We start from the raw sequence: 57,671 nt of genomic DNA, 5'->3' as shown, positions 1-57,671 counted from the left end.
CCACTGCGGTTTGGTCACTTGTAGCAGATCACTTAGCTGTCGCAGTTGAGTTTGCAACGTTTGCGTCAGCCAAAAATAGCCCTGCCACTCAAACGTTGCAGTCTGTACGCTAGGATATTCTGATAGCGCAATACGCGTAATCGGTCGAAAGGTTTGATCGCTTGGACTGCGTAGTACTGCTGCGATATGCTGCATGGCTTGTGTCAACTCGTGCTGATAGTGAATCAGTAGCGTATGGTTTTCATCATCGATATCGATATTCGCCAAGCGCGGCGCCGCACTGAGCAATAAATCGATGGTACCGATGATATTGCGGTGGGTACGCTGAATCGTTTCTATGGTTTCTTTATCAATGCCTGATTCGCTTGCAGTGGCAGCGATATGGGGCCGTACTGCGAGTAGTCGCTTGTTTATTTGCTGCAGCGATTTTATCAACGCTTTATTGACAGGCATGTCTGGAGTAGCGCTACTTTGAGGATAAGTTGGGCTAGCTGAGCTTGTCGCCTTAGTATAAACAATCGACTTAGGAGCCACTATTTCAGCATCGATATGATGTCCGACACCAGCATAAAGAGTGCTACAGGCCTCCAAATTATTTGCCAATAAAAAGCGCCACATCAAGGTAGATTTGAGAGGCAAGATCACTGTCACCATGACTGCGATACCCGTACCGATTAAGATATTGAGTGCGCGATAGACGCCATCTTGCGCTATGTTAATTTGATTTAAGTTAGAGACGATCATTAGCATAGTAATGCCAGTCAGTAATCCGGTATAGCCTAGCCGCCTAACCGAAAAATAACCAATAACCCCACTGCTGATTCCAATCAGCAAGTATTCTACCCCTAACCAAGCACCCGTCCCTTTATTGAACCATAAGATCGCAAATGCCACGACAATACCTAAAACTGTACCCAGTACTCGCTCTTTGGCCTTAGTATAAATAGCGCCTTGATACTGTAGCAATCCTAAAATAATAAAGACGGTGATCGTCGTCCATTCTCCGTGCGGAAAACGGCTTATTTGATTGGCTAACAGCGCAAGTACGATAGCTGCACCTATACGTATGGCATGCAAGATATCAGCGTGCTGATAGCGCGCATAAGGCTCAATAAATGGTGCGGTAAAGCGTTGCCAAATTTTTGGTTTCACGCACAGGTACTCTTATTAATTGAAGAATATATAGTCAGTAAAAAGTAATATCGAACCATCACGCACTGCTGATATCGATTTTTCTTGCTACTCTAATTTTCGTGAATGGCATTAGACGTAAAAGACTAAGCGTTACTTAGACATTAGCAGCATAACCAGCTATCAAAAAAACGTCTTTTGCCTGTTAAAAGGTAAAAGACGTTTGAGAACAAAGCAAGGCAATCAGTCACTGGATGTAAATCAAACCCATTAAACCTCTAAGAAGTCCAAAATACCTTCAGCGGCTTCACGCCCTTCCCAAATGGCGGTTACGACCAAATCAGAACCACGTACCATATCGCCACCAGCGAAGATTTTGGGGTTTTTGGTTTGGAATTTAAAGGTTTGCTTTTCGAGAGCCAAAACACGACCAGAGCTGTCCATCGCCACTTGCTGTGACTCGAACCAATCGGCAGGACTAGGACGGAAGCCAAAGGCCATAATCACTGCATCACAAGGGATAATCTCTTCAGAATTTACAATTGGCTCTGGACGCTGACGACCACGATTATCAGGCGCACCTAAATGGGTCGTCACGACTTTTACGCCTTTGACCTTACCATTTAAGCCAATGATTTCGGTTGGCTGACGGTTAAATAAGAACTCAACACCTTCCTCGCGGGCATTGACTACTTCGCGGCGCGAGCCTGGCATATTTTCTTCATCACGGCGATAAGCGCAGACGACTTGCTCAGCGCCTTGGCGGATACTGGTGCGATTGCAATCCATTGCTGTATCACCGCCACCGAGCACCACCACTCTTTTGCCTTTAAAATCGATATACTCTTCGGGATTTTTTTCCCAATCGTTACAACGGTTCACGTTGGCAATCAGGTAATCTAGCGCATCATAGACACCGTCTAACTCCTCGCCAGCGAAGCCGCCACGCATATAAGTGTAAGTGCCCATACCCATAAACACCGCATCGTACTCGCCTAATAGCTCATCGATACTAACGTCGGTACCGATTTCTGTCTCTAGACGAAACTCGATACCCATGTCTTCAAAGATGACCCGGCGATTGCGCATGACGTCTTTTTCCATCTTAAACTCTGGAATACCAAAGGTTAATAAGCCGCCGATTTCAGGACGTTTGTCAAAGACAACTGGTTTAACGCCATTTCTCACCAAGATATCTGCACAGCCCAAACCTGCAGGTCCTGCGCCAATGATAGCGACTTTTTTGTCCGTCCAAACCACGTCAGACATATCAGGTCGCCAGCCAAGCGCAAAGGCGGTATCGTTAATATACTTCTCAACATTACCAATAGTGACCGCGCCAAAGCCATCGTTCAGGGTACAAGCGCCTTCACATAGGCGATCTTGGGGACAGACACGGCCGCAAACCTCAGGCAAAGTATTGGTACGGTGGCACAACTCAGCAGCTTGGAATATCTGCCCTTCGGCGGCCAATTTGAGCCAGTTAGGAATGTAATTGTGTACAGGACACTTCCACTCGCAGTACGGGTTACCACACTCAAGACAGCGATGTGACTGCTGCGCCACTGGCTCACTCTCGAATGGTTTATAAATCTCGACAAACTCCGTTGAGCGCGTCGCGATGTCTTTTTTAGTCGGCTCAAGCCGAGGCACATCTAAAAACTGAAAACTATTTTCTAAGCGTTTTGCCATGGTGTTATCTCTTTTATAGTGGGTGATAACAGCCAATACCTGCAGCCTCAATGAGGCAAATTTACGGATAAGGGCTGTCATTTACCTGCTCAAAACCTATGAGTTAAGATGCTCGTAAACCTATTACTGACTGAGCTACTGTGGGTCAGCCATCGTGGTCTTAAGCAAACTTGCAATGTTCGCCGCTTTTGGCTTCACCAAGTAAAACTTGCGCACGTAATGCTCAAAGTCAGCCAAAATAGTCTGACCCCACGCGCTACCAGTTTTATCCACATGAGTCTCAAGCACTTGTTGTAAGTGAATACGATGACCTTCCGTCTGCTCGCTTGAGATACGGTTTAAGTCAATCAATTCATGATTACAACGATCAAAGAAGTCCCCTTCCATATCGAGCACATAAGCGAAGCCGCCCGTCATACCCGCGCCGAAGTTAAGACCAGTACGACCAAGAATAGTCATGATGCCGCCCGTCATATACTCACAGCAATGATCACCCGTGCCTTCGATGACCGCATGCGCGCCAGAGTTGCGCACCCCGAAGCGCTCGCCTGCTGTGCCCGCTGCGTACAACTTACCACCGGTTGCGCCATATAGACAGGTATTGCCGATAATAGCGGTATCTTGCGCGGTAAAGCTAGAGTCTTTGGGTGGATAAATGACAATCTCGCCACCTGCCATGCCTTTGCCCACATAGTCATTGGCATCGCCTTCTAGCTCAATATGTAAGCCACCAGCATTCCAGACGCCCAAACTCTGCCCAGCAGTACCCGTCAGATGCAGTTTGATTGGCTTCTCATTCATGCCCAGATTGCCCCATACTTGCGCAATCTCACCTGAGATACGTGCGCCAATGGAACGATCACAATTACCGACGTAATAGCTATAATCGCCGCCATTACCTTGACGAATATTGAGCAGCATATCGCTAATCATTTGCTCCGCAAGCAAGCCTTTATCAAACGGCTCATTACGCTCTACCTGACAGGTCTGCGCTTTGCCGCTACTAGCCGGATGGCTAAATAACAGCGGCGACAAATCTAAATGGCGCTGTTTATCGGTATTACCTTCTAGCACATCAAGCAAGTCTGTCCGTCCGACCAACTCCTCCATGCTACGCACACCCAATGCAGCAAGCCACTCACGCGTTTCGGTGGCGACAAACTTAAAGAAGTTAATCAGCATTTCTGCTTCGCCAATGAAATGCTCGTCACGCAGTTGGGCTTTTTGGGTGGCAACGCCCGTCGGACAGTTATTGAGATGGCAAATACGTAAATACTTACAACCAACAGCAATCATCGGCGTCGTACCAAAGCCAAAGCTTTCGGCACCAAGGATAGCGGCTTTAACCACATCAAGACCAGTTTTTAGACCACCATCGGTCTGGATACGTACTTTGTCGCGCAACCCATTGACGCGTAATGACTGATGGGTCTCGGCAAGACCCAATTCCCACGGCGAGCCAGCATGGTGAATAGAGGACAACGGTGACGCTGCCGTACCGCCATCATACCCTGAGATCGTGATCAAGTCGGCATAAGCTTTTGCCACACCAGTAGCAATAGTACCAACGCCCGGACGTGAGACCAACTTGACCGAAACCAAGGCGTCTGGATTGACTTGTTTTAAGTCAAAAATGAGCTGTGCCAAATCTTCGATAGAATAAATATCATGATGCGGCGGCGGTGATATGAGCGTTACCCCCGGCACAGAATAGCGCAGACGAGCAATCAAAGCATTGACCTTACCGCCCGGCAACTGACCACCTTCACCCGGCTTGGCGCCCTGCGCGACTTTAATCTGCATGACTTCTGCTGAGCGTAAATACGCTGGGGTCACACCAAAACGACCCGAGGCGACTTGCTTAATTTTTGAGTTACGTAAGGTACCATAACGTACAGGATCTTCGCCGCCCTCACCAGAATTTGAGCGCCCACCAATGGTGTTCATTGCCATCGCGATGGCTTCATGAGCTTCAGGAGACAACGCCCCTAACGACATACCAGCCGAATCAAAACGGGTTAAAATTTTGGAGATATCTTCGACTTCATTAACATCGATCGGGTTGTCCGTCTTCAACTGCAATAAGTCACGCAAGGTGGCAACCGGACGACTATTGACCAAATCGGCATAATGACGATAATTGTCATAATCACCCGTACGTACAGCGGTATGCAGGCTATTAATCACATCTGGATTAAAGGCATGATATTCTTTATTAAAGACAAACTTCAATAAACCACCTTGATCCAGTGGCGCACGACGTTTAAAGGCATTGGCGGCTAGCTGTGCTTGATCAGCAGCCAAGTCTGCAAAGGTAGCGCCTTTAATACGGCTTTGTACGCCTTTAAAACACAAGCTCACGACTTCTTCAGAGAGACCAACGGCTTCAAATAACTGTGCACCGCGATAAGAGACAATGGTAGAAATACCCATTTTTGATAAGATTTTTAGCAAACCTTTATCTAAGCCCTTACGGAAATTAACCCGCGCTTGAATCGGATCGCCCAATAGCTCACCGGTTGCAACCAAATCATCAATGACATCATAAGCCAAATATGGATAAACACAGGTCGCGCCAAAGCCAATCAATACTGCTATTTGATGCGAATCGCGCGCGAGACCCGTCTCAATGATTAAATTGGCATCAGTACGAATACCTTGACCAATGAGGTAATGATGCACCGCACCCGTTACCATAATGGCATTGGCCGGTACTTTTTCCGCATCGATGTCTTTATCAGACAACACAATCAACGTCTGCCCTGCCCGAATGCTGCTGGCCACTTGCTCACAGATAGCAGTGATGGCCGCTGATAGCTCTAGGGTGCGATCATAGTTTAGGTCAATACGGGCAACCTTAAACGCTGGATCATCCAAAGTTTCAAGCTGCTGCATTTTGCTAGCGGACAATACAGGCGACGATAAGATAATACGGTGTGCATCTCGCGCAGATGGCGCAAACACATTGGTTTCAGCGCCCAAGCAAGTCTGTAGCGACATGACGATCGACTCACGCAGTGGATCAATCGGTGGATTGGTCACCTGAGCAAACTGCTGACGGAAAAAGTCCCCGACATGGCGAATCTGCTGTGACAGTACTGCCATGGGCGTATCATCACCCATCGAACCGACTGGCTCTTGCGCATTTTCGGCATTAGGCCGAATGATTTCTGTGCGCTCTTCATTGGTAATGTGATACATTTTTTGCAGCGCTTTTAGCTTATCACCGCGGCAAGCTTGTGCTGCCAACTCTTCTTCTAAGCGCTCATCATCGCGGATACGAGTGGCTTCTTCGCGTAACCATTTACGATAGGGATGGGCTTTTTTCAATAAGGTCGCAATCGCTTTGGTATCTAAGATTTGACCAGTTAAAGTATCAATGACTAGCATCTGACCTGGTCCTACCCGACCTTTTGCCAGTACATCCTTTGGCGCATAGTCCCAAACGCCTACTTCTGACGCCACAGTGATATAGCCATTTTTAGTCGTCACCCAACGTGAGGGGCGTAGACCATTACGGTCAAGCATACAGACAGCATAGCGTCCATCTTGAATCACAAGACCTGCTGGGCCATCCCATGCTTCCATATGCTGCGAGTAAAACTCGTAAAACGCCCGCAAGTCCATATCCATGCTATCGACATTTTGCCATGCTGGTGGCACTAGAATAGACATCGCATGGAACAGATTCATGCCACCAGACATAAGCACTTCAAGCATGTTGTCTAAGCTTGACGAATCAGAGCCCGTGCTATTAACCAGCGGTGTTAGCTCATTCAGATTGGGTAATTTAGCAGATTTTAATTTTGGTGTGCGTGCCTCAGACCAGTTACGGTTACCGGTAATGGTGTTTAATTCGCCATTGTGCGCAAGATAGCGAAACGGCTGTGCCAATGGCCAGCGTGGTAGCGTATTGGTTGAAAAACGTTGATGAAATACCACAATATGGGATGCCAAACGTTGATCTTGGAGATCTAGAAAAAACGCTGGTAGATCTGATGGCATCACCAGACCTTTATAAATAATAGTCTGACAGTTCAGCGAACAAACATAAAACAGCTCGTCATCGACCAGACGTTGCTCTGCTTTTTTACGCGCGACAAACAGCTTACGGTTAAAATCATCCGCATCTAAATTATCAGGCGCATTGACAAACACTTGCTTAAAGTCTGGCAAGGTTTCACGACCAATCTCACCAACGATACTCAAATCAAGTGGCACATCACGCCAGCCAGCAACCTCTAAGCCTTCAGCGATAATCTCTTCGGCGAGTACCTGCTGGCTGTGCTGTGCTTTGGTCTCATCTAAATTGACGAACACCATACCCACAGCAAAGTTATCCGTCACTGTTAACTGTTGCTCGCTAGCAATGTCTTTAAAAAAAGCGGTCGGCGTTGCCAGTAGCAAGCCACAACCATCACCCGTCTTGCCGTCAGCAGCAACACCACCGCGATGGGTCATACAGCTGAGACTATGAATAGCCGTTTTTACCAAATCATGACTGGCTTGTCCCTCAATATGAGCAATCAAACCAAAGCCACAGTTATCAGAAAAGTCATCCGGCGTGGCCAAATGCGTATGGGAAGAAATCATTGACATAGCTTGTCCTTTTAAGTAAACGGGCAGCTTATATATCCAATGCGGAACATAAACTGGTGACCGCAGGCAGAACGGGCTGGTAGGTAAATATTCGTATATCCGAATTAATAAATGACGTGCAGCTCAGTAGATAGTTATGTTGTGAGCGTGAGATAACCCCCTGACTCTCACAGTCGCTTGATAGTCTGATAACAGACAAACGGTGTTATAACAAAATGCACCAATAAATAGTCAGTAACCGCCCATGGCAACTGGATAAAATAATATCCCGTATACCAGTTACTCACTCGTCAGCACGTGCCTTAACGTTTGGCGTTATATCCTACTAGCGCGGCTTAGTCGACGGCTAGTTGAGCATGCGAAAATATGACATTTGACTAATTTTGAATATCAGACGCTCTATATTCAAGCGCCTTAATGACCCTAATAGCAGTGACAATAAGAGGGATTTTGCGATTTGCAATAAGCTTACTGTCGATGGCAAATCGCTGCGCTTGAGACAACAATCGCTTAGTACGCAACTATATTATCACTAATAGTACGTAACCAAATGACTGTGCGTTAAATCGTTATTTACGATAACTATACAGAGCGTTGCCCATAGTCATCTTAGTTAATGACGGACAAAAAATCTAGTCTTTTCTGTCGATTCATCAGCCAGATTTTGTAAGAGCTTATATTATGAGTTGCTAATAAACAGTCAATAACTCACTGCAATGGCTTTTACAGCTATAGGATACGAGGGTTTTTAAAGCTGCTTTGACGAAGTTCTTTTAACCTCTATCTTGGTTAGTTGTCTAACAAAATAGGCAAGTATGTAAATGAGCAGATAGACAAACATAAAAAAACCTCACTAAACAAACGTTTTAGTGAGGTTTTTTTAGGGCATAGCACTAACCAAAAATTAATTGCTTTTTTCTTCGATCAGCTCTTTTATACTGTCATTATTGGCTTTAGGCGCACTACTATTGCTGTTTTTATTAGCGGCATTCGAGCCATTATTTGTACTATTAGTCGAACTTGGCGGCTTAGGCGTTGGTACAACCGGCGGTTTTTTTAGCGTGCTATTATCAATTGTAGGTTTTTTGGCAGCTTGCTCAGGCTTACGAGTATCATCGTTTTTAGCGCTCGGAGCGGTCAGTGTTTGCTCTTCATTGCCGACGGTACGCTCTTCATTGACCGATAGGGTCGCAGAGGTATCGACCGATTGACGAATGCTTTCATCATTACTATTGTTAGCCGCTTCTTGACCACTACGACTGGTATTATTGCTTGCTGCTTGCTCATTAGCACCATCACTATCATTAGCTTGCACTTTCTGACGGACTGGCACTTCACGTTTGGTCGGGCGCAAATTTACAGAGCGCGTGCGTCTCGCACTCAAGTCTTTCACCGGATCAGGGCGCTCATAATTGTCGATGATACTGACGTAGCGATTGATCTCTTCAGGTAAGACACGCACATTGGCCGGCAGCCTAAAGTCAATCAATTTGGCAGCACCAACGGCCTCTTGCGGGCTGCTCATCAAACCATAAGTCAGCATATAACGGACTTGATTGTTGTCATCAAGGTAGCGAAAGTAGGAAAATTTCGCACGGTCTTCCCGACCTTCTAAATAACTGACGATCACCTCGTTTTCCGCAACATTCATGACCTGTACAGTCCATTTGCCTTTGTTAGCCAGCAGATAACGCTTGTCTTTAAACTCATCAGGATAACTGCGCAAATCACGAACGGTCGCATCAAAATTGATCGGCTGCACGTCCGTATCCAGCTCATGCAATGATTCAATGGCCAATGGCTGCTCAAGTTCGGTGCTCGTTGTTTGCGGCGCAGATATCGGCGCATTTTCAATCTTGGCACCCATCGCTGGCGTTTGACTAAACATCCAAACCAAAGCGGTGACGACGCCTAGCAACAGGGTCACCAACAACCAAATCAGTGCTTGACGGCGATATGATTGGCCAGCGTTACGAGTCGACGAGCTAGATGCTGCCATGAGGATGTCCTTGGTGAAATAGAGTTAAACGCTTTAAACCTGTGCTCATGCCAATACAGTAGTGACTAACAGCTCCATTGCAATGGTTCGCTTGCAAGGGTTTAGTGATATCACTAAATTTGACGTTCTGATGAGCTGTGCTGTGACAATACGTCAGTAAGAAGCTCAGCATCGAAATCATTGGTTAATACCGCGTCACCCAGTGATTTTAACAAAATAAGGCGGATTTGTCCGTGTTTCACTTTTTTATCATGCCCCATCAAGTCTAAAGCCGTCTGAACATCAATAGCAGGTGGAGTGATAGGTAAATTGGCCAATGTCAAAACGCGTTTAATACGAGCCACGTCTTCGCTCGTTAACCAGCCAATTTTTTGAGACAGCTCGGCTGCTTGTACCATACCAGCGGCAACCGCCTCACCATGCAGCCAATTACCATAGCCTTCGTGGGTTTCGATCACATGACCAAAGGTATGACCGAAGTTTAATAACGCCCGTACACCCGACTCTCTTTCATCTTGCGCCACGACATCGGCTTTGTATTGACAGCAGCGTTTGACCGCCTCGCCAAGTACTGCCAAATCTAACGCCATCATCGCTGGTAAATTGTGCTCAAGCCACGTTAAAAATTCCGCATCCATAATAAGTGCGTATTTAATGACCTCTGCAAGACCTGCTGATAGCTCACGTGCTGGTAAGGTTTTTAACGTACTCATCTCAGCAAGTACCATTTGCGGCTGCCAAAAAGCCCCAATCATGTTTTTACCTTGCGCGTGGTTGATGCCTGTTTTACCGCCCACGCTTGAGTCCACTTGCGACAACAGCGTGGTTGGAATTTGGATAAAATTGACCCCGCGCATAAAACTAGCCGCTGCAAACCCAGTCATATCACCAATGACGCCGCCACCGAGCGCTATCAATGTCACATCCCGATTGAAGTGCTCGGCCATTAACGCATCATAAATCTGATTGATACTCGTCTGATTCTTATACTGTTCGCCATCGGGGAGTATACAAACCTTGACGACGAACTGCTCTGCCAATGGCTTCTCTAGAGCGGTTAAGTACAGAGGTGCAACCGTGTCGTTAGTAACAATTAATACTTGTCGACCAGTAATATAGGGCATGACTTGCTGAGCCATAGTGCTTGATTCATTGCTACTTTGCTCAGTGCTACTTTGTTCAGTAATGACAATAGGATAATCATGACTGTGCGTGTGTACGGTTAAGCCATCATGAAATAGCGGCGTTGCCATGAAAGTCTCCTTAAGCATTTTTTAATGAGGTCATATTAGCTGACTGAGTATCGTTATACTTACATTCTATTCTTTTTTGCTATCAATCTTCTTGAGATTCTGGCGCTATAGAAGGCGTGTAAGAAAACGATTCGAGTTGCTGTAATAATTGATTAACCATATGACGAGGGTAGGTATGACCAGTAGGCATGATGATATGAGCCACTTGCCGATATAATGGATCGCGGGTGCGGTATAAACCTTGCAAGATTTTTCTAGGGTTGGGCTGTTGTAGTAAGGGTCGCGACTTATCTTTCGCCGTACGTGCCATTTGCACATCGACTGGTGCATTAAGATAAACCACGATACCGCGCTGCTTCAAGAACTCGCGGTTTTCCGCAGACATAACAGCACCACCACCCGTTGCCAAGACAATCTGCTTTTGTTGGCTCAGCTCATCGATAGCACGTGTCTCACGTTCACGAAAGCCCGCTTCACCTTCTTTAGCGAATATCCAAGCAATATCAGCACCCGTTTGCGACTCGATATACCAATCGCTGTCTACAAACGTCCGCCCCAACTGCTTGGCAAGCAATCGGCCAATTGTGGTCTTCCCCGCTCCCATCGGCCCTACTAAAAACACCGACGGTAATTCCTCCACCATAATACTCACTCAGCTAAATTAGGTATGATACAACGTCATTGATATTCTGGCTAGTAATGAGCCGTTAATATTGTTATATCAAACCCAAAAAACACGGTTGGCGGTGTCAAACTCGCTTAATTTACCAAATGTAGTACTTGCATTCGTTTTCCTTGTTACTTTGATTTTTGGGAGTAGTGTTAGTAAAATGTCGCTAATCTCAAAATTTACCCATAAAAAAGCAAGCACTAAGGCTTGCTTTTTTGCATTAATAACTGATAGTACACTTATTAATTTAAACGGCTAACACCATCGTTAATCAGTTTTGGTGTGACAAATATCAGTAGCTCTTCTTTAGAGTTACTACGTACGTCTTTACGGAAAGCTCGACCAACATACGGTAAATCACCTAAAAAGGGTACTTTAGACACCTCATTGGTGGTACGATTTTTAAAGACACCACCTAGCACGATGGTTTGACCATCTTCAACGATAACGTTGGTCGAGATTGAATCTTCAGCGATCGCTACCTGATTATTGATAATAGTCGGTGTGCCGTTAGTGATAACCAGTTGCAAGCCAATTTTACCGTCTGGTGTAATGTTCGGTGTCGCTTCTAAACTCAGTGCGGCTTCTTTAAAGCTGGTCGTGGTTGCCCCACTGGCCGATGCTTCTTGGTAAGGAATCTGCGTACCCGATGATACTTTGGCCGTTTGTTTGTCCGCTGTCAAAATCTTCGGTGTTGAGATGACCTCACCACGGTTGTCGGCTTGCAAGGCTGACAACTCAAGATCTAGCATCACATCGGACATACTCAGCAAACCAAAAGCGATACTACCCGCTGGATTGGCAACGCCTAAGTCAACGTTTAAGTTATCAGGACGGCTGATATCGTAAGAAGGATAGGAAACCGTTTGACCGTTAACTGTCGTCGTTTCAATATCAAAATCCTTCAAATCTGCCAAAGTCTGATTACTACCACCGACCAGTAGGCTACGGTTATTCGCCGCGCCATTCGATAGGATGCCCCAACGAACACCAATCTCTTTACTAAAGCTATCAGTCGCACTAACGATACGCGCTTCAATCATCACTTGACGAACCGGTATATCAATTTTGCTGATAAGCTTATGGATATTTTCGATACTATCCGCCACATCTTTGATAATCAGAGTATTAGTACGTTCGTCAACCGTGACCGTTCCACGATTAGATAATAAGGTATTATTGGCACTGGAATTGGCGTTGCCAGTATTGCTGCCACCAGATGAGCCACGACCTTTCGAGATAAGGGTTAACACATCTTGCGCTTTTGCGTAGCTTAAGCGAATATATTCGGTGCGGAGTGGTGCATAAGATTCAACCGCTTGCTGCGCTTCAAGCTCACGCGCTTCTTGTTCAGCAAGTTCCGTAGCAGGCGCGACTAAGATCACCCTACCATTCTCACGTTTGCCCAGATTTTTACTTTTTAGAATAATATCAAGCGCTTGATCCCAAGGTACGTTGATTAGGCGCAAAGTGATATTGCCTGCTACCGAATCACTAGCGACGATATTCATATCTGTGAACTGCGCTAAGATATCTAAGACACTACGGATTTCTACATCTTGGAATTCCATAGACAGCGCTTCACCACTATATACTCTCTCTTCTAGGGTTGGCTCTCGTAGCAGCTCAGGTTTGCTGATACTAACATTTAACTGGTTACCCGATTGATAAGCTTGATACTCATAGTCTTCAGTCATATTAATGGTAATGACCCCATTTTGACCTTGGTTTTTAGTATCAATACTATTTACGAGACCACTATTAATATTCAAGCGACGTAATAAATTTCTGGGCACCGTGCTGCCAGTCAAGCGTATGACCAGCTTGTTACCTTGGCGCTGCACATCCACCGGGATCGCTTCATTGGCAAGCGCAACACTGACATTACCGCCGCCGTTATTTGCTGCCGAAAAATTCACAGCCGTCAAACCATCATAGCTATATTGCTTACTAACTTGAGAAGCAGCAAGCTGTGGATTTAATAGCGGATTAACTCGCACGATCATCGTATCCGTCGGCACTTGGTTATTAATCACAGTCGTGCTGGTTGCCGTTGTTCTAACTGGGGCAACAGCTACACTACTGGTTTCTACAATCGGTGTAACTACTGCAGTCGTAGTAATGGCGTTATTGTCATTGAGTACGTCTTGAATCGGGTCATTGGTTATGACTGGACGACTGGGGTCAGTCAGGGTCAACAGTAGATCATTACCGTCAATCGCCGTCGTATAGTTGCCTGCTTGTTTAAGCCCAACAATCAGACGCGTGGTGTTGTCGCTGCTTAACGTAGTCACGTCGTTGACCATACCAATGTTGTATTCGCTAAAGCGACTGGCAAGCCCGTTTTGCACTTGCTCAAAATCCAACACCAAACGGCTAGGATCATCAAGCTGATAAGCGGCAGGTAATACCGGCAAGCCTGCAAACCCTAAACGCATTTGTGTCACTGCTGGTGCCGTCTGTACTACAGAGACATTGTCGATGCGCTGGGCAGCATGGGCGCTACTATTAACTGCTACCATGCCGATTGCCAATGCAGAGATGGCAAAAGCAGAAGAGACGCGGTTGCTCATCATCATTACCTTGTTATTGCGTACTGTCATTATTTATTCCTCAAAAAATCTGCCGACTTAACTTATAGGGGAGACCAACGACTGGGGCTTTTCAATAAACCCGGCGCGACTGTCTGGCACAATTTCAATCAAATTAATCTGAGTCGGCGTGATTTCAACAATACGGCCGTCATTTAATCCAAGATAATCACCTACTCTCACACTAGCCACTGAACCATCAGGACGTTGTACGAGTGCATATTGCTGACCTTCAGGCGAAATTACGACGCCGCGAAAAGTCAGCTGTGACAGCTCATATTGCTCAAGTGGTTCTTTGACTCTAGTGATATCAGGGCGTACGCCATCGATAGAGGTACTAGGACCTTGTACATTGACTAAGCTTGGTGGCAAAAACGGGCTGCGCTGCGTACTGGCACTATAGACAAAATCTTCTACCAGTTCAGCTTTTGGCGGTGGCTCGATAGGCTGCGCGGGCTGATTGCGAATATCTGTCATCGCTTGCTCTGCCATACCAATACGGTCACTACAACCTGTCATTGATAAAACAGCGGTGCTTAAAATCAGTAGCATGGGCAATTTTTGAATAGTCATTAGTTGCCTCCTGCAGCATCAGTTGTAGCAGCATCAGTCGCGACGGCTTCTTCACCTTCAGGTGCCGCCTCTTTTGAGCGATAGGTTTTGGTTTGTAATACCAAATTCAGCTCCGGCAACACATCCAAAGTAGGTTGTGGATTACTGACTTCAAAATCGTGCATGGTAATAATACGTGGTAAAGCAGCAAGTCCACTGAGAAAGCTACCAAACTGATGATATTCCCCTAACGCTGCAATGCGAATAGGCTGCTCAATAAAGAACTCATTTTCAATTTCAGGCTCTACAGAAATATCTTGGAAACGTATATTACTGCCAACGCCCGTCATATTGATACCCTCTACCAGCTCTGACACACGCGTGTCTTTTGGCAGTTGGTCAAGTAAGGTGTTAAACTCCGTTTCCATCTGGACAACCTGTGCTTGATAAGCCTTTAAATGACGCGCCCGTGATTCTTTTTCACGGTAGCTGTCAAGTAAGGTTTGCTGCTGACTTTCAGCTGCAGTAATCTCATCAATTTTGCTGCTAATCGGTAGCGCCCACGATAGCGCGGCTATCAGAGCAACAATAAATCCAATCACCGTTATCTTTACTGGAAGAGGCCAGCTGCCGTAGTTTTCAGAATCTAAAGACTCAAAACTGCGGCGAAACTCATTCAAGTCAAACTGTTTTTTAGGATTGACAGCCGTCTTTTTGGTTTTAATTAGGCTTTTTTTACGGCTAAGTTTCATAACTCACCTCCAAGCCCAGTAGTTGCATTAGCATCTGCAGGTACCGCCGTCTCTGATTGTACCTTGGTCGTTACGACAAACTGCACATAACTGTCTTCAGGATAAACAGGGCGTGGCTGTTCACCAGTCGTAACCGTTTCATTGAGCGCAGGTGCTGGTGCATAAGCGCTGATATTTTGCTGAATATTACTGACCGCTGAATTGCCCATCCATTTGCTGCTATCAAGATTACGAATCAAACTTGATACGACATTTGGATTGTCCGCAAGACCTGTCAAGGTAAGGGTGTCACCTTCACGTTTTAGATTATTTAGATAAAGCGCAGGAGGAATGGCTTTGGCCAAATCATCCCACAGGCGTACAGGGACGGGACGTCTACCTTGCAAATCTTGAATCACCTGCATACGCGATATGATATCTTCGCGGCGTTGCTCTAGGCTATCAATTTCAGTCAACGCTTTGTCTAAGCGGGCGTTCTCTTGCTCAATCAGGGCATTGGCATTGCGTTGTTCATCAAGCTCATTATTAAAATAGCTCCACGAAGCGAACGCTGCTAACAAGGCGAGTAAAGTTACCGCCACTACTAGGGTAAGAAATTCTTTGTTACGACGTTCGCGCTCTTCTTGCCGCCAGGGCAATAGATTAATACGAGCCATTAGTCGAAGCTCCTTAACGCAAGACCGCACGCGGCCATTAAACTCGGTGCATCAATGACCAACTGCTCATTATCAATGTGCGGCGCAATGGTCATATTGGTAAATGGATTGGCGATACTGACCGTCACACCCAGTTTTTGTTGCGCCATACCAGCAAGACCGGCAATAGAGCTACTACCACCGGCGAGCACGATATGATCAATACTGCTGTATTGGCTCGAGGAAAAGTAAAACTGTAGGGAGCGGGTGATTTGTTGGATGGTATTTTCTATAAAAGGAGTCAACACATCAGGATAATAGTCATCTGGCAAGGTACGTTCACGTTTGCTGATATTTGCTTCTTCAGCTGATAGTCCATAGCGATTTTGTATCGCCTCTGTGAGTTGAGAGCCCCCAAACAATTGCTCGCGACTATAGATAAACTCACCATTCTTAGCAATATATAAAGTGGTTTGATTATGACCGATGTCGACCAAAGCGACCAATTCTGGCATGTTTGGTAGGTTATCCGCCATTAGGCCAAAAGCGCGTTCGATAGCATGGGTTTCAATATCCATTACCTTGGTTTGCAGGCCCCCAAAGGTCAAAGCATCTACTCTTTGGTCAACATTTTCCGAGCGTGAGGCCGCAAGCAGTACTTGCACCATCTCATCATTGATCAAAGACGGGCCCAAGACTTCAAAGTCCAAATTGACATCTTCTAATGGATAAGGCACATATTGATCCGCATCCAAACGAATTTGTGCTTCGCGCTCGACATCGTTTAGCACCATATCCATATCAATGATTTTGGTAATTACTGCTGAGCCTGAGACGGCGGCAGCGGCGTCGCTGCCAGCTACCTGACAGCGTCTCGCCAAACCAGCTATAATGTTACCCACTGCCTCAGTATCTACAATGAGTTTGTCGACGACTACGCCTTCCGGTAGTCTTTCAATACCATAGGATTTCAGATGAAATATCCCTTGTTGGCGCTGTATGTCGACCAATTTGACTGAAGTGGCACAGATATCTATGCCAATCAAATGTCGACTTTTGGAAGTAAATAGCCTCACAAACTCTATACCTTATATTAAATGTACAATCTGATAGTTATTTGTAATAATTTAGTACAATACTTTACTTACCAGATAGATTCAAGCATTTAAATAAGTTATTAAGGGTAGCTTACACATTTATTATGACCTACCTATTTTGTTCAAGGTATAATAGTCTATCTGTTGCGAATTTTAATTGATAAGTCTGATTATGACCAAAAAAAATGCTACCGTTCGTCTCATTCACTTTTTGGTGGGGCTTTTCATTGCCTGCTTAGCGTTAGCGCTTATTTTAGCGCTGGCCGTGCCTATTGGCTTCTATGGTATGGCGATGTATTTATCGCCCACCCTACCTAGTATTCAAGAAATCAAAACTGCCAATTTAGAGATGCCCTTACAGATCTATAGTAGTGATGACAAATTAATCGGTCAGTATGGTAACCGTCTCTCGCTACCGGTTACTTTTGATGAAATCCCTGAAGATCTTACTCATGCTTTTTTAGCAGCAGAAGACGCGGCATTCTTTCAGCACAGTGGTATTAGTATTAAAGGTCTTGGTCGCGCGGTCACCGAAGTGGTGACTGATGATGACAGCCAAACTGGTGGCTCTACCATTACTATGCAGGTTGCCAAAAACTACTTTCTCAGCCCAGAGCGCACCTTAAATCGTAAACTGACGGAATTGTTTTTAGCTCGCAAAATTGAAGACGAGCTCAGCAAAAACGATATTTTGACTCTTTATGTCAATAAAATTTATCTCGGCGAAGGTGCTTATGGTATCCGCGCCGCTGCCAAAAAATATTACAGTAAATCTTTAGAGCATCTCTCTATCGCTGAGATGGCCATGTTAGCAGGTCTGCCAAAAGCCCCCTCTAAATACAATCCAGTTGCTAATCCTAGCCGCGCTCTTACTCGCCGTAATTGGATCATTGGTCGTATGCTTGAGCTTGGCTATATCAGCAAAGCGCAACACGATGAAGCGGTAAGCTCACCGGTAGCTATCAATTTATACCAAGAAAAGCTAGACGTTAATATGCCGTATCTGGCAGAAATGACTCGCTCTACCTTGGTTGAGCGTTATGGTGAGCAAGTCATGAATGGTGGCTGGCGTGTGCGTCTTACTGTTGATAGCAAAGCCCAGACCGATGCAGAAGCTGCCGTGCTGACAGGTCTAGTAGCTTATGATCATCGTCATGGCTGGCGCGGTGCGGAAGCCAATGATGAGCCACTTGAGAATTTCCGTCGTTACAGCAACATGTCCCCTGCCAAAGTTACCAAGGTTAATTCGCGTAGTTTCGAGGCAACCATGCCATCAGGTGAAAGCGTGACCGTTAACTGGTCAGGCATGAGCTGGGCACGCAAATATTTTTCAGCCAATCGTATTGGTTATTATCCGAGTAACGCCGGACAAATTGTTAATAAAAATGACATCGTTCGTCTGATACCGACAACTAATGGTAATTGGCAACTGGCGCAAGTACCTAAGGTGCAAGGCAGTTTGGTTTCGTTAAATCCTGAAACGGGTGCAGTTAATGCCTTGGTCGGTGGTTTTGACTTTAACCACAGCAAATTCAACCGCGCTCTGCAAGGGTGGCGTCAACCGGGCTCAACGATTAAGCCGCTGGTCTATACCACTGCTTTAGAAAAAGGCTACCGTCCAGACAGCATTGTCTCGGATCGACCCATTCAAGTAGGCGATTGGAAACCTAAAAACTCCGATCAACGTTTCTTAGGTGACATCACCTTACGCCGTGGCTTATATCTATCACGCAACTTGGTATCCATTCGCTTATTACAGGCGATTGGTATCTCTGACGCCCGTAACCTATTAGATGAATTTGGTCTTGATAAAGAAAAGCTACCGACGACCTTATCGCTGGCATTGGGTGCAGGACAAGCAACACCATTACAAATGGCAACCGCCTACTCTACCTTCGCTAATGGCGGTCATCGCATTCAGCCTTACTTTATCGAACAAATCTATAATTATGACAACAAGCTATTATTCCAAGCCAATCCGCAGCAAGCTTGTGCTTTATGCTTTAACGAACAACTGGAAGATGCTAATAAAAAGCTGCTTGAAGATTATCAGGCAAAAATAGAAAAAGAGAATGAAGCGCTTGCTGCTAAAAAACAGGAAAAGGCTAACACTAAAGACAAAGCATCAGAGAATGGATCAGCTGCTGAGCTAAATGCAGAAAATAGTGACAATACGGTAAAAGATGAAAAGGCGCTTGATTTAAATGTTTATGATGCAAGTCCAGCTTCAGATCGCTTAAAAGCGCCTGTTGTGCAGTACGTTATGGCAACGCAAGCACCACGTATTTTAAAGCCAAGAGTGGCTTATGATATGGCTGATATCTTACGTGATGTGGTACAACGCGGTACAGCCGTTCGGGCAAAAGCCTTAGGACGCAACGATATCGGTGGTAAGACCGGTACGACTAACGATGCGAAAGATGCTTGGTTTGCCGGATTCCATCCGACCAACGCGACCGTCGTATGGATGGGTTTTGATCAACCATCGACCCTTGGTCGCCGTGAGTATGGTGGTGTGGCAGCATTACCTGTGTGGATGGACTTTATGAGAGCCCAGCTTAAAGGTGTACCCAATCAATGGGTCTCCGTTAATAACCGTGCCAAATCTAAAAAGCAAAAACAACAAATTATAGAAATGACGGATGATGGCACTATTGCTAGCGAAGACGAGGATACTGATGTCAGTACTTCAGCCAACAAACCTGTCAAGACCAAAGCGCAGCAACGTAAGGCACCAGAACCTGAGCCGGTTGAAGAAGCAGAGCGTGCGCCCGTGGCAAAACCAAATAATAGTAACAATGATAGCGTGCCACAAAACCCGCTGTCGGTCACTCCTGTGGAGCGTATGCCGCCCATGCCAGAGTAAAACCTTTGTCATGATAATGGCTATTTAACGTTAAAAGGCTGGTTCAGCAATCACTGAGCCAGTCTTTTTTTATTTTAAAACCATGCTCTCAAAGCTGTTCTTTTAAAACTTTGCTTATAAAATCAGTTAAGTCCTACCTTGCTAAAACTCAACCATACCAGCACGCAACTGCTCAATCAGCTCAAGAAACTGTTGGCGCCATTCACGTATGGTTGCCTCATCTGGTAACCATTGGTTCGATAAAGTAACGACATTGACGATAAGATCTTTTGGTTCTATCTCAACCGTATTAACATTTTCAGCTGTCGAATTATCGGGTAATACGGCATACAGGCAACGTTGGTAAGCCCGCTCTACATTGGCCAAAAAGCCATGTTGTTGTAACTGCTGCAAGCGTTGAATTTCAGGCGACACTTGGGTACGTTCGCTCAGCGCTTGCTCGATATCTGCCAAGGTTGGGGCAGTCATATTTAGGCTATAAAAATGACCAAGCTCTTGGATAAAGGCTAAAAAACTGCCGTATAAATGAAAAATAGCAGTCTCACAGTGTGCTTGGTATAACTGCTTATCGTTGGTACTTCCTGCCGCTTGGCAAGATAGACGACAAAAATACAGCTTTTGGTTGGTTCGATCTGCTTGATATTTGGCAACGCGCGTTTTACCTGCCATGCTTTAATTATCCTTGTGTTAGAGGGTCAGTATTCACAAAGAATACGCTATTTTTCCAGTTTACTATTTTCTAAGAGATATTTCTGAAAAAATTTATTTTCATTATATGACTTTCAAGTATTTGCTTTTCTCTGATGCTTCTATATTTCAACGCATAAAAAAGCCAGCGACTGGGCTGGCTTTTTTATTTTTATTCAAAAGTTAACAGCAGACGCTTAGTTGTCTTGATTTAGCTCTTGAGCAAAGGCTTCGTCAAAGCTAGCAAAGTCTTTACTATCAGTGCTTGCTGTCATGTCAAACGCTGCATTTAAGTCTTTGTCTTGTAGCTTCTGATCTGCTTTCTCTTTGCGTGCTTTATGATAAGCAAGACCAGTACCAGCAGGTATCAAACGACCAACAACAACGTTTTCTTTCAGACCACGTAACTCATCGACTTTACCAGTGACGGCAGCAGCTGTTAGGACACGAGTAGTCTCCTGGAATGATGCTGCTGAGATAAAGCTTTCCGTTGCCAAGCTGGCTTTAGTGATACCCAGTAATTGACGCTCAAACTGTACTGGGAATTTATCTTCCGCTTCTAGTTTGGCATTCAATGCTTTGATATCAGCGTACTCGACCTGATCACCTTTGAAGTGACTTGAATCGCCGCCATCAGTAATTTCAACTTTACGTAGCATCTGACGAATAATAACTTCGATGTGCTTATCGTTAATTTTTACACCCTGCAAGCGATAAACGTCCTGTACTTCGTTTACGATATAATCAGCAAGCGCCGTTTGACCTTTCAGACGTAAGATATCGTGCGGGTTTTGTGGACCATCAGCGATAACTTCACCACGAGCAACTGTTTCATTTTCGAAGACGTTAATTTGACGCCATTTCGGGATCAGCTCTTCATGAACCTCACCATCTTCATTGGTGATAATGAAGCGGTTTTTACCTTTGGTTTCTTTACCGAAGCTAACCACACCACTCATTTCAGCCATAATCGCATGGTCTTTTGGACGCCGTGCTTCGAACAAGTCAGCAACACGTGGTAGACCACCGGTAATGTCTTTAGTACCTGAAGACGCTTGCGGTACACGGCCTAGAATCGATCCCGCTGCTACTTTTTCACCGTCGCTCACGCGAATGATGGTTTCAGCAGGTAAGAAGTAAACCACTTCTTTACCTTCGTCAGTGTTCAAGATAATCGCTGGACGTAAGTCTTTGGCTGAGCTTGAACGGTCACGAGTGGCTAGAATCTCAAATGAGCTCATACCCGTCGCATCATCAACCTTCACAGTCGCCGTCATACCATCAGTGATATCACTGAAGCGTGCAGTACCTGCGAATTCAGTGATAATTGGATGCGTGTGCGGATCCCATTTAGCGATGGTTTGACCACCTTCGACCTGATCTTCGTGTTTGACAAGAACGCTTGAACCATAAGGAACTTTATAACGCTCACGCTCACGACCAAGTTCATCGGTCAACGCAATTTCAGCAGAACGCGATACGATAACTAGGTGACCGTCTGTATGCTGAACCGTTTTCATGTTTTCGAAATGCGCTTGACCAGCATTACGTACAGAGATGCTGTTGTCCACTGATGCTGAGCTTGCTGCCCCGCCCACGTGGAACGTACGCATGGTTAACTGAGTACCTGGCTCACCGATAGACTGCGCCGCCATAACACCGACAGACTCGCCGATATTGACTTTATGACCACGGGCAAGGTCACGACCATAACACTGTGAACAAACGCCATGTTCGATATCACAGGTAATAACTGAGCGTACCCAGATATCATCGATTGCGTTTTCGTCAAGCACATTGACCCAATGCTCATCGATCAACGTACCCGCTGGAATTAATACCTTATCGGCATCATCGTTATACGTCACATCACGAGCCGTCACACGACCAAGTACTAGCTCACCGAGTTTCTCGATGATCTCACCACCTTGAATATGCGGCTTCATGAGCAAGCCTTGCTCAGTACCACAGTCATCACTGGTAATGACCAAATCTTGTGCCACATCAACCAAACGACGAGTCAGGTAACCCGAGTTAGCGGTTTTCAATGCGGTATCTGCTAGACCTTTACGCGCACCATGCGTAGAGATAAAGTACTGAAGTACGGTCAAACCTTCACGGAAGTTGGCTTTAATCGGGGTCTCAATAATTGAGCCATCTGGTTTCGCCATCAGACCACGCATACCAGCCAACTGACGAATCTGCGCCGCACTACCACGAGCACCCGAATCTGACATGATAAAGATAGAGTTAAATGACTTCTGCTCTTCTTCTTCACCTTGGGCGTTGATCACTTTATCCGTTGCCAAGTTATCCATCATCGCTTTCGCGACTTTGTCATTGGTACGTGACCAGATGTCGACCACTTTGTTATAACGCTCACCAGCGGTCACAAAACCTTGCTCGAACTGATCTTCAATCTCGCGCACTTCGCCTTCAGCAACTTCGATAATTTGCTTTTTGCTTGGCGGAATAACCATGTCATCCAAACCGATAGACACACCAGATAGCGTTGCTTGCGCAAAACCTAGATACATCAATTGGTCAGCAAACATAACACTGTCTTTAACACCTACTTTACGATAGCAAGAGTTGATCAATTTAGAGATGTTTTTCTTCGTCATCTCTTGGTTACACTCATCAAACGTCATACCTTTAGGCATGATGTTCCAGATAAGCAAACGGCCAGCAACCGTGTCTTTGATACTGATCTCTTTGGTCTCGTTGCCTTCTTCATCAAAATGCGTTTCAGTCACACGAACTTTAATTTTGGCGTTCACATGTAAATCGTTTGAGCCAATCGCACGCAATGCTTCATTGACCGTGGCAAAAATCATGCCTTCGCCTTTGGCATTTACTGATGAACGGCTAATATAATACAAACCAAGTACCACATCCTGTGACGGTACGATGATTGGATCACCGTTCGCAGGCGACAAGATATTGTTGGTCGACATCATCAAAGCACGTGACTCAAGCTGAGCTTCTAGCGTCAATGGCACGTGAACTGCCATTTGGTCACCATCGAAATCGGCGTTGAATGCGGTACAAACGAGTGGATGCAGCTGGATGGCTTTACCTTCGATTAGTACTGGCTCGAACGCTTGTAGACCCAAACGGTGAAGCGTTGGTGCACGGTTCAAGAGCACTGGATGCTCACGGATAACCATGGCCAACATATCCCACACTTGCGGTTCTTCACGCTCAACCATCTTTTTAGCAGCTTTAATCGTCGTTGCCAAACCATGAGACAATAGTTTGTTATAAGTAAATGGCTTGAATAGCTCAAGTGCCATCTTCTTCGGTAGACCACACTGATGTAGACGTAGCGTAGGGCCGACAACGATGACCGAACGGCCAGAATAATCGACACGCTTACCCAATAAGTTTTGACGGAAACGACCTTGCTTACCTTTGATCATATCTGCCAAAGATTTCAATGGACGCTTATTACTACCGGTAATCGCACGACCGCGACGACCATTATCGAGTAGCGCATCGACTGATTCTTGCAACATACGTTTTTCGTTACGCACGATGATATCAGGGGCGCTTAGCTCTAATAGACGCTTAAGACGGTTATTACGGTTGATGACGCGGCGATATAAATCGTTTAGATCTGATGTCGCAAAACGGCCGCCTTCTAGTGGTACTAGCGGGCGCAAGTCTGGTGGTAAGACTGGTAAGATATTCATTACCATCCACTCAGGCTTGTTATTAGAATCACGGAATGCTTCTAATAGCTTAAGACGCTTAGACATCTTTTTAAGCTTAGTTTCAGAACCTGTTTGTGGAATCGCTTCACGCAGCTCATCGATTTCTAAATCTAAATCGATGTCTTTTAATAGGTCTTGAACGGCTTCTGCACCCATTTTGGCTGTGAACTCATCACCAAACTCTTCAAGTGCTCTGTAATAATCTTCATCATCAAGCAATTGATACTTCTCTAGAGAAGTCAGACCAGGTTCTGTGACAATATAGCTTTCAAAATAAAGCACACGCTCAATATCACGCAGCGTCATGTCTAACAATAGACCGATGCGGCTTGGTAATGATTTTAAGAACCAAATATGCGCCACAGGACTGGCTAGGTCGATATGACCCATGCGGTCGCGACGAACTTTGGCGGTCGTGACTTCAACGCCACATTTTTCACAGATAACGCCTTGGAATTTACGGCGTTTGTACTTACCACATAGACATTCAAAGTCTTTTACTGGGCCAAATATTTTGGCACAAAAGAGACCATCACGCTCAGGTTTAAATGTACGATAGTTAATGGTTTCAGGCTTTTTCACTTCACCATGCGACCATGACTTGATCACATCAGGTGAGGCCAACGTAATTTGGATGCTATCAAACTCTTGATTACCGTTGCCGGTAGGGCTTTGCATGATATCGAGTAAATCTTTCAAGTTGCTTCTCCGTTATCTTTATAATCATCTGATGGCGTGCTATTGACGCAAATAAGATGAATGAAGGCAATGAATAGGGTTGAGACAAATCACTAAAAGCAGCAGCTATCCGCGTACTGCTTCTAGATTGACCACTAAGAATAATAATTAACTAAAGCTATGTTAAAGGTAGCTTCTGTCAGCCGTGCTTAATGGGTTTGCTTTAACTCAATATTGATACCCAGTGATTTGATTTCTTTGGTCAAGACGTTAAACGATTCAGGCATACCTGGATCCATATATTGCTCACCATCGACGATGTTTTTGTACATACGGGTACGGCCTTCAACGTCATCCGACTTCACCGTTAGCATTTCTTGCAAGGTATAAGTCGCGCCATATGCTTCTAGTGCCCAAACTTCCATCTCACCGAAGCGCTGACCACCAAACTGTGCTTTACCACCGAGTGGCTGCTGCGTTACTAGTGAGTAAGAACCGGTAGAACGTGCATGCATTTTGTCATCAACCAAATGGTTAAGTTTCAGCATATACATATAACCGACCGTTACTTGACGATCAAACTTCTGACCGGTACGACCATCATACAATGTCTGCTGACCGTTTCTAGCTAGACCAGCAAGCTCTAGCAAGTCTTTGACTTGATGCTCATGCGCACCATCAAATACTGCTGTGCCCATCGGTACACCGCCACGCAAGTTGTCTGCCAATGCCATGATATCGTCGTCAGACAAGCTATCAAGATCGACTTGCTCGCCGCCCACTTTGTTATAAATTTGGTCTAAGAATTCACGTAAGTCTTTCATCGCAGCTTGTGCTTTCAGCATGCCATCAATCTTCTCACCCAAACCTTTCGCCGCCATACCCAAATGCGTCTCTAGCACCTGACCGATGTTCATACGCGATGGAACACCAAGTGGGTTCAGTACAATGTCAACTGTGTTGCCATGCTCGTCATAAGGCATGTCTTCAACCGGCATAATGCGCGATACAACACCTTTGTTACCATGACGACCAGCCATCTTATCACCAGGCTGAATACGACGCTTAACCGCTAGATATACCTTAACAATTTTTTGTACGCCATGTTGCAAGTCGTCACCAGCGGTCAATTTGCGTTTTTTCTCAGCAAATTTAACATCGATATCTTTTTGCTTATCGACTAAGTAATCGGCAATCTGCGTGAGACGCTCAGAGATTTCTTCTTCAACCGGCTGGATATCAAGCAAGGTCTCAAGGCTCATGTCTTTCATATCAGCCAATGCCATAACCGTACCGGCTTTTAGACCCGAACCACCACTGACTTTTTGGCCATCTAATAGATTACCAATACGACCACGTGCTGCTTCTTCAAAGATACGTAGCTCTTCTTTTAAATCTTTACGATAGCTATCAAGCTGCGATTTTTCAATCGCTCTTGCGCGCGCATCTTTTTCGACGCCATCACGGGTAAAGACCTGTACGTCGATGACCGTACCTTTGCTTGATGTTGGAACACGCAATGAGGTGTCTTTCACATCAGCCGCTTTTTCACCAAAGATAGCCCGTAGTAATTTCTCTTCTGGCGTCAGTTGCGTCTCACCTTTTGGCGTGACTTTACCAACTAAAATATCACCAGCGTCCACTTCAGCACCGATATAAACGATACCAGCTTCATCAAGACTTGATAGCGCCGCTTCACCAACGTTTGGAATATCCGCAGTGATCTCTTCTGTGCCAAGCTTGGTATCACGTGCCACACACGTCAATTCTTGAATATGAATCGTGGTGAAACGATCTTCTTTTACCACTTTTTCAGATAACAAGATCGAATCTTCGAAGTTGTAACCATTCCACGGCATAAATGCGATGCGAATGTTCTGACCCAATGCAAGCTCACCAAGATCCGTAGAAGGACCATCAGCTAAGATATCACCTACAGCAATAGCATCACCTTGGTTGACGATGACGCGTTGGTTGATACACGTGTTTTGGTTTGAGCGCGTGTATTTAACGAGGTTATAGATATCAATACCGGCTTCGCCAGCGATCATCTCATCTTCATTCACACGAACAACGACACGTGAGGCATCAACGTCTTCGATCACACCGCCACGCTTAGCGATGACACAAACACCAGAATCACGCGCAACGTGACGCTCCATACCCGTACCTACTAACGGCTTATCAGCACGTAGCGTAGGAACAGCCTGACGCTGCATGTTCGAACCCATCAAGGCACGGTTAGCATCATCATGCTCTAGGAACGGAATCAAACCTGCTGCGACCGATACGACCTGACTTGGCGACACATCCATATGCGTCACTTTTTCTGGCGGCATGCGGACGAATTCACCGTAGCTACGCACACTGACCATTTCATCAGATAATGCGCCTTCTGCGGTTACTGGTGAATCAGCCTGTGCAATGACCGTACCTACTTCTTCAATCGCTGATAGATACTCAATAACGTCCGTTACTTTACCATCAACCACACGGCGATAAGGCGTTTCTAAGAAGCCAAAGCTGTTGGTCTTTGCAAAGGTCGCTAATGAGTTAATCAAACCAATGTTTGGACCTTCAGGAGTCTCAATCGGACATACACGGCCATAATGGGTATCATGTACGTCACGTACTTCAAAGCCTGCACGTTCACGGGTCAGACCACCGGGCCCTAATGCAGATACGCGACGTTTATGGGTCACTTCTGACAACGGGTTATTCTGATCCATAAACTGTGACAACTGACTTGAACCAAAGAATTCTTTTACCGCAGCCGCTACTGGCTTTGAGTTAATCAAATCTTGTGGCGACAAGTTATCAGATTCCGCCGAGCTTAAACGCTCTTTGACCGCACGCTCAACACGTACTAAACCAACACGGAATTGGTTTTCTGCCATTTCGCCTACTGAACGAATACGGCGGTTACCTAGATGGTCAATATCATCGACTTCGCCGCGACCATTACGAATTTCAATCAATTCTTTTAGGACGTTAACGATATCGGCATTGGTTAATACGCTACGTTCACGCTGAATATCAGCATCATCGGTATCTACAAAATCAAGACCAAGACGGCGGTTGAACTTCATACGACCGACATTAGATAAATCATAACGATCAGCGTTAAAGAACATACTATCAAATAGCTTCTCAGCGGTCTCAACCGTTGGTGGCTCACCTGGACGCATGACTTTATAGATCTCAATCAATGCTTCTTCACGGCTTGAGGTGCTATCTGCACGTAGCGTATCGGCAATATAACTGCCTTGATCGATATCATTGGTGAACAGAATGCTGAACTCTTTGATAGACTCACTGGCTTCAAACGCGCTTAATTTAACCAATAATTCATGGTCAATTAACGTATTGGCTTTGGCAATAACTTCATCGTTAACGACGATGTCTTCGGCCAAGATACGCTCATATAAGTACTCATCAGGGATAGAGATTTTAGTCATACCCGCTTCTTCAAGCTGACGGATACGGCGGGCGTTGATACGCTTGCCTTGCTCTACAATAACCTCACCTTCAGGTGATACGATGTCGAACTGTGCCATCTCACCACGTAAGCGGTCAGCAACCAGATCAATCTCAAACTGCTCTTCGCCCTTATAAACGGCTACTTTATCAAAGAACAAATCTAAGATTTCAGAGGTACTCAAACCCAATGCACGAAGAATAATAGACGCTAATAGCTTACGACGACGGTCAATACGAGCAAAGACTAGATCTTTGGCATCGAATTCAAAGTCAAGCCATGAACCACGGTAAGGGATAATACGGGCGTTATATAGCACTTTACCGCTTGAATGTGACTTACCTTTATCATGATCAAAGAAAACGCCAGGAGAGCGATGCAGCTGAGACACGATAACTCGCTCAGTACCATTAATAATAAAGGTACCATTTTGGGTCATCAAAGGCATCTCGCCCATATAGACGCTTTGCTCACGGATATCTTTGATTGCCGCTTTGCTGTCTTTGTCTTTGCTGTCTTTATCTTTGATAATCAGACGGATTTTGACACGCATAGGCGCTGCAAACGTTGAGCCACGCAGGATACACTCACGCTCGTCAAATTCAGGTGTACCTAAGTAATATTCAACGAATTGTAGCTCTGCGTTACCAGAGTGACTCTCAATTGGGAAAATAGAGGAATACGCAGCTTGCAAGCCACTATTCTCACGAGCTTTTGGTTTTTTATGCTCTTGCAAAAATTGCTCGTAGGAATCTACTTGAATAGACAGCAAATAGGGAATGTCCATCACAGTGGGCAATTCAGCAAAACTTTTGCGAATACGCTTTTTTTCAGTATAAGAATATGCCATCGAGAGTCCTTACAGTAAACGTGGAAACGAATTGAAAGCGTGGCCAGCTTGCATCAATACTATTTAATATTAATATTATGCAAACTTGACAACGTAAACGATAATATAAAACGGGTGTTAATACTTAGCTAGTGACTGTTTATCCATTAGTACAGGTGATACAGTGGTATGTGCTTCAGCAGTGCGTCACTATGACACTGTATTCAATCTTATAACTGCCTTTAATCTCACAAGTTGCTCTAATCTTATAATCGGTATCTATGACACTGTATTCAATCTTATAACTGCCTTTAATCTCACAAGTTGCTCTAATCTTATAATCGGTATCTAAGCCACTCTATATGATGCCTTAGAACGACAATTTCAATATCAGCCAATCTATATTCAATTGCCTAAAAGGCCAAATTTACCAATATTCTTGAGAAGAAATAACTTCTATTCGAGTCATGCTAAACCACTTGCTATCAAAATCAATATCGTCGCTAATATCTACCGTCTATGAGCCTACCTACTGACAGTAAAACCATGCTAAATGGACAACCTAAGATCAACAGCTTTTCAGGATTAATAATTGGGGTAGCTATAACTTTTAGAATCAGTATAAACTATAGTGTTAATGGGAAAGCATGCAGACACAAAAAAATGCCAAACATCTATGGACGTTTAGCTGATATTAACTGATTTCAAAAACTGGTATGTGTGCTTGCACTGTGTTTATTTGCATAGCTATCGTCTGTCCTTTTGATGGGTATCCACCGTGATGTTGCATACGACTGTTGGCAGACACAAAAGGTCAAGCTACGAATTATAATAAAAAAAAGCTGGCAATGCAAGGCATTACCAGCTTTTTTTGTACAACACTAAGATAAGCTCAGCTTATTTTAGTTCAACAGTTGCACCAGCTTCTTCAAGTTTCTTTTTCAACTCTTCAGCTTCAGCTTTAGATGCGCCTTCTTTGATTGGAGCTGGAGCGCTTTCAACCAAATCTTTCGCTTCTTTTAGGCCAAGACCAGTTGCTTCACGTACGGCTTTAATTACGCCAACTTTCTTCTCGCCAAAGCTAGCAAGAACTACGTCAAATTCGTCTTTTTCTTCAGCAGCAGCAGCAGCAGGACCAGCAGCAGCAGGTGCAGCAGCAACAGCAGCTGTTACGCCGAATTTTTCTTCCATGTCGCTGATTAATTCAACGATATCCATTACTGACATTTCAGCGATTGCATTTAACACGTCATCTTTAGATAGTGCCATGAGAACTCTCCGTTATCTGATAAAAATTAATTGATTCTAATATCGCTTTGATTGATTGCCGAATGTGGCAATAAAATTCAACCAAAATTAGCGATGTTAAAGTTACGTTAAAACAAGCAATTAAGCAGCTTCTTTTGCGTCTTTGATTGCCGCTACAGTGCGAACGAACTTGCCAGGAACAGCGTTCATAGTCTGGACAAGCTTGGTCACTGGTGCATTCATAGTAGCCATCAAGATAGAGATTGCTTCGTCGCGAGTTGGTAGCTTCGATACGCGCTCTAGCTCTTCTGGACCATAAACTTCACCACCGACTGATACTAATTTGGTCTCTAAAGCTTTGTTATCTTTGCTAAAGTCGAAAACGACTCGTGCTGCAGATCCCAAATCTTCCATAGAGAAAGCCAAAAGTAGTGGACCAGTCATACGGTCTGACATGCTCTCAAACTTAGTGCCTTCAAAAGCGCGTTTTGCAAGGGTATTTTTTACCACTTTCAAAACAACACCTTTATCACGAGCTTGTTCGCGAAGCTGAGTAAGCTTAGCAACGCCAATTCCGTGATACTCGGCAGCTACTGCTGAGTAAGCATTAGCAGCAACTTCAGACACTTCAGCCACAACTTGTTGTTTTTGCTCTAGCGTTAATGCCATAAGTTGACTCCTTTAATCTTATCAATCTAATTCATACTAAGATTGACTTGATACGACACGTTATTTATAAATTCTATAAAGAATTCACTCATAACGACTGATTACGGCACCGTTATCAGAATGACATCAAGTGATAGGTTGCCCTATCGGCTCTTATCAACAACTGGGTGGGTCACCGTCTGCGTAGGACAACTGAGATTTTCATCTGTCGTCGATTAACAAAAGCAGCTCGTTGCTATTATTAATAATCCGAAGATTAAAACTAATAACGCGAAACCGCTTTCTACCTACGGTCTTAGACAGCATAGCGTTTGCTACGCTGACCTAATTCTTTAAAATAGTGTGTTCATGCTTCAAAACTGTTGAATCATGAGTAATTCTTTATGCAGTAAAATTATTTAGCAACACGATATGGAACAGGATCAATCGTGATACCTGGGCCCATGGTGCTAGACAAGGTGATTTTCTTAATGAAAGTACCTTTAGACGTAGCAGGCTTAGCGCGTTTTAGATCAGATAGCAATGCTTGAGCGTTTTCTATAACTTGCTCAGCAGTAAAGCCAACTTGACCGATAGTGGTATGGATAATACCCGCTTTATCAACACGATACTGTGCTTGACCCGCTTTCGCATTAGCCACAGCTTCAGCAACGTTAGGCGTTACCGTACCAACTTTTGGGTTAGGCATTAGACCACGTGGGCCTAGGATAGTACCTAACTGACCGACGACACGCATCGCATCAGGAGCCGCGATGACCACGTCAAAGTCCATGTTACCGGCTTTGATTTGATCCGCTAAATCATCCATACCAACGATGTCAGCACCCGCTTCTTTAGCGGCTTCAGCAGCAGCACCTTGAGCAAATACCGCAACGCGTTTGGTTTTACCAGTACCAGCAGGTAGGTTGGTAGCGCCACGAACGACTTGGTCAGATTTACGTGGGTCAACGCCCAAGTTTACTGCGATGTCGATAGACTCTTTGAATTTAAGAGCTGGCAAATCGTTTAGGATTTGAACCGCTTCTTCAAGAGTGTATAACTTTTCGTTTTCTACACGCTCAGCAATTAATTTTTGACGCTTAGTAAGTTTACTCATTTACACACCCTCCACGGTAATACCCATTGAACGTGCAGTACCAGCGATGGTACGAACAGCAGCATCAAGATCAGCAGCCGTTAAATCTGCGTCTTTAGTCTTAACGATGTCTTCTAACTGAGCACGGTCCACTTTACCGACTTTAGCGGTGTTTGGTGTACCAGAACCTTTAGCGATACCAGCAGCCTTACGTAGTAAGTATGCCGCTGGTGGTGACTTCATGATGAAGGTAAAAGACTTATCGCTGTATACAGTGATCTCAGTAGGAATCGGTAGACCCGGCTCTTGATTTGAGGTCGCAGCGTTAAATTCTTTACAGAACGCCATGATGTTCACGCCTTTTTGACCCAATGCTGGACCAATCGGTGGTGAAGGGTTTGCTTTGCCTGCAGGCACTTGCAGTTTGATGTAACCATCAATCTTCTTAGCCATGAGATACTCTCCTTTATGGGTAATAGCGCCAAATCAATACGGTATAACCCTTATTGACTAACAGCTCCCCGGTTGATAAATTTTTTGCAGGTTTAGTCTAATTTTTCAACTTTACTAAACTCAAGCTCAACCTGAGTCGGTCGATTAAATACGTTTACTGTTAAATGCAATTTAGACTTCTCATAATCCACCTTTTCAACCAACCCTTTAAAGTCAGTAAATGGACCATCGATAACCAACAACTCCTCCCCTGGCTCAAATAGCGTCTTAGGACGTGGGTCAGTTTCAGTCTGATTCAAACGGTTTAGAATGCGATCGGCTTCTACTTGCGTAATAGGCGCTGGCGTCTCAGGTGTACCACCAATGAAACCCATAATACGTGGACAGTCTTTTACGATGTGCCAAGTATTGTCGTTCATCTCCATTTGGATCAATACATATCCTGGAAAAAACTTACGCTCGCTCTTACGCTTTTTGCCGTCTTTCATTTCGACGACTTCTTCCGTAGGCACCAATACATCACCGAATGACTCAGCAAAGTCACTACGATTGATACGATCAGTTAATGAACGTTGTACTTGTTTTTCATATCCTGAAAACGCTTGGACAATATACCAACGCATATCACGCTCCTGATCATTGTAAGTAAGTCGTTATAAATAAAATTTGAGTTAAACAAGCAAGATACTCGCTATTCGTAATGCACGATATGCGCCAAATCCTAGACTATTTAACCAATAAATATCCCAACGAACCAATTAAAGAAGTTATCTAGCAACCAAACAAAAAACCCAACAATCGCAATCATGACAATGGTTTGCCATGTGTATTGAAAGGTTTCGTCTTTGCCCGGCCACGTCACTCGGCGTAGCTCAACGGCGGCGTCTTTTAATAATATTTTAAAAGCGCGGCCTTGATGCGTTAATGCCAAGCATACTAATGCCAATACGATAAGGGCGACAATAAGACCGATACGTACCCAGACATCATTGGCAGGCTGCCAATAGCCAGGTAAATATTGGTTAACTAACGTCGCGCCAATTAATACTACTGCGGCAAGTAGCCACAAAACCACATCTTTTGCTGAGCCAGTCTTGGCCACTTCAACAGCAGTTGTTTGATTACCTGCTGAGATGTGCTGACCTTTAGACAGCATTCCACCAGTACCCGCCTTGGCATCAGATAACTTAGTCTCGAGGTTATCTTGATTATTGCTCATAAAGAACTCGCTTCGGAGATGGTGGGAGACAACAAAGATGTGATAAGAAGATGGCAGGCGATGTAGGACTCGAACCTACAACCCTCGGTTTTGGAGACCGATGCTCTACCAATTGAGCCAATCGCCTATGGGTGTAAAGGACAGCATTATACAATATTCAGCATAGAATGCAAGCCTTTAGCGGTAAAATTGTACATTTTAGTCAGTTTTATTTGATGAAGAAGTGTGCCTTTCATCCAAGAGACTTCGTACAAAGCTGCGTTAATATAACAAGGCAAGCGCCATATTACAATAGAAGATAGAACTGATGCCGTATCTAATTTTAAACGCTATCACCATTATAAAGAATAGTCGTATAAATCCAAAAAAAAGCCACCCTTTCTCAAGGATGGCTTTTCACGAACTGATCAACTGTCTCAGATGACTCTGATAGGTTAAATCTTAGTTCAATACGTTAGCAACAACACCAGCGCCTACCGTACGGCCGCCTTCACGAATAGCGAAGCGAAGACCTTTGTCCATAGCGATTGGGTGGATAAGCTCTACGCCCATCTCAACGTTATCACCAGGCATAACCATTTCAGTACCGTCTTGTAATTGGATTGCGCCAGTTACGTCAGTGGTACGGAAGTAGAACTGTGGACGATAGCCGTTTAGGAATGGTGTGTGACGACCACCCTCTTCTTTTGACAATACATAAACTTCAGCGTCAAACTTGGTGTGAGGAGTGATTGAACCTGGCTTAGCAAGTACTTGACCACGTTGTACGTCTTCACGCTTAGTACCACGTAGTAGTACGCCACAGTTTTCGCCTGCACGACCTTCGTCAAGCAGTTTACGGAACATCTCTACACCCGTACAGGTGGTTTTTTGAGTGTCACGAATACCGACGATTTCAATCTCGTCACCAACTTTAACGATACCAGATTCAACACGACCAGTCACAACAGTACCACGACCTGAGATTGAGAAGACGTCTTCGATTGGCATTAGGAATGCTTTGTCGATGTCACGCTCTGGCTCTGGGATGTAGGTGTCTAGTACGTTTAATAGTTCTACGACGGCTGGTTGGCCGTATTTTTCTTGTGAGCCTTTTAGGGCTTCAGTAGCAGAACCATGGATGATTGGGGTGTCATCACCTGGGAAGTCATAGTCGCTTAGTAATTCACGAACTTCCATTTCTACGAGTTCAAGCAGTTCTTCGTCGTCAACAACGTCGCACTTGTTCATGAATACGACGATGTATGGTACGCCAACCTGACGTGATAGCAGGATGTGCTCACGGGTTTGTGGCATTGGGCCATCGGTCGCTGATACGACTAGGATTGCACCGTCCATTTGGGCTGCACCGGTGATCATGTTTTTAACATAATCGGCGTGACCTGGGCAATCGACGTGGGCGTAGTGACGTGATGGGGTGTCATATTCTACGTGTGAGGTGTTGATGGTGATGCCACGTGCTTTTTCTTCTGGGGCTGAGTCAATAGACGCGTAGTCTTTGGCTTCGCCACCTGAGGTGATTGCTGCTACGGTTGCGATAGCGGCGGTTAGTGTGGTTTTACCGTGGTCAACGTGTCCGATGGTACCGACGTTGACGTGTGGCTTGCTGCGTTCAAACTTGGCCTTTGCCATGGGTATTTCCTCTTTTTTTGGGGGCAGTGTTCAACTATGATAAATACAGTAGTTGAGACAATCCTGACCACATTAAGATAATTGTTAAAAGGGTGCACATACTAATGTGCAGATATTATAAGAAAATCACGGCCAATAACAAGTCTTTTAACCAATTATTGGCGTATTCTTCAATGACAATATAAAGATATGCCCTATATTGTCATTATTAAATAACGATTATTTACTCGTCGCCATCTTTAGAGTTGAACTTAGAGATGATGTCAGCGGCCACTGATTTTGGAATCTCAGCGTACTTTTGGAATTCCATTGAGTATGTTGCACGGCCTTGAGACATTGAGCGCATCTGTGTGGCATAGCCAAACATTTCCGCTAATGGGACTTCTGCACGAATCTGCTTAGTACCACCAGGTAAATCTTCCATACCTTGAACCATACCACGACGACGGTTTAAATCGCCCATGATGTCGCCCATGTAATCTTCAGGGGTCTCAACTTCAACTTTCATCACTGGCTCAAGTAGTGCAGGGTTTGCTGCCATGAAGCCTTTTTTGAAAGCGATAGAACCAGCCATTTTAAATGATAGCTCATCCGAGTCAACGTCATGGTAAGAACCGTCATACAATGTCGCTTTTACGCCAACGATTGGATAGCCAGCAAGTACGCCGTTTTTCATGCGCTCTTGAATACCTTTATCAACCGCACCGTGGAATTCTTTTGGTACCGTACCACCAACCACTTCTTCAGCGAATTCATATAGAACGTCGCCCGCTGGATCCATAGGCTCAAGACGTAACCAAACGTGACCAAATTTACCACGACCACCTGTTTGACGTACGAATTTGCCTTCTTGCTCAACCGTCTCACGAATCGTCTCACGATAAGCAACCTGCGGCGCACCGATATTGGCTTCAACGTTAAACTCACGCTTCATACGGTCAACTAGAATCTCTAGATGCAGCTCACCCATACCACTGATGATCGTCTGACCAGATTCTTCGTCAGTATGTACACGGAACGATGGATCTTCTTTGGCCAAACGACCTAAAGCGATAGACATTCTTTCTTGGTCAGCTTTGGTCTTAGGTTCAACGGCAAGACTGATAACTGGATCTGGGAATTCCATACGCTCAAGCGTGATAACATTTTGCTCATCACATAGCGTATCACCAGTCGTCACATCTTTCATGCCAACCAATGCTGCGATATCACCAGTACGAATTTCTGCAAGCTCTTCTTGAGAGTTCGCCATCATCTGTACGATACGACCAACGCGCTCACGCTTCATTTTAACTGGGTTATAGACACTGCTACCTTGCGTCAAAACACCTGAATAAACACGAACGAAGGTTAAGTTACCAACGAACTTATCATTCATGATTTTGAATGCTAAAGCTGAGAATGGGGCTTCGTCTGATGCTTCACGAGTGCCTTCACTTTCTTCTTTGTCATCAAGAATACCGCGGATAGCTGGTACATCCATTGGCGCAGGCAGATACTGAATAACCGCATCCAACATCTTTTGTACACCTTTGTTTTTAAAGGCAGTACCACAAAGTAGTGGAATGATTTGATTATCAATAGTCAACTGACGAATAGCAGCATTGATTTGCTCTACAGACAATTCACCGTTTTCAAGATACTCATTCATGAGTTCTTCTGATGCTTCAGCGGCATTTTCTACAAGATGTTCGCGATACTCTTCCGCTTTTTCTTGTAGTTCAGCTGGGATTTCGCGCTCTTCAAATTCCATACCTTGAGACGCTTCATCCCAATATAGAGCTTTCATAGTCACAAGATCAACAACGCCTTCGAAGTCGTCTTCTTTACCAATTGGAATAACCAATGGTACAGGGTTGCCACCTAGACGAGTTTTGATTTGCTCAATAACACGATAAAAATCAGCGCCAACGCGATCCATTTTGTTTACAAATGCAAGACGTGGAACTTTATATTTGTTTGCCTGACGCCATACGGTCTCAGACTGTGGCTGAACGCCGCCTACTGCACAGTAAACCATGCAAGCGCCATCAAGTACACGCATAGAACGTTCAACTTCGATCGTGAAATCAACGTGACCTGGGGTGTCAATAATGTTGATACGATGTTCGTCAAACTGCTTTGCCATACCTGACCAAAAGCAAGTCGTCGCCGCAGAAGTAATAGTAATACCGCGCTCTTGTTCTTGCTCCATCCAATCCATGGTGGCTGCGCCATCATGAACTTCACCAAGCTTGTGGCTAACGCCGGTATAGAATAAGACACGCTCTGTCGTGGTCGTTTTACCAGCATCAATGTGCGCAGAAATGCCAATATTGCGATAGCGTTTTAGGGGAGTTTTACGAGCCATAGTGTTTTCCTAGGGAAATTCGTGTATATATTAATGTGTTGTATCTCTACCTCATACTCTATGACAAAGCAGTCAGCTTCGTAATATTACTTACTGATTATTGGGCCTAATACGGACAAAAAAAGAGCAAATACTTAGAATAGTGCGGCATCAAATTTGGGATGCTGTCTATAAAGAACAGTATCCTTTTCAGGACAGCATCTTGACAGATGTCCGCCATCCAGATTATGTGAGTATTTTATTATCTTACGATGAAAAAATATCAATAATCTGATGAGGATGACGGCAATCAATAGAATAAATAATTAATTAACTAGCATCAGCTATTTCTTTAAAACTACTCTTGATAGGTAGTCTAAAAAATAGCTTAGAAACGGTAATGAGAGAACGCTTTGTTAGCATCTGCCATACGGTGAACTTCGTCACGTTTCTTCATAGCGTTACCTTTACCATCAGCGGCATCATTCAATTCGCCAGCCAAACGTAAAGCCATAGATTTTTCAGAACGCTTTGCAGCAGCTTCAGCTAACCAACGCATAGCCAAGGCAGTACGACGGGAGGGGCGTACTTCCATTGGTACTTGGTAGGTAGCACCACCAACACGGCGAGCTTTTACTTCTACCATTGGGCGTACATTCTCTAAAACTTCTTCGAAGAAAGAGACTGGATCTTCAATCTTACGCTTTTCACTTACTGTCTCAAGAGCACCGTAAACGATACGCTCAGCAGTAGATTTTTTACCATCACTCATTACATGGTTGATGAATTTTGCAACAGTTTGGCTACCAAACTTAGGATCCGGTAGGATCTCACGGGTAGCAACGACGCGACGTCTTGGCATAATAAATTTCCTTGTCTTCAGGAGTGTCCAACATTCACAACATCATACTTGTCATAATAGGACAGGGTGATGAGTTGTCAGTTAGCCTTACTGCATGGTGGTATGTTTGCGAGTAACCAGTCGATATAAAATAATTTATATTAACCAATACTACCGCTGACACCGAACCCATGCACAGTTATTGGGTAATGCAAATAAGCTAAGCTAATATTAAGCTTTAGGCTTCTTGGCACCATATTTAGAGCGACCTTGTCTACGGTCTTTAACGCCTGCGCAATCTAGTGCACCGCGAACGGTATGATAACGTACACCTGGTAGATCTTTTACACGACCACCACGGATAAGAACAACACTGTGCTCTTGTAGGTTATGACCTTCGCCGCCGATGTAGCTTGATACTTCATAGCCTGAAGTCAAACGTACACGACATACTTTACGCATGGCTGAGTTAGGTTTTTTAGGCGTGGTAGTATATACACGAGTACATACACCGCGACGTTGTGGGCACGCTTGCAACGCAGGAACTTTTGACTTTTCCTTGATGGTTTTGCGACCCTTGCGAATCAATTGGTTAGTTGTTGCCATGAGGCATCCTTCTCCCGTTTGGTATAAAACAAAAAAATGGGGCAATGCACCATCGATCTGACGCAATTCGCAGATTTCGGCACACCCATTTTTAGGACAGTATATTATAAAGAGTTGTTGCTGCTAATTCAACCACTTATGAGTGGTTTTACTTTACAACATTCGATATATATGCATTAAGCCTACCACTATAACACTTTATCTGTTCTGCACTAAAAAATAGCTGAAAAACAAGACGTTAAATACGGTAAAGCTGGCAGACTTAGGCAGTATGAACACAAGCATTATCGATAAAAGATATTTAGAGATAAATGCTTGGCAGTTCGTGACCATTAAATGGCGATATTATCTTGTTTTTCAAGACAGCCAAGAAAATATCGCTACATTTAAATATGGACCGTTATTTCAATTTACTTCTTTGGTTGGTTAGCTGCTTTGTCCGTCTCTGTATTTTTTGGCTGGCTATCTGACGATTTATCTGAGCTGTCTTTTTTACTGTCTTGGTCTTTTGGCTCTTTCTGCTCATCGTTACTGGTGGTTTTACTTACCTCTTCCTCGCTACCGCTATCATCAGTAATCGCACGATTGGCAAGTTTTGCTTCTGGAGCAAAGGTTGCTTGCGCTACCCCGATAACCTCGTCAATGAGCTGACTATTATAACGCATACCTACTATTACCGCAGTGCCTGGTAAAAAACGACGTATCCATGACAAATTGATCTGATCAAGATCGATGCCTACTTGACTGGCAATATTGTCTACTTGTTCAGCATAGAAGTTCACATTTTTATTTTTAAGACCTAGATTTTTAAGCTCATTGTGTAAACCGCTGCTTTGCGCATTATCCAGTAAGCCTTTACCAATACCAATGCCCGCCAGTAGCGCTTGTTTTTCTTGCATCTTGCTGAGGTCAGCATTGGCAAGCAGCTCGTACGCCATCTTCACGCCTTGCTTACCTGTCAACGGCTTATTATAAACCGCCGCCAATTGATAAACGGTACGCAAAGAGACCAGCAATAGCCATAAAGTATCAGCCAACAAACCTGGTAGTCCGGCCAAACCAGTCAAACCACCAATCGTAGCAAGCGCACGGTTTTGATTGGCAATGTCGGTCGCCAATGCGTAGCGCTCTTCATCGTCTAAACTCGCCACGCTGGCAAAACGATGCTCATTGGGCAAATCAATCTGGCTCCAAGTGGCTGCAAGCTTAGCAATTTGTGCAAATGCCCCGTCAACCGTCGATTGGAATAAACTATTCGGCACTACTTTTTTGGCATACTTGCCATAAGTCGCAAATCGTGTGCCCAATAACTGCTGGGTCGCCTTTAGGGTTTGTTCTCGGAATAGGTCTTGTTGAAAATCTTCATCGCCTAGATTTACCGCTTTATAGTGACTTGGCTTACCCGTTTTTGCATTCATGCTGTCAATCACTGCACCCATGCGCTCCAGATTATTGCGCGTAAAAGAGCCAATAGTGTTGATGCCTTTAGAGAGAGTGCTACGCTTTGCCATCGTGATGTCCTTAATATGATGATTGGTCGTTTTTTTATAGTAGTAATGAATGGGTCATTTTAGCCAATGAGGCAAACGGCTGTCAGTGCGAACAATGTTATCGCGCTCACAAATTTTGTATCTAAAAGTATAGTTTATTTATAATTGTCGAACTTCTCCTACCCCTCTACCCTGCTTTTATTTGGACAAAAATAGCCATGTCTCAATGACCAAAACAACGATTATCATATCGCAAAACAGACAGGGATAGTTACTTTTAACCGTAATCAATGTTTTGTCGTTATTTTGCACTTATCCAAAGATTTTGAACCCTTGATACGTTATCATATGGCATAGGCTGAGGCATTAGCTGGCCACTATTTATCATGGATTTGGTTCTATGATAAAAGCAATAATCCTGTGAAAGCGGCCTATATAGGTTAAAAGACTTGTTAGAAATAGTCGTTATTTAAGCCTCTAGGCTGTCTTCATCAGGCTATTGCTACAAAAAACAGCCATGCCAACCGCTACATAATAGAATGTTGGACTCAAAAGCGATTATTAAAGGTAATTATCAAAAATCGTTATTAATAAGGAATAGAATATGCGCCGCGTTGTTATCACTGGAGCAGGGATTGTCTCTTGTATCGGACATGATTTAGCCACCGTCACTGCCGCTCTTAAGCAAGGGCAGTCTGGTATTACATTTAACGACTCTTATGCTGAGCATGAATTTAAGTCGCACGTTAGTGGCAGTATCGATAAAGCAGAACTTGACACCTCCGCTATAGATCGTAAATTAAAGCGCTTCTTTAGTGATGCCAGTCTCTATGCCTATGTTAGCGCCTTGAATGCAATCGAGCACGCTGGCTTGTCGCTTGAGACTATCAATAGCAATCCACGTGTGGGTGTCGTAGCCAGCTCGGGCGGCGCATCGACAGAAAATATCGTCAATGCCATAGATGCGATGCGTGAAAAAGGTCTACGCGGTGTCGGTGCGATGGCGGTACCAAAAACGATGGGCAGCTCGGTATCCGCCGCCTTGGCCACTGGGCTAAAAATTCAGGGTGTTTCCTACTCTCTTGCCTCTGCTTGCGCGACCTCAACCCACTGTATCGGCCATGCCGCTGAGCTTATTCAGCTCGGTAAAGCTGATATTGTACTCGCTGGTGGTAGTGAAGCGGAACACTGGACGCAGTCATGTATGTTTGATGCCATGGGTGCGGTCAGTACTCAGTATAATGACACGCCACAACTTGCCTCAAGAGCGTATGACAAAGACCGTGATGGTTTTGTCATTGCCGCTGGTGGCGCGATGGTTGTTGTTGAGAGCTTAGAGCATGCCCAAGCACGCGGTGCCAATATATTGGCTGAAATTGTCGGCTACGGGGCCAGCTCTGATGGTGCAGAAATGGTCGCACCAAGCGGTGAAGGTGCAGTACGCTGTATGCAGCAAGCACTAGCCGAAGCGGGCTTACAAAGCGTCGATTATATCAATAGCCACGGTACGAGTACGCCACTAGGTGATATCACTGAGCTTAAAGCGATTGCTAAAGTATTCGGTAATGATGTCAGCAAAGTCCCGCCTATCAGCTCGACCAAGTCAATGACCGGTCATAGCTTGGGTGCCGTCGGTGCGCAAGAATTAATCTATTGCTTACTGATGCTACAAGAAGGCTTCATTGCGCCAAGTATTAATGTTGAGAATTTAGACCCTGCGGCTGAAGGCTTTGATATCGTCACCGAAAAACGCGACGCCAATCTCGAAACCTTGATGAGTAATAGCTTTGGCTTTGGCGGTACCAATGCCACCTTAATTATCAAAAAGTTTGACGCGTAAATTATGCCCGTAAAAAATCATAAGAATACTGAGCAGACAGTTTCTGCCCTATCGCCAGCTACTCAACCTAGCTGGCGTTTTGGTGGGCTAACGGCTGCCGAACTGCTGCCACTGCTACAGCAATATTTAATCGCACAACAGGCCGAAGCAAACTGGCAATTGGTTTGGCTCAATAATGACGGCCGATCAGTGATTGGCTTGCTCCCCAAAGTCAGCTGGTCTGTTTATGGTTGCGCTGAAAACACGCCAGATTCAAACGAACAAGCAGCCCTTTATCAAGTCAGAAAAACCTGCCGTGACGCCGTTCACAATGATATCACTGTCACTTATAGGAGTTATAACGACTGGCAAGATGAATTAATCAGTTATAGTCAAACTTATGATGCTGATAATGAAAACTCAGAACCAGTAAGCGATTTAAATGAAAAACCAAGTTATCATCATGGTCTGATAGGCTTTATCGGTTACGATATCGCTGCTCATGAGCTTAGCCCAGCTGCACATATTGAGCTAGCAACGCAGCCTTGTGCCATTTTGGGACATTACGATATCTACCTCACCCCATCAGATAAAGAAAATGGCTGGAGGCTAAATACAGTAGGTTTAAATACTGCTAGTGAAGCAACAGACGCCACACTATCAGCGCTTATATCGTATTTAGACACGCTAGAGCATCAACTATCTAGTAGAAACAAACCCTCTCATGATAATGAGCCACCGTTGGCGCCATTAATATTGAACGAGCGCTGGCATAAAAATGATTATCAAAGGGCTTTTGCAAAAACCCAACAGTATCTACAGCAAGGCGACTGTTATCAAATCAATCTGACGCAAGCATGGCAAGGCACTTTTAATAATATTACTAATCATGGTAGCGCAACGAAACTGGTTGATTACTTACCTGCCCTACATCGAAATACCAAAGCTCCCTTTGCAGGGTACTTACAAATCAGTCATCTTGATCGTGAGGGCCATGCAAATAAGGGTGAAAGTGATTTTGAGCTACTAAGCTGCTCGCCTGAGTTATTTTTTACCTTTACAAAAGAGACGAACACTGGCGAACATCATATTCGTACCAAACCAATCAAAGGAACGATGCCACGCGGATTGAATACTGTACAAGACAATGCTTATAAACAGCAGCTTATCGATAGCGAAAAAGACCGTGCCGAAAACGTCATGATCGTCGACTTACTGCGCAATGATTTGGGTAAATACGCCAAAATTGGTAGCGTCAAAGTGCCGCAATTATTTGCGATTGAGACCTTTAGCAATGTGCATCATATGGTGAGTACCATCACCGCTGAGTTAAAGGCAGATACTCATCCATTAGCTGTATTGTTTGGCAGTTTGCCCGCAGGCTCTATCACGGGGACGCCCAAAAAACGGGCGGTTGAGATTATATCCGAACTGGAAACTGCACCGCGCGGTGCTTATTGTGGCACCATGGGCTATATGAACTTTGATGGTAGTGGCCAATGGAATGTGCTCATTCGTACCCTGCAAGCCACCAATTCATTGAATGGTGATAGACAAGTCAGTCTCTGGGCAGGTGGTGGCATCACGGTTGCCTCCGACTGCGATGCAGAATATCAAGAATGCCTCGATAAGGTAGGTAATTTGCTCTCAGTCCTTGCTGACAATAGTGCTAGTAAATGATATTAAGATTTATATGACCCTATGATAAAAAATAAAGCCTGCTCAACATTACGTTGGCAGGCTTTATTGTCGATATTTATTGCGGCAATTCAGCTATCGTCGTTATGAGCTAACCAAAAGATTACGCATTAACCCGCAGCGATATCGTTAGAGTCATGTAGCGTTCTTAAGGCCTCAATCAGGCGCTCATGTTGTGCTGGCGTACCAATGGTAATGCGTAAGTACTCATTGATGCGCGGTTTGTCAAAATGACGGACAATGATACCTTGTTCACGTAGGGCAGAAGCCACCGTGCTAGCATTGCCATCTTTAGGACGGGCAAAGACAAAATTGGCATGCGATGGCAGCACGTCATAACCAAGTGCCGTTAAATCTGCAGTCAGTGATTCGCGCAAGTCCATAACCTGCTGACGCATTTGCTCAAAATACTCGACATCTATCACACTAGCAGTCGCCCCAGCTTGCGCCAGCTTATCGAGTGGAAAACTGTTAAAGCTGTTTTTCATACGTGTTAATGCTTCAATCAATGAGACATTGCCAAAAGCCATACCGACGCGCAGACCGGCGAGCGAGCGTGATTTTGAAAAAGTTTGCGTCACTAGAATATTATCAAACTCATTAATCAAGCTAATGGCTGAAACCGTCGTATCTTGATTATTTTCAGTGCTTTGAGCAAAATCAATATACGCCTCATCAATCACAACCACTGCATTTGAGTGTTCACCCGCCAGCTTACGAATGTCATCAAGCGATAACAGTAAACCGGTTGGCGCATTAGGATTGGCGATGATGATACCGCTACAAGGCTGACGATACGCATCAGGATCGACACTAAAGTCTTCTTCTAAAGGAATTTGTATCAGATCGACACCAAACGTCTGTGCATAAACCGGATAAAAACTATAGCTGATATCAGGTGCTAAGACAGGACGCTCTTTTAGGAAAAAACTGGCAAAGACGAGCGCCAACACTTCGTCTGAACCGTTACCGACAAAGACTTGGTTTGCCTCAAGACTATAAAGCTGCGCTAAGGCCGCCCGCAAATCATCAGATTCGGGTGCAGGATACAAGCGCAAATCTTCCGCTTGCTTCTCTAACACCTTAGCGATTGCCTGGCCTACTTTCGGTGACGGCGGAAAGGGGTTTTCATTGGTGTTCAGTTTGCATAAATTGTCGTGCTGTGGCTGTTCACCCGGCACATAAGGTGACAAGTTGCGTGCTTTAGATGACCAAAGTCTGGTATCTATCTTTGACTCACTCATAAATTATCCTACTAATTAGCCATACAGACTATTAAAAATATCTATCAAAAGTAAAAATGAAGACGCTCAAAATATCTTACTGATAACGATAACGGGCTGAGCGCGCATGGGCTTCTAGGTCCTCACGTTGCGCTAGAATATCAGCCGTCTCAGCCAATGGCTTGCTGCCGGATTCACTGCAATAAATAATTGATGATTTCTTCTGAAAGTCATAGACACCTAAAGGTGAAGAAAAGCGCGCAGTACCAGATGTTGGTAGCACATGGTTCGGTCCTGCACAGTAATCGCCAATCGCCTCAGGCGTGTGACGACCCATAAAGATAGCACCCGCATGACGAATATCATCTAGCAATGCATCAGGGTTATCAACGGATAACTCCAAATGCTCAGGGGCAATACGATTAATCAGTGCCATACCCTCGCTACGATCTTTCACTAAGATAAGTGCACCACGATTTTGCAGCGAGTCACGCGCGATATCTGCTTTTGGCAGCTCAGCGAGTGCTCTTTCTATCTCTAACTCGACTTCTTTTAACTGCTCTTCACTGGTCGTCACAAAGATAGCTTGAGCGATACGGTCGTGCTCTGCTTGCGACAACAAATCCATCGCGAGCCAATCAGCTCGATCTTGCGCTTCACCCTCTGCATATACCAACACTTCTGAGGGGCCTGCAATCATATCAATGCCGACTTGTCCAAATACTGCGCGTTTGGCTGCCGCGACATACTTATTCCCCGGCCCTGTGATTTTATCCACCGCTGGAATGGTTTCGGTACCGTAGGCTAAAGCTGCTACCGCCTGTGCGCCGCCAATGGTAAAGACACGGTCAACTTGTGCCAAATGTGCTGCTGCCAATACCAAAGGATTGAGCACCCCTTTCGGCGCTGGTACGACCATGATAACTTCAGTAACCCCAGCTACTTTGGCAGGAATAGCATTCATCAATACTGATGATGGATAAGATGCCAAACCACCCGGCACATAAATGCCAACACGATCAAGTGGCGTGACTTTTTGACCTAAGCGATTGCCTAGCTCATCTTCATATTGCCACGTTTCTTGTACTTGACGCTCATGGAAGGTCTGTACCCGAGTAGCTGCTGTGGTCAATGCCGTTTTTACATTCTCATCCAGATTGGCAAATGCATCGGCAAGTGCTTCTTTAGACAGCTCTAACTCTTGCATCGTTGTCGCTGGATGCTGATCGAATTGCTGAGTTAATGCCAATACGACGCTATCACCATCCGCACGTACTTGTGCGATGATATCGTCGACGGTATGCAATAATTCAGCATCATTGACGGTTTCAAAGGCAAGCAGTTGTGTCAATTGATTGTCAAAATCGGCATCTTGGGTACTTAACTGGCGCATGACCTAATCCTATATCTGAGCATAAAATACTGCTGAAAATAAACGGCGTGAATATAACTAAAGTATGCTTATTATTCACAAATATGGCGACTTACTGGCTGTCTTCTTGTCTAAATTTTACGGTGATTTTATTTTTTCGCAAGCTAAGACAATAAAACCAGTTTAGCACGCTATATCACTCATAGCCTGCTAAACTGGTTTAAAAATTCGCATCATCATGCTTTATATTACCAATGATTGGCACCGGTTTACTAGGCATCGGCAATACTGTTTTTAAAGCTATCTAAAATGGGTTCTAGTAACGCAAATTTGCGCTTATAGCTGACTTGATTGACGATAAGACGTGATGACACATCACAAATATGATCGCGTGCTTCAAGTCCATTCGCGCGTAGGGTATTACCCGTATCAACCACATCGACAATCAAATCGCCCAAGCCCACCAATGGCGCAAGCTCCATTGAACCGTAAAGCTTGATAACATCAACTTGCTGACCTTGGCTCGCAAAATACGCGCGCGCTACATTGACATATTTGGTCGCGATACGCAGACGACGATTGGGCAGTGGTGCGTCTTTTACGCCAGCGGTCATCAATTTGCATTGAGCAATTTTTAAATCAAGCAATTCATACACGTGGTTCGCGCCATGCTCAAGCAGCACATCTTTACCCGCTACACCAAAATCAGCCGCGCCGTGTTCGACGTAGGTCGGTACGTCGCTTGCACGCAAGATTAATACACGTACATTTGGGTTTGAGGTTGGAAAAATAAGTTTGCGCGAGGCTTCAGGATCTTCTAAAAGATCAACACCCGCTGCACGTAGCAGTGGCATGGTCTCTTCTAAAATACGACCCTTTGATAAGGCCAGTGTTAAGCCAAAGAACTCATCATTTACTTCGTTTAATAAACCATCATTTGGTAGGCTATTGCTTGCTTCAGTCATAATGACATCGTGTCCATGTGCAGTGAGTATCCCCACTAAAGAGGATTTTTTAATTTATAACACCAAACGTTCAACTTTATAAAGCCAATCAAGCTTAATCGCTGGTTTAGTTGTTAGTTTAGTCGTTAGTATTGATACGTTCGATATTGACCCCAAGCGCACGCAGTTTTTCTTCAACATGCTCATAGCCACGATCGATATGATAAATACGGTCGATTAAGCTTTCACCTTCCGCCGTTGCTGCCGCCATCACCAGTGACATAGACGCACGTAAATCAGTCGCCATTACCGGTGCAGCCGTAAAGTTTTCGACGCCTTTAACCACAGCCGTATGACCATCTACTTGAATAGATGCACCTAAACGATTAAGCTCAGGTACATGCATATAGCGGTTTTCAAAGATATTTTCGATAAAAGTACTGGTGCCATTCGCCAAGCAAGCAATCGCCATGACTTGCGCTTGCATATCTGTTGGAAAGCCGGGGTGTGGCTGCGTACGGATATCAACCGGCAGTGGACGACCTTTCATTTGTGCACGAATCCAACCATCACCGCTAGTAATCACCGCACCCATATCTTCGAATTTTTCTAACACGGGTGTTAATAGCAGCGCAGATGTGTTTTTGGTCAACACATCACCGCGCGTCATCAACGCGCCAGCAAGGTAGGAGCCAGTTTCGATACGATCTGGCACCACTGAATACTCACAACCATGCAAGCGTTCAACGCCTTCGATGGTCATGATAGAAGTACCGATACCGCTTATTTTAGCGCCCATCGCCACCAACATATTGGCCAAATCGACCACTTCTGGCTCAAGCGCGCAATTACCCAAAACAGTCGTGCCTTTGGCAAGTGCGGCGGCCATGATGACGTTTTCAGTACCGCCAACGGTGATCATGTCAAATGAAAAGTTACAGCCAATCAGCTTGCCGCCTTTTGGCGCTTTTGCTTTTACATAGCCATTCTCGACACTAATCTCAGCACCCATCGCCTCAAAGGCTTTTAGATGTTGGTCTACAGGACGTGAACCAATCGCACAGCCACCGGGCAATGACACTTCTGCCTCACCAAAACGTGCCAGCAATGGCCCAAGGACTAAAATCGAGGCACGCATGGTCTTCACCAAATCATACGGCGCATAGAAATTATCAATACTCTTGGTATCACAAGTGACAGTATCGTCCTGCTTTTGGATTTTGATACCCATGCCACTGATCAATTCAATCAACGTCCGCACATCTTGTAATGAGGGCACATTGTGCAATGTCGTTGGGGTCTCGGCCAATATCATAGCTGCCAATAATGGCAAAGCAGCATTTTTGGCGCCTGAGATAGTGACTTCCCCTGCGATACGACTACTACCAGTGATTAAAAATTGATCCATAGAAGTGACAACCTAGCGATGAGTATTAAAAATAGTGAAAATCAGACTTATCGAACCAATCATTGTAATAATCGTTAAAACAATCAGTTCTGTGCAAGCCCAGCGTATATAAAAAATTTAACCTTTTGACTGAACATCCCATTCAGCAGGTGTCAGCGCTTGAATATTGAGCGCGTGAATATCACCACTGGCAATCTTGTCGTTGACTAGCGCATAGATCGCTTGCTGGCGTTGCACGGCGCGCTTGCCTTCGAAACTAGCATCAACCACGCGTACATCAAACTTATTACCTTGATTGGCAGCTTGAATAAAAGCGTCTGGGAAATGAGTCTGTAAAAATGCAATCAGGTCGTCAGCGTTCATGCTCATAGAATATTCTGCCTTAAGTGTTAAATAGGGTATAGAGGTAAAGTGACGACATTATAACAAGAGTTTAAGCATCTTACAGTACTGTCTTACGCAACTGCGCCTAAGCCATAAAACCAGCAATGAGGATACGGTTATAAACACTCTAGACGCTAGACATTCAAGCAGTACTGAGATTAACAAACACGACTACTTGAGCTCTTTATCCAAGTAAGTCAAAACCTGCGCGCGCACATCGTTTAGCCAGCGTAGTGGTGGCGCCATAGCTCCGATACTGGTCGCATGACTGGCCCCTTCAATTTCACCGTTTTCTACCATAACACCCGCCTCTTTTAGCGCTTTAGTCATCTTGATAGTATTGGTAGCGTACACGATTTTATCATTTTCGGCAGTGAGCAATAGATAAGGCGGCTGCTCGCCTTTGATATGACGGTCGGGCATAACCTCGTCTGGTGTGGCATCAGCAGCAAAAGCCGTTGCGCTGTCAAATTTACGGAAATCATAGCTATAAGGACCTGCAATCCCAATGACTGCCTTAATGTCCTTTGGCTTAATACCATAAGGCGCTAAAAAATCTTCATTAGCAACGGCAGCAACCACATTGAACGCACCAGCAGAATGCCCAACCACTGCCAAGCGTTTTGGATCAGCATGCAAGCTGGTCGCATTGTCGAAACTCCAAGCAATCGCTTGCGCTGCATCTTCGACGTAATCGGGATATACATGCTCAGGTGCTTTACGATAATTAATTACGGCGGTGACATAACCTGCCTGCGCCAAACTTTGACCGACAAAGGCGTACTGTTCCTTATTACCACTCTCCCACGAGCCGCCATGGACGAAAACCACCATCGGATAACTGTCATTAATAACAGCATCTTTAGTAGCACTCTCGGCTTTCATAGCTTGGGCTAAAGGCTTGGGATAATAAATATCCAAATCTTGTAATGGCTCATCACCGTATAGAATATTTTTACTAACACCAACACCACCACTTGACGTAATGCCATTAACCACAGCGAGCGGTGACAAAGCTTGTGCGTTTTGAACGGCAAGTGCGATACCACCTACTGCCAATGCGGCTGCGCCCGTAAATTTTAAAATACCTAGTTTGCTAGCGGTATTACTAACAAAGCTTTCATTGTTTATTTTATGATTAATTGTATTGTGCTGCGCGCGCTTGTTTGCATCTTTCATTGCCAGTATTCCTATTATATTTATATATTGGTCAAACCTAATAGCATTGCGACAGCCGTCTTATAGAATGAACATTAGGGTCTGTCTTGTCTATTCTTCACCTGTTATATCTTACTGGCTGATCGATGCATTATCGTGCTTTTACTGTTGCCGCTGTTTAGGCTTATTGTGATTGCTCGGCAGTAAGCCTATTAGGCCGTGTTGATCTCAATAAAGGCTTACTGATTCTGATAAAGGTCAATATAAGGACTAGATGACGGCTGAGTAACTGACTCGCCTTCCTCTGTTATAACGATAGGCGTCGCAGTACTAGCAGCATCAGCCGTTGCGACATTATTTACATTAGGGTTGACGTTAGACGCTACATTAGGGTCGATAACGGGCGCTGTGGCAGGGTTGGCCAAATTATCTTCATACATAATATCGTCTTCAGCCAACTTAACCCCTCTATCATCGACGACGGTGGTCAGCAGTACTAACTCTGTAATACCGACTGTGCTGTTGGCGATATCAATCAGATGGCTTTGCTGAGTAGGCGTCATGCGTCCCATGATATAAACTACCCCGTCATTAGTCACCGCTTTGATCTGTGAGGCTTTTACGCCATCACTCGCTGCGACTTTTGCCAGTAGCTTTGACGTAATATAACCATCATGAACGGTTGAGCTATAACCTCTAGAGGCACTAACGTTCGTCTCGTTATAGATACGGCGTACATCAGGCATAGAGCTCACGACTTTTTCGATTTCTGCTTTGAGCGCCTCGGTAGGCACTTCGCCTGTCAGCAACACTTCACTATTAAAGCTATCAATGCCCATACGACTGGTTTGCTGCAGGTCTTCTTTTAGACCATAAACATTGACTTTGACCGTGTGCTCAATGCTGCGATCGAGCAATCGCTGTGGAATCGTACGCTCAGTCATCGGCACGCCATAGGTGCCCTCGGTACTATTGGTCAGATAATTGGTGGTACAACCTGTACTGATGAGACCAGTCATTAGCATAACGCCTATCGCAGTGCGACGTGATAAGCCAAAAATAGCAGTGCGCAAATGCATCCGTGTCATTATTTACCTCTTAGAGCATGATGTGACGATTGTTTGGGTTCAATTGGTTTAGCAGTTTTAACTGAGTAACTATCAAATATCGAATATCAAATATCAAAGTAAGAATTATCGACTGAGTAATCGCTAACGTCATTGTTTCTACGACTAGCCATTTTCGTTCAATTACTTTACTTAATTTTTACGGTGGACGGTTAGGTTTTTGGTAACGATAACATGCCGTCGTATTTTCTTTGCCTGTTTGGTAACACAGTCAAAACGCAACATTACCACGCGCTGGCTATAAAAGCGCTTTTTAGCCACTCTGGCTTATTCTCTGATTTATCATTGATATCACGGTTATTTTTATTTGTATGGTTAGCAACAATGCTGCGAGTATTGACCTTATTCGTATCATAAGCAATGACATCAAAACGGCACTCATAGTGACTATATTCAGGGTGCGCCTGTAAAAAATAACGAGCTGTTTTGATCACTTTACGCTGTTTGCTTGCCGTAACGCTAAGCGCGGCATCACCAAACCCTGAATGCTGGCGCTGGCGTACTTCAATAAATACCAGCGTCGACCATGCTGAACCCGTCTCCAACATTACCAAATCTAATTCACCAACTTTAGGCTGCTGCCAGTTTTGCGCAATCAGCTGCAATCCTTGCGCATGTAAAAACTCGCACGCTCGTTGTTCAAAGCGGCTGCCTTGGCGCTGTTTTGGTGAAGTAAGGGTCAAAGGTTTATGATCTGCCATAACGTCCATGGGTCTGGTCAACATTTCATAATTATCATAGCACAACATGCTAAACTAACCACTTTTGCGTCCTTTTATCGCTATTAATTATTCACTACTTGAATGATTGATATATGATAAATGCCAGCGCCACCTTATTTTTTAATTCCTGTTTTTAATACTTCGAGGTTTTATGTCTACCCCTACTGCGATGCCAGCTTGCCTATATATCGTTGCCACGCCGATTGGTAATCTCACCGATATGACGCCGCATGCGGTCGATATCCTAAAGCAAGTGGCTATCATTGCCTGTGAAGACACCCGTACCTCAGGTAAGCTATTATCGCATTTTGGCATCGACACTAAAGATAGCAAAGGCAGTAAAACGGACGATACCAAAGCGCCAGTTACTATTAATAGCGCCGATAATACCGATAGCACTGAGGCTGTAGGTAAGCAAAAAGGACATAATAAGCTGTGGGCCTATCATGAGCACAATAGTGCTATTCAAACGCCTAAAATTATTGAGATGATTCAGCAAGGTCATTCGGTCGCCTTAATCAGTGATGCCGGTACGCCGCTGGTCAGTGACCCTGGTTATCAATTGGTGCAAGCTGCCCATGCCGCTGGGGTAATTGTATCGCCTATCGTTGGCGCTTCTGCGGCGATTGCTGCACTGTCTGTAGCAGGATTACCGTCAGACCGATTTAGCTTTATTGGTTTTTTACCAGCGAAAACCCATGGTCGCCAAAAACAACTGACTGCTCTAAACACGCGTACCGAAACCTTGATATTTTATGAAGCGCCGCATCGTATTATCGCCAGCTTAGAAGATATGGCGACGATATTTGGCGACGATCGTGACGTGACTTTTTGCCGTGAATTGACCAAGACTTTTGAGACTGTTCGTAAGAGTACGCTGGGCGACTTGGTTGAGTTTGTCAAAGCAGATGACAATCAGCAGCGCGGCGAAATAGTCGTGGTGGTCGCTGGCGTTGATGCGGCACAAGATACTGACGATATCAGCCTCCATGATAAATTATTACAGCGTTTGTTAGAGGATTTATCGGTCAAAAAAGCGGCTGCATTGGCGTCCGATATTACGGGCGTCAAAAAGAATGCCCTTTATCAGCGTTTGCTTGAACTACAAGCCGAATGACTTTCGAATATAAAAAATAGCCGTTTATAATTTAATTGAGGAGAAATGAACAATGTACGATGTAATGGCGATAGGGAATGCCTTGGTTGACCACGAATATGTGCTATCTGATGCAGCATTAGAAGAGACAGATTTAACCAAAGGTAATATGACCTTGGCAGGTATCGAAGAGCAGCAGCAACTGCTGGCCTACTTCCAACTTGCAGAAATTGCGCCATCAAAACAAGCCGGTGGTGGCTCAGCCGCAAATACTATGTATGCGTTTGCCAGCTTAGGCGGCAAGCCCTTTTATGCGTGCCGTGTGGGCGATGATGATCAAGGCGCCTTTTACCTCAGGGACTTGCACGAAGCAGGCGTCGCCACCTCAGACAAGTCTATCCATGCAGGCGGTGTAACTGGATCTTGTGTGGTGGCAGTGACCGAAGATGGTGAACGCACCATGCAGACTTATCTAGGCACCTCAAGCGATATTGTCGCTGATAACGTCGATTTTGATGCGCTAACGCAAGCAGATTGGCTATACCTAGAAGGCTATTTGGCCATGTCCGAGGGCATCCAGCCAGCCATGACTCAGTTACGTCAGCAAGCTGGCATTCATAATGCAAAGATTGCGGTGAGCTTCGCCGATCCAGCCGTGGTTAAATTCGCCAAAGACGGTTTGCTCAATATGCTAGGCAATAAAGTGGCGGTGATATTTTGTAATAGTGAAGAAGCCAAGCTTTTTACGGATAAAAAACAAGTCAAAGCTGCCGCACGTGCGCTACTTGAGCATTGCCAAATTGCGGTAGTGACTGATGGCGCAAAAGGGGCTGTTATCGCTCATAAACCTGATGCCGAGTCAGAGTTAATCGTCCATGATATTGCTACGCCAGTCGTTGCCAATGTCATCGATACCAATGGAGCTGGCGACAACTATGCCGGTGCGTTCTTATACGCGCTATCGCAGCACTACACCTTACCAGAATGTGGTCGTCTTGCCAGCGAAGTGTCCGCACAAGTGATTCAACAATTTGGCCCGCGACTCATGCCGCAGGACTATAAAGAGATTGCCAAACGGGTACTGTCCGCTTAATCTCTTTATATATTTTAAGACAAAAAAGCGCTAATAAAAAAGCCCATATCGAATCGACATGGGCTTTATTTTGGGCAGATTATTTTTTTCAATGTTCAAGAGAACCTACTTTTAATACATCAAAAACTTGCACATTAAGCCACGGCTAATGCCTGCTCTAAATCCGCTTTGATATCATCGATATGTTCAATACCAATCGATAATCGCACCATATCAGTACTCACGCCAGCATTGGCAAGTTCTTGCTCGTTTAGCTGACGATGGGTCGTGGTCGCTGGATGACACGCCAATGATTTGGCATCACCGATGTTGACCAAACGCGTTATCAGCTGTAGCGCATCAATAAAGCGCGCCCCTGCTTCAAGGCCACCTTTTACCCCAAAGGTCAAAATAGCAGAGGGCGTGCCCTTCATGTATTTCTTAGCAAGCTCATGCTCAGGATGATCTGGCAGACCGGCGTATTTTACCCAAGCAACCTTGTCATGGTCACGTAGATATTCAGCAACGGCTTGCGCGTTCTGTACATGACGCTCCATACGTAAGCTCAATGTCTCCATCCCTTGCAAGATACCAAACGCATTTAGCGGACTTAACGCTGCACCAGTATTACGTAATGGTGCCACGCGAGCACGAGCGATAAAGGCCGCAGCGCCGACGTCTTTGACGAAGTTCACACCGTGATAGCTGTCGTCTGGCGTGTTTAATAACGGGAAGCGCTCTGGGTAATCGCCCCAAGGGAACGTACCACTATCGACAATCGCCCCACCAATTGACGTGCCCGTGCCGCTCATATATTTGGTCAATGAATGAATGACAATATCTGCGCCAAACTCAAACGGACGGCAAATCGCTGGCGTGGCAACGGTACTATCAATCACTACCGGTACGCCATATTCATGCGCGATGTCACTGAGTGCTTGGATATCAATAATATTACCCAGTGGATTACCGATACTTTCAGCAAAGACCATCTTGGTTTTATCATCGATTAAATCGCGAATCGCTTCAGGATTTTTGTGATCAAAGAAGCGGACTTCGATACCTTGACGCGGCAAAGCATGAGCAAATAGATTATAAGTACCACCATATAGCGTTGATACCGCCACGATATTATCACCCGCTTCACAAATGGTTTGAATGGCATAAGTAATGGCTGCCATACCAGATGCAACCGCAAGCGCGCCAATACCACCTTCTAGCGCTGCTACGCGTTCTTCTAATACCGCATTGGTTGGGTTCATGATACGGGTATAGATATTACCTGCGACTTTTAAATCAAACAAATCTGCGCCATGCTGGGTACTATCAAACGCATACGAGCTGGTGTGATAAATAGGCACAGCGACCGCTTTGGTCGTTGGCTCAACACTATAACCGGCATGAATCGCTAAGGTCTCTAGACGCTGCGTAGGTCTTGTGCCGTTATCTAAATTGCTCTCTGGTTGTCCATCACTCATAACAAACTCCTTGGTAGTCACTAAAAAAGCATCAATCAAAATAAATCATTTAAAGGTATCGATTGACCAATAATCTCTAAAAAAGCCATCTTATAAATGATAGCCATAAAAAAAAGCTGAGTTAATCATAACCCAGCTTCTTTATGAAAAGAATAGCCAATATTAGGTTTGTTAATGACAAGCTGTCATAAGCACCCCTATTTCACGCTATTTTTCTGATATCAACACTTACTGCTTACTTGTAATAAGCGTTTTCCGTACGGGTATGATCGGTCTCATCGATGACTTGAGTCAGCTCTGGTATTTGCTGCTTAAGCTGCACTTCAACGCCTTGACGCAAGGTCATGTCGACTGCTGAACAACCTTGGCAACCACCACCGAATTTCAATACGGCAGTGAGACCAACGCCTTCTTCATCAATCAGTTCCAGCAACTGTACGTCACCGCCATGCGCCGCTAAGCCTGGATTAATCTCAGACTGCAATACATAGTTGATACGCTCTTCGACGCTGGCATCGGCACCGACTTTCGGTACTTTAGAGTTTGGCGCGCGGAAGGTCAGCTGACCACCGAAACGGTCTTTATTATAGTCAATTACTGCATCTTCGAGATAAGGGACTGATGACGCTTCGATAAAGGCAGAGAAATCATCGTAGGTAAAACGTAGATCAGCACTGTCTTCTTCGCCCGGTTGGTTATAAGCCATACAGCACTCGGCACGCGGCGTACCAGGATGCTCGACGAAGATACGCACACCGATGCCGTCGGTATCTTGCTTGGACAGTAAATCGGCCAAATAACCTTGGGCTGACTCGGTAATGGTAATATTACTTTTCGTTTCTGTTTGCTCAGTATCTAGCGCTGATTCATAGTCTGCAGATTGATCTGATTGGCTGGCTTGATTGTGCTCACTCATAATTTTTCCTATGCGTTATGACACAAACGCGACTGCTGTCATAGCTGCTGTGTCGTGAATTTGGGCAATTTGGTTTAACAGTTATCAAGCATAACGGCTGATATTATAGTGCTCTAACGGCAATCTTGATAAAGGTTTGGTGATTTTATAATCACTATTATAGCGCATTCAGGCGATAATTCCGACTGCGCTACTGCGAATTAAAGCGTGACCGTTATAAATAGCCACTATTGGTTTTTTTAATGGTGACATATAAAAGATAAATAGGTGACGTTAATATAGATAATAGCGACCACTAATAATGCGATGCAAAATTATTTAATTACCCACACCGCGTCTGCTATTGTTTATATTAAGGCTGGCAAATGAATTATCAAGGATAAAAACATAGTATAGTGTATTAAATATAAAAATGTTATAAGATAAAACATCTCAACAGATATACTCAATTATCATGACTTACTCAC

40 protein-coding genes and 1 tRNA gene (1 of these 41 running past the window's edge) are annotated in these 57,671 nt (G+C 44.7%); 5 read left to right on the top strand and 36 right to left on the bottom strand.

Annotation, left to right across the window (positions count from 1 at the left end; translation table 11 throughout):
• The 11 genes from AAEY80_RS11270 to pilM all read right to left on the bottom strand — a co-directional run.
• On the bottom strand, window positions 1-1,152 hold the 5' portion of the coding sequence (locus AAEY80_RS11270; RefSeq protein WP_201565563.1) for an FUSC family protein. Its footprint begins 84 nt before the window's first position; only the first 1,152 of its 1,236 coding nucleotides appear in the window; the start codon lies at window positions 1,150-1,152; its stop codon lies off the left edge, out of view.
• A 249-nt stretch (window positions 1,153-1,401) separates the two neighbouring features.
• A complete protein-coding gene (locus AAEY80_RS11265) occupies window positions 1,402-2,823 on the bottom strand; it encodes a glutamate synthase subunit beta (protein WP_025652259.1) in 1,422 nt (473 codons plus the stop codon).
• A 135-nt stretch (window positions 2,824-2,958) separates the two neighbouring features.
• Window positions 2,959-7,422: a glutamate synthase large subunit gene (gene gltB, locus AAEY80_RS11260; protein ID WP_101212197.1), complete on the bottom strand. Its 4,464-nt coding sequence runs from the start codon at window positions 7,420-7,422 to the stop codon at window positions 2,959-2,961.
• Between the two features lie 904 nt (window positions 7,423-8,326).
• The gene (locus AAEY80_RS11255; protein ID WP_025652257.1) at window positions 8,327-9,421 is read right to left on the bottom strand and encodes a hypothetical protein; all 1,095 of its coding nucleotides are present in this window, start codon (window positions 9,419-9,421) and stop codon (window positions 8,327-8,329) included.
• Between the two features lie 113 nt (window positions 9,422-9,534).
• On the bottom strand, window positions 9,535-10,674 hold the full coding sequence (gene aroB / locus AAEY80_RS11250) for a 3-dehydroquinate synthase (protein WP_201576125.1): 1,140 nt from the start codon (window positions 10,672-10,674) through the stop codon (window positions 9,535-9,537).
• Between the two features lie 82 nt (window positions 10,675-10,756).
• The gene (gene aroK / locus AAEY80_RS11245) at window positions 10,757-11,317 is read right to left on the bottom strand and encodes a shikimate kinase AroK (RefSeq protein WP_201576138.1); all 561 of its coding nucleotides are present in this window, start codon (window positions 11,315-11,317) and stop codon (window positions 10,757-10,759) included.
• Window positions 11,318-11,586: 269 nt separating this feature from the next.
• Window positions 11,587-13,947: a type IV pilus secretin PilQ gene (locus tag AAEY80_RS11240; RefSeq protein ID WP_350588326.1), complete on the bottom strand. Its 2,361-nt coding sequence runs from the start codon at window positions 13,945-13,947 to the stop codon at window positions 11,587-11,589.
• Between the two features lie 27 nt (window positions 13,948-13,974).
• Window positions 13,975-14,508 carry a pilus assembly protein PilP gene (locus AAEY80_RS11235; RefSeq protein ID WP_173238725.1) on the bottom strand — a complete coding sequence of 178 codons (534 nt, stop codon included), beginning with the start codon at window positions 14,506-14,508 and terminating at the stop codon, window positions 13,975-13,977.
• Window positions 14,508-15,239, bottom strand: a complete 732-nt coding sequence (locus AAEY80_RS11230; protein WP_173238724.1) for a type IV pilus inner membrane component PilO — start codon at window positions 15,237-15,239, stop codon at window positions 14,508-14,510. Before AAEY80_RS11230 ends, AAEY80_RS11235 begins: the two co-directional genes overlap by 1 nt.
• Window positions 15,236-15,895, bottom strand: a complete 660-nt coding sequence (locus AAEY80_RS11225; protein ID WP_025652251.1) for a PilN domain-containing protein — start codon at window positions 15,893-15,895, stop codon at window positions 15,236-15,238. The genes AAEY80_RS11230 and AAEY80_RS11225 overlap by 4 nt, the downstream gene beginning before the upstream one ends.
• Complete coding sequence (pilM, locus tag AAEY80_RS11220; RefSeq protein WP_101212191.1) at window positions 15,895-16,950, bottom strand: type IV pilus assembly protein PilM; 1,056 nt, start codon at window positions 16,948-16,950, stop codon at window positions 15,895-15,897. Before pilM ends, AAEY80_RS11225 begins: the two co-directional genes overlap by 1 nt.
• A 193-nt stretch (window positions 16,951-17,143) precedes the next feature.
• On the opposite strand from pilM, the gene AAEY80_RS11215 reads away from it, so the two are divergent.
• Window positions 17,144-19,837, top strand: coding sequence for a penicillin-binding protein 1A (locus AAEY80_RS11215; protein ID WP_025652249.1), 2,694 nt, complete (start codon window positions 17,144-17,146; stop codon window positions 19,835-19,837).
• 141 nt (window positions 19,838-19,978) lie between these two features.
• Here the strand turns inward: AAEY80_RS11215 and AAEY80_RS11210 are convergent, their stop codons facing one another.
• The 15 genes from AAEY80_RS11210 to AAEY80_RS11140 form a co-directional block, all read right to left on the bottom strand.
• A complete protein-coding gene (locus AAEY80_RS11210) occupies window positions 19,979-20,506 on the bottom strand; it encodes a DUF6586 family protein (protein WP_025652248.1) in 528 nt (175 codons plus the stop codon).
• Window positions 20,507-20,721: 215 nt separating this feature from the next.
• A complete protein-coding gene (gene rpoC, locus AAEY80_RS11205) occupies window positions 20,722-24,939 on the bottom strand; it encodes a DNA-directed RNA polymerase subunit beta' (RefSeq protein WP_025652247.1) in 4,218 nt (1,405 codons plus the stop codon).
• A 188-nt stretch (window positions 24,940-25,127) separates the two neighbouring features.
• Window positions 25,128-29,246 (bottom strand): DNA-directed RNA polymerase subunit beta, encoded by a 4,119-nt coding sequence (gene rpoB, locus AAEY80_RS11200; RefSeq protein ID WP_025652246.1) that lies wholly within the window; start codon window positions 29,244-29,246, stop codon window positions 25,128-25,130.
• Between the two features lie 876 nt (window positions 29,247-30,122).
• Window positions 30,123-30,494, bottom strand: coding sequence for a 50S ribosomal protein L7/L12 (gene rplL, locus AAEY80_RS11195; protein ID WP_057761722.1), 372 nt, complete (start codon window positions 30,492-30,494; stop codon window positions 30,123-30,125).
• 120 nt (window positions 30,495-30,614) lie between these two features.
• Entirely contained in the window at window positions 30,615-31,142 is a 528-nt protein-coding gene (gene rplJ / locus AAEY80_RS11190; protein WP_025652244.1) for a 50S ribosomal protein L10, read from the bottom strand.
• A 394-nt stretch (window positions 31,143-31,536) separates the two neighbouring features.
• The gene (rplA, locus tag AAEY80_RS11185; protein ID WP_025652243.1) at window positions 31,537-32,238 is read right to left on the bottom strand and encodes a 50S ribosomal protein L1; all 702 of its coding nucleotides are present in this window, start codon (window positions 32,236-32,238) and stop codon (window positions 31,537-31,539) included.
• Window positions 32,239-32,670 carry a 50S ribosomal protein L11 gene (gene rplK, locus AAEY80_RS11180; protein ID WP_010201717.1) on the bottom strand — a complete coding sequence of 144 codons (432 nt, stop codon included), beginning with the start codon at window positions 32,668-32,670 and terminating at the stop codon, window positions 32,239-32,241. It abuts the gene before it with no gap.
• Window positions 32,671-32,762: 92 nt separating this feature from the next.
• On the bottom strand, window positions 32,763-33,293 hold the full coding sequence (gene nusG, locus AAEY80_RS11175) for a transcription termination/antitermination protein NusG (RefSeq protein ID WP_010201718.1): 531 nt from the start codon (window positions 33,291-33,293) through the stop codon (window positions 32,763-32,765).
• Between the two features lie 107 nt (window positions 33,294-33,400).
• On the bottom strand, window positions 33,401-33,889 hold the full coding sequence (gene secE, locus AAEY80_RS11170) for a preprotein translocase subunit SecE (RefSeq protein ID WP_025652242.1): 489 nt from the start codon (window positions 33,887-33,889) through the stop codon (window positions 33,401-33,403).
• A gap of 51 nt (window positions 33,890-33,940) precedes the next feature.
• A tRNA-Trp gene (locus AAEY80_RS11165) sits at window positions 33,941-34,016 on the bottom strand.
• 314 nt (window positions 34,017-34,330) lie between these two features.
• Window positions 34,331-35,521, bottom strand: a complete 1,191-nt coding sequence (gene tuf, locus AAEY80_RS11160; protein ID WP_025652105.1) for an elongation factor Tu — start codon at window positions 35,519-35,521, stop codon at window positions 34,331-34,333.
• Window positions 35,522-35,744: 223 nt separating this feature from the next.
• Window positions 35,745-37,871, bottom strand: coding sequence for an elongation factor G (gene fusA / locus AAEY80_RS11155; protein ID WP_025652482.1), 2,127 nt, complete (start codon window positions 37,869-37,871; stop codon window positions 35,745-35,747).
• A 367-nt stretch (window positions 37,872-38,238) separates the two neighbouring features.
• Window positions 38,239-38,712 (bottom strand): 30S ribosomal protein S7, encoded by a 474-nt coding sequence (gene rpsG, locus AAEY80_RS11150; RefSeq protein WP_025652483.1) that lies wholly within the window; start codon window positions 38,710-38,712, stop codon window positions 38,239-38,241.
• 210 nt (window positions 38,713-38,922) lie between these two features.
• Window positions 38,923-39,297 carry a 30S ribosomal protein S12 gene (gene rpsL, locus AAEY80_RS11145; protein WP_010200611.1) on the bottom strand — a complete coding sequence of 125 codons (375 nt, stop codon included), beginning with the start codon at window positions 39,295-39,297 and terminating at the stop codon, window positions 38,923-38,925.
• Between the two features lie 410 nt (window positions 39,298-39,707).
• The gene (locus AAEY80_RS11140; RefSeq protein ID WP_201577926.1) at window positions 39,708-40,808 is read right to left on the bottom strand and encodes an EcsC family protein; all 1,101 of its coding nucleotides are present in this window, start codon (window positions 40,806-40,808) and stop codon (window positions 39,708-39,710) included.
• 583 nt (window positions 40,809-41,391) lie between these two features.
• Between AAEY80_RS11140 and AAEY80_RS11135 the strand changes: the two genes are divergently transcribed.
• Both AAEY80_RS11135 and AAEY80_RS11130 read left to right on the top strand, forming a co-directional pair.
• The gene (locus AAEY80_RS11135; protein WP_025652485.1) at window positions 41,392-42,627 is read left to right on the top strand and encodes a beta-ketoacyl-ACP synthase II; all 1,236 of its coding nucleotides are present in this window, start codon (window positions 41,392-41,394) and stop codon (window positions 42,625-42,627) included.
• A gap of 3 nt (window positions 42,628-42,630) precedes the next feature.
• On the top strand, window positions 42,631-44,286 hold the full coding sequence (locus tag AAEY80_RS11130) for an anthranilate synthase component I family protein (protein ID WP_350588324.1): 1,656 nt from the start codon (window positions 42,631-42,633) through the stop codon (window positions 44,284-44,286).
• A 128-nt stretch (window positions 44,287-44,414) separates the two neighbouring features.
• Here AAEY80_RS11130 and hisC read toward each other — a convergent pair whose 3' ends face one another.
• From hisC to AAEY80_RS11090, 8 genes are all read right to left on the bottom strand, one after another.
• A complete protein-coding gene (hisC, locus tag AAEY80_RS11125) occupies window positions 44,415-45,548 on the bottom strand; it encodes a histidinol-phosphate transaminase (protein WP_350588323.1) in 1,134 nt (377 codons plus the stop codon).
• 76 nt (window positions 45,549-45,624) lie between these two features.
• A complete protein-coding gene (gene hisD / locus AAEY80_RS11120; RefSeq protein ID WP_025652488.1) occupies window positions 45,625-46,920 on the bottom strand; it encodes a histidinol dehydrogenase in 1,296 nt (431 codons plus the stop codon).
• A gap of 251 nt (window positions 46,921-47,171) precedes the next feature.
• A complete protein-coding gene (gene hisG, locus AAEY80_RS11115; RefSeq protein ID WP_025652489.1) occupies window positions 47,172-47,864 on the bottom strand; it encodes an ATP phosphoribosyltransferase in 693 nt (230 codons plus the stop codon).
• A 118-nt stretch (window positions 47,865-47,982) separates the two neighbouring features.
• The gene (gene murA, locus AAEY80_RS11110; protein WP_350588320.1) at window positions 47,983-49,251 is read right to left on the bottom strand and encodes a UDP-N-acetylglucosamine 1-carboxyvinyltransferase; all 1,269 of its coding nucleotides are present in this window, start codon (window positions 49,249-49,251) and stop codon (window positions 47,983-47,985) included.
• 117 nt (window positions 49,252-49,368) lie between these two features.
• Window positions 49,369-49,620 carry a BolA family protein gene (locus AAEY80_RS11105; protein ID WP_010200621.1) on the bottom strand — a complete coding sequence of 84 codons (252 nt, stop codon included), beginning with the start codon at window positions 49,618-49,620 and terminating at the stop codon, window positions 49,369-49,371.
• A 186-nt stretch (window positions 49,621-49,806) separates the two neighbouring features.
• Window positions 49,807-50,814 (bottom strand): alpha/beta hydrolase, encoded by a 1,008-nt coding sequence (locus AAEY80_RS11100; protein ID WP_350588319.1) that lies wholly within the window; start codon window positions 50,812-50,814, stop codon window positions 49,807-49,809.
• Window positions 50,815-51,032: 218 nt separating this feature from the next.
• Complete coding sequence (locus AAEY80_RS11095) at window positions 51,033-51,881, bottom strand: BON domain-containing protein (RefSeq protein WP_350588318.1); 849 nt, start codon at window positions 51,879-51,881, stop codon at window positions 51,033-51,035.
• A 263-nt stretch (window positions 51,882-52,144) separates the two neighbouring features.
• Complete coding sequence (locus tag AAEY80_RS11090; RefSeq protein ID WP_201565590.1) at window positions 52,145-52,669, bottom strand: YraN family protein; 525 nt, start codon at window positions 52,667-52,669, stop codon at window positions 52,145-52,147.
• A gap of 124 nt (window positions 52,670-52,793) precedes the next feature.
• Between AAEY80_RS11090 and rsmI the strand changes: the two genes are divergently transcribed.
• Both rsmI and AAEY80_RS11080 read left to right on the top strand, forming a co-directional pair.
• Window positions 52,794-53,759, top strand: a complete 966-nt coding sequence (rsmI, locus tag AAEY80_RS11085; protein WP_350588317.1) for a 16S rRNA (cytidine(1402)-2'-O)-methyltransferase — start codon at window positions 52,794-52,796, stop codon at window positions 53,757-53,759.
• Between the two features lie 52 nt (window positions 53,760-53,811).
• Window positions 53,812-54,831, top strand: coding sequence for an adenosine kinase (locus AAEY80_RS11080; RefSeq protein ID WP_350588316.1), 1,020 nt, complete (start codon window positions 53,812-53,814; stop codon window positions 54,829-54,831).
• Window positions 54,832-54,965: 134 nt separating this feature from the next.
• On the opposite strand, the gene AAEY80_RS11075 is transcribed toward AAEY80_RS11080, so the two are convergent.
• Both AAEY80_RS11075 and nfuA read right to left on the bottom strand, forming a co-directional pair.
• Window positions 54,966-56,288 (bottom strand): O-acetylhomoserine aminocarboxypropyltransferase/cysteine synthase family protein, encoded by a 1,323-nt coding sequence (locus AAEY80_RS11075; RefSeq protein ID WP_101211143.1) that lies wholly within the window; start codon window positions 56,286-56,288, stop codon window positions 54,966-54,968.
• Between the two features lie 235 nt (window positions 56,289-56,523).
• Window positions 56,524-57,204: a Fe-S biogenesis protein NfuA gene (nfuA, locus tag AAEY80_RS11070; protein ID WP_101211142.1), complete on the bottom strand. Its 681-nt coding sequence runs from the start codon at window positions 57,202-57,204 to the stop codon at window positions 56,524-56,526.
• Window positions 57,205-57,671: the final 467 nt, after the last annotated feature.

It is taken from the genome of Psychrobacter sp. 78a-MNA-CIBAN-0178, from assembly GCF_040309625.1.
Classification (GTDB): Bacteria; Pseudomonadota; Gammaproteobacteria; order Pseudomonadales; family Moraxellaceae; genus Psychrobacter; species Psychrobacter okhotskensis.
The sequence above is the reverse complement of the archived record's forward strand: the minus strand, read 5'-3'. Positions and strand labels throughout refer to the sequence as shown.

Bases quoted from the DNA above. Each gene is read 5' to 3' on its own strand.
- AAEY80_RS11265 (WP_025652259.1), bottom strand. From the start codon at position 2,823: ATGGCAAAACGCTTAGAAAATAGTTTTCAGTTTTTAGATGTGCCTCGG.
- gltB (WP_101212197.1), bottom strand. From the start codon at position 7,422: ATGTCAATGATTTCTTCCCATACGCATTTGGCCACGCCGGATGACTTT.
- AAEY80_RS11255 (WP_025652257.1), bottom strand. From the start codon at position 9,421: ATGGCAGCATCTAGCTCGTCGACTCGTAACGCTGGCCAATCATATCGC.
- aroB (WP_201576125.1), bottom strand. From the start codon at position 10,674: ATGGCAACGCCGCTATTTCATGATGGCTTAACCGTACACACGCACAGT.
- aroK (WP_201576138.1), bottom strand. From the start codon at position 11,317: ATGGTGGAGGAATTACCGTCGGTGTTTTTAGTAGGGCCGATGGGAGCG.
- AAEY80_RS11240 (WP_350588326.1), bottom strand. From the start codon at position 13,947: ATGACAGTACGCAATAACAAGGTAATGATGATGAGCAACCGCGTCTCT.
- AAEY80_RS11235 (WP_173238725.1), bottom strand. From the start codon at position 14,508: ATGACTATTCAAAAATTGCCCATGCTACTGATTTTAAGCACCGCTGTT.
- AAEY80_RS11230 (WP_173238724.1), bottom strand. From the start codon at position 15,239: ATGAAACTTAGCCGTAAAAAAAGCCTAATTAAAACCAAAAAGACGGCT.
- AAEY80_RS11225 (WP_025652251.1), bottom strand. From the start codon at position 15,895: ATGGCTCGTATTAATCTATTGCCCTGGCGGCAAGAAGAGCGCGAACGT.
- AAEY80_RS11215 (WP_025652249.1), top strand. From the start codon at position 17,144: ATGACCAAAAAAAATGCTACCGTTCGTCTCATTCACTTTTTGGTGGGG.
- AAEY80_RS11210 (WP_025652248.1), bottom strand. From the start codon at position 20,506: ATGGCAGGTAAAACGCGCGTTGCCAAATATCAAGCAGATCGAACCAAC.
- rpoB (WP_025652246.1), bottom strand. From the start codon at position 29,246: ATGGCATATTCTTATACTGAAAAAAAGCGTATTCGCAAAAGTTTTGCT.
- rplL (WP_057761722.1), bottom strand. From the start codon at position 30,494: ATGGCACTATCTAAAGATGACGTGTTAAATGCAATCGCTGAAATGTCA.
- rplJ (WP_025652244.1), bottom strand. From the start codon at position 31,142: ATGGCATTAACGCTAGAGCAAAAACAACAAGTTGTGGCTGAAGTGTCT.
- rplA (WP_025652243.1), bottom strand. From the start codon at position 32,238: ATGAGTAAACTTACTAAGCGTCAAAAATTAATTGCTGAGCGTGTAGAA.
- rplK (WP_010201717.1), bottom strand. From the start codon at position 32,670: ATGGCTAAGAAGATTGATGGTTACATCAAACTGCAAGTGCCTGCAGGC.
- nusG (WP_010201718.1), bottom strand. From the start codon at position 33,293: ATGCGTTGGTATATTGTCCAAGCGTTTTCAGGATATGAAAAACAAGTA.
- secE (WP_025652242.1), bottom strand. From the start codon at position 33,889: ATGAGCAATAATCAAGATAACCTCGAGACTAAGTTATCTGATGCCAAG.
- tuf (WP_025652105.1), bottom strand. From the start codon at position 35,521: ATGGCAAAGGCCAAGTTTGAACGCAGCAAGCCACACGTCAACGTCGGT.
- fusA (WP_025652482.1), bottom strand. From the start codon at position 37,871: ATGGCTCGTAAAACTCCCCTAAAACGCTATCGCAATATTGGCATTTCT.
- rpsG (WP_025652483.1), bottom strand. From the start codon at position 38,712: ATGCCAAGACGTCGCGTCGTTGCTACCCGTGAGATCCTACCGGATCCT.
- rpsL (WP_010200611.1), bottom strand. From the start codon at position 39,297: ATGGCAACAACTAACCAATTGATTCGCAAGGGTCGCAAAACCATCAAG.
- AAEY80_RS11140 (WP_201577926.1), bottom strand. From the start codon at position 40,808: ATGGCAAAGCGTAGCACTCTCTCTAAAGGCATCAACACTATTGGCTCT.
- AAEY80_RS11135 (WP_025652485.1), top strand. From the start codon at position 41,392: ATGCGCCGCGTTGTTATCACTGGAGCAGGGATTGTCTCTTGTATCGGA.
- AAEY80_RS11130 (WP_350588324.1), top strand. From the start codon at position 42,631: ATGCCCGTAAAAAATCATAAGAATACTGAGCAGACAGTTTCTGCCCTA.
- hisC (WP_350588323.1), bottom strand. From the start codon at position 45,548: ATGAGTGAGTCAAAGATAGATACCAGACTTTGGTCATCTAAAGCACGC.
- hisD (WP_025652488.1), bottom strand. From the start codon at position 46,920: ATGCGCCAGTTAAGTACCCAAGATGCCGATTTTGACAATCAATTGACA.
- hisG (WP_025652489.1), bottom strand. From the start codon at position 47,864: ATGACTGAAGCAAGCAATAGCCTACCAAATGATGGTTTATTAAACGAA.
- murA (WP_350588320.1), bottom strand. From the start codon at position 49,251: ATGGATCAATTTTTAATCACTGGTAGTAGTCGTATCGCAGGGGAAGTC.
- AAEY80_RS11105 (WP_010200621.1), bottom strand. From the start codon at position 49,620: ATGAGCATGAACGCTGACGACCTGATTGCATTTTTACAGACTCATTTC.
- AAEY80_RS11100 (WP_350588319.1), bottom strand. From the start codon at position 50,814: ATGAAAGATGCAAACAAGCGCGCGCAGCACAATACAATTAATCATAAA.
- AAEY80_RS11095 (WP_350588318.1), bottom strand. From the start codon at position 51,881: ATGACACGGATGCATTTGCGCACTGCTATTTTTGGCTTATCACGTCGC.
- AAEY80_RS11090 (WP_201565590.1), bottom strand. From the start codon at position 52,669: ATGTTGTGCTATGATAATTATGAAATGTTGACCAGACCCATGGACGTT.
- rsmI (WP_350588317.1), top strand. From the start codon at position 52,794: ATGTCTACCCCTACTGCGATGCCAGCTTGCCTATATATCGTTGCCACG.
- AAEY80_RS11080 (WP_350588316.1), top strand. From the start codon at position 53,812: ATGTACGATGTAATGGCGATAGGGAATGCCTTGGTTGACCACGAATAT.
- AAEY80_RS11075 (WP_101211143.1), bottom strand. From the start codon at position 56,288: ATGAGTGATGGACAACCAGAGAGCAATTTAGATAACGGCACAAGACCT.
- nfuA (WP_101211142.1), bottom strand. From the start codon at position 57,204: ATGAGTGAGCACAATCAAGCCAGCCAATCAGATCAATCTGCAGACTAT.